This is a genomic window from Pseudoflavitalea sp. G-6-1-2, assembly GCF_012927185.1.
Taxonomy (GTDB): domain Bacteria; phylum Bacteroidota; class Bacteroidia; order Chitinophagales; family Chitinophagaceae; genus Pseudobacter.
Window position 1 is genome coordinate 634,385 of the sequence record NZ_JABBGB010000001.1, and the last position, 57,671, is coordinate 692,055.

Below are 57,671 nucleotides of genomic sequence, written 5' to 3' on the forward strand. Positions count from 1 at the left end.
CAAAGTGCCTCCCGCAGAAAAACGCAGTCGAAACTTTAAGTTGAGGGATGAAATTAGTCAGTCCGGTGACCACCGTACCACTCCGGAAACAATTCAGCTGTTAAGTTTTAGCTCGATGCCAGACGACAGCCAAAACATGCAGTTTCCTGCAAGCCTTGTCTGATGCGGCTTTCCGCAGACTGTAATAGCTACTGCAAAGGTTTGATTTTGATATTCCTGAACCAGATGCCTCCACCATGATCCTGTAAGGCGATGCGCCCTGTTTTGCGCATGCCATAATCAGCGGCATCTTTCCACTTGCCTTTTGCTTTCAGTTGCTCCCATTCGGTTGTCCATAACTGAAAGTCCACTATTTTCTCTCCGTTGAGCCAATGTTCTACATGCGGCCCATGTACAATTATTTTGCTGTGGTTGTATTCTCCTGCCGGCTTCGCCATAATTTTTGAAGGAGGGTGCATGGCATAATCCGCTCCGCTTTTCTGCCAGTCTTCTAACTTCTGCGCATAACCGAGATCGTCGATCAGCTGATATTCCGGCCCGGTTTGATAGGCGGCATCATGATCTTCCGTAACATGATACATCGCGCCGCTATTGGCTCCTTTGCCTACTTTCCATTCGAATGAGAATTCGAAATCTTTGTAGTCGGCATTGGTGACCAGATCGGCGCGATGCGCAACATCTTGCTCTTTGCAATGCAGTTCTCCATTCACCACCTCCCATCCGTCTGAAGGTTTGTTCTGATAGGAATGCCATTGATTGGTAGACTTACCGTCGAACAGCAATTGCCATCCTGCTTTCTTTTCCTTTGCGGAGAGTCTATTATGGTCTTGCATAAGTGACATGCTGGTTAAAGTGATCACGGCTGCGAGGGGGAGAATAAAAAGTTTCATGTACTGAGTTTATCCGATTAGTTTCATGCTGATGGGGTCCCATTTGATAGCGCGCTCTTTGTAATAGCTATCGTTACAAAGCAGTGCGGGCGCGGCTGCGCGATATCCGAACACAGCATCTTCAATTACAGGTTTACCGCCACGGATGGCGCGTACCCAGTTGAAGAAGTGATCGTAATGTGCGCCTTTGTATCCTTCATCTACCTTGAATACGGTGGTTTCAGGAGCTTTGATGGTTTTGCGATCGTAATCTTTATCATATCTGCGTTCTGCAAAATATTTCGCATACTGATCGGGTGGCCAGAATTTGTTTTTGATGAGCGTGACTTTATCCCAGTCAACAATCATCGAACCTTCATTACCTACAAGACGGAGGGAGTTGCTCTCTCCGGTTCCGTCAACAAAATTCACACGGAGCGAAAGGTTGAATGCAGGATGATTGGCTGTCTGTGGATAGTCGAACATACCGAGCAGAATATCGGGCACTTCGCGGCCATCCTTCCAGTACCGCAGTCCTCCGGTACTCATAATGCGATTAGGGCCGGAAGAGCTCACCACATAGTGAAGGCTGGAGAAAAGATGCACAAAGAGATCGCCTGCAACACCGGTCCCATAATCCTTGAAGCATCTCCAGCGGAAGAATTTTTTCGGGTCGAAGGGAATATCAGGGTTGCCATGCAGAAAACGCTTCCAGTCTACAGTCTGGAGGTTTCCATCGGCAGGCATATCGTATTGCCAGGCACCTCCGGGTGTATTGCGTGCCCATACACCTTCGGCATAGTTGAGCTGTCCGATGGCGCCTGCCTCGTACAGTTCTTTGGCTTTTTCATTGCCGAGTGAGCTCATACCCTGACTTCCTACCTGAAACACCACTTTGTTCTTTGCCTGGGCTGCAATCACAGCGGGGCCTTCGGAAACATCGTGCACCATGGGCTTTTCGCAGTAGACGGCTTTGCCGGCATTCATGGCATCAACGGAAATATCTTTATGCCAGTGATCGGGCGTGGCAACGATCACAGCATCGATGTCTTTGCGGTTGAGCACTTCACGGTAATCTTTGGTTGTGAAGATATCATTCCCATATTTCTTCTTTGCATTTTCGAGGCAGCCATCGTACAGATCGCAGGCAGCAACGAGTTTAACACCGGGAATACTGGTGGCGGTTTGTGCATCTCCGTTGCCCATGCCTCCTGCGCCGATAAGGGCAATCTGGAGATTATCGTTGGGCGAAACGTATTTGCGGGAGAGCCATTCTGTATGGGGAAGATTGTCGGCAGCGTGCGCCAGGCCTGGCAGCAAAGCAGATGCGGCAACACCTTTGCCGATCTTCTGAATAAAGGCCCGCCGCGGTTGGGTAGGTTTACTCATGTGTTATGTGGTGTGGTTGGGTGAAACAGTTAATTTGACAGGAGATGAATATACAATTAAATGATGAGTTTCATAAGGGGAATGTAGTTGGCGGATCGGGTAATGACCTGTAAATTTGGGCCTCGTAAGTTTTGAGCGTCAGGAAAATCTTTATCATTTAAAAATTAATAGTATGGCATTTACATTATCACCTCTTCCATATGCAGCGGATGCACTGGAACCTCATATTGACACGTTAACCATGCAGATCCACCATGGTAAACACCACCAGGCTTATGTTGACAATCTCAATAAAGCAATCGCAGGTACTCCCAATGAGAACAAATCACTGGAAGAACTGGTAGCGGCTGCAGGCAGCATCAGCCCTGCTGTTAGAAACAATGGCGGCGGTCACTGGAACCACACTTTCTTCTGGGAATCACTGGCTCCCAATGCAGGTGGCGCCCCAACAGGTGCACTGGGTGATGCGATCAATGCAGCATTCGGTTCGTTCGATGCATTCAAGGAGAAATTCAACAATGCTGGTCTCACACGCTTCGGAAGCGGCTGGGCATGGCTGATTGTGAAAGACGGCAAACTCGAAGTAAGCTCTACACCCAATCAGGACAATCCTCTGATGGATGTAGCAGAAGTAAAAGGTACCCCGATCCTCGGCGCAGACGTTTGGGAGCATGCTTATTATCTGAAATATCAGAACAAACGTGCCGATTATCTCGCAGCTTTCTGGAATGTAGTGAACTGGAGCAAAGTGGCAGAGCGATTTGCAGCAGCTGGCAAATAATACTTACACCCCATCCTTTTCATTAAATAATGCAATCAATGAAGTATTCTATCATCGCCGCCTGCACGGTAGCTTTACTGGCATCAGCCTGTTCATCCGGCCCATCCAATGTTAAAAAACTCGTGATCATGAGCAGTGGCAAACTCACTGCGAAAGGGCAGGACAGCAAAGAGATCACCTTCGAACCAGGTACACAGCACAATGAACTGGATCTCCAGTATGTTGGCAGCGATCCTGTAAAAATTACCGTAAAAAGCAAGGATGGAGATAAAACCTACGATCTTACCGAGAGTGGATCTTACCTGCTTAATCTGAAATCAGCCGACACGCTGATCGGAAGCATTGTAAAGTATGGAGAAGGTGGTATCCCCACTTCTATCACTACCGAGCAATTGCAGCATATTGTAGACAGCACGCAGCAACTCATCATGGGCCTCAATGCCAGTGATGAAGCCAAAACTTACTTTATTGTACCAGGTGCAGTAAAGAAAGTAAGTGCGAACTACACCGCCAAGCTCATCGGTCCATTCAATGGTATTCCTAATACTGTGGAAGCAGGGAAGGATGGGAAAGCGCCTGAGATCTACAAGTTCACCACCAGCAAACAAAAGCGCGAAGAACTGTACGACCTCGTAAAGCGTATGAACAAGTAAGCAATTACACTGCATAGATTAAAGCACGAAGTGGTCTGAGACTGCTTTGTGCTTTTTTCGTTTATGGCACAGGGTCATATCCGTGACCACCCCATGGGTGACAGCGGCTGATGCGTTTCACTGCGAGCCAGAAACCTTTGAAGAGTCCGTATTTTTTGAATGCTTCAACAGCATAGTGAGAGCAGCTGGGTGTATACCTGCATTTGGGTCCCAGCAATGGAGAGATACCCCACTGATAGATCTTTATCAGTGCGATAAAGGGAAGACTAAGTATCCGAAGTATTTGTTTCATTAACTATCCGGGTGAGTCTTTGCAAAATTACGTCGATCTTCTCATTCACCAGCTCCCAGTTGGGCAGCTCTTTGCCTACAAAGATGATGAATACAGCGAGTTTAACATTCTTCTGAGTGGTGAGCTCCTGAAGCTCGTGCTTTTTCAGTCGCCATGCTTCGCGGAGGAGCCGTTTGATGCGGTTGCGGTCGGTGGACCGGCCGAAGTTGCGGCTGCTGGTACCGAATCCGCACTGGAGGGAAGTGTCGATGGTATCCGTAAACGCATAGGAAGTTCTGACCGGGAAAACGGAGAAATGTTTTCCTTTCTTAAACACCAGATCGATGGCCTTTCGGCGTTTGAGGCGTTCTGTTTTTCCTAATGTGTTCTTCTTCGGCATCAAACAAAAATAAAATAGCTCCGGCAAATGCGGAGCTATTCGAACTATATTCAACTGTTCAGTATCAGCGGATGCTGAACTGATCAGAAAGAGTTTACTTTAATTTCCTTTCATCAGAAACTGTCAGCTTCTTGCGGCCTTTAGCTCTGCGGCTAGCCAGCACCTTACGGCCATTGGCAGTTTGCATACGCTTGCGGAAACCGTGAACGGTTTTACGACGACGGCGGTGAGGTTGGAATGTACGTTTCATAATTGTTTCTTTTACGCTTTTTGCGCTTCGGTTTTGCGAAGCTGGCTTTGTTGAATGCGGCCTGGGAGAACAGACCTGGTTTCTTTTTCAGCCCAACAGGTCACCACACCCGCCGGATTGTGAAAGGACGGCAAAGGTAAGGCATTACTTTCTTTTTCCAATCACCGCAACGCATTTTTACTTACGGAACCTGAACCTCTACGTATGTTACTGAAAATGAACCTTCTGTAATATCAAAATTATCAGTGGCATTCTTCTTTACCTTGAAATTGAAAGTGCCCTTGATTGTTTTGGTAGCTGTATTGTGCTCAGTTATAATAAGTTCGCCACTTACAACAGTTTGGTATTGCGTTATCCCTTCGGAATAGGCTGCTATATAACCCAATGAACCGGCAAGATTATAAGTTCCGGCAGTTATCGCGGCAGGCATAGACAACAGTAAAGTATTGCCTCCGCCACTCAATGCTGTAATTGAAAGCAACCCAAACCCACTTGTACCTGAAACAATAGATACCGGAAAAGCCGTTCCATTTACCTTAGCTGCAAATGTTCCGGAACCGGTGCCGGGATTACCAGGCCCTCCTGGATTATTGGAAGAAGCGAAACTGAGATTCTCAATCAATCCTTCGGTAAGCGTTAGCACCTTATTGCTTCCATCTGCACTTAATACCTTCAGCTGAAATTTCCCTGAAAGTATTTTAGAGGTATTATCGATTTCAGTGATCTCCACAATACCTCCGGCATTGTTGGGATCGTTTCCAAAACCAGTTCCGTAAGGGATGGTGGTAGCGCCGGACTGATCTATCATAATTCCGACAAAGTCGTCCTTGGTACTGGGGTCTAGCTGATACTTACCCGGTTTGTCGGCCTTGAGTTTAATGGAGAAAGAGATCTTGCTGGCACTCTGCCCTGAGATCACCAGATATCCATCTGCTGTAATGGCTGCGGAAACCTCATCTGCAATCCACTGCTTCCCATCGATCTTCATGCTAAACACTCCTGACCTTTCACCGTCAGTAGAATCAACACTTTTTTCTTTCCCGCATGCTGCAAAGCTGATTGCCAGAATGGCCAGCAACCAAAACCGAAATGTTCTGATCATACATTAATTGATTAACCGATGATAAATCTCCATTGAAAATGGGAGCTTTTCAGGAATACAGGATTCTGGCGGGCTGTGGAGGGTTCACTACGAAAGTATCCACTTTTTATGGATTGCACAATACGAAAACCATCCTCTACAATGCCACGTGGTTCGATTGCAATGGTTCTCCAAAGAATATACTTGCCTGATGGTTGAAATCGTTGGGGTCGTCGGTGGTAAAAAATGCGCGGGTACCGCTTTTGCTGCATCGCTGCTCCATTTCAGGATGGCGTTGCAGATAATCGGCCAGACTCTCCGCCACAATCAGCCCCTGAGATAAAACCTTTATGTTATCCGGAATGAACTGTTTGATCTTGTTCATCAGCAAAGGATAATGCGTACAGGCCAGCAACAGCAGATCGATATCTTTCTGGTGCTGCAGTATATTCTGAAGGTGCTTCTCAATAAAATAATCAGCTCCGGGTTGCTGGTGCTCATTGTTCTCTACCAACGGAACCCACATTGGGCAAGCCTCCTGGTGCACTTCGATATCGGGAAAGAACTTGTCGATTTCGAGGCGGTACGATTCTGACTGAACGGTTCCCCTGGTAGCGAGTATGCCGATTTTTTTGGTATCGGTATAAGAACCGATGATCTCCGAAGTGGGTCTTATCACCCCCAGCACACGGTTGTCCGGCGCGATCTTCGGCAAATCGTTCTGCTGAATAGTGCGCAATGCTTTGGCTGATGCCGTGTTGCAGGCGAGTATCACCAAGGGGCATCCCTGATCGAAGAACCACTGCACGCATTGCAGCGTGTAATGATACACTGTATCGAAGCTGCGATTGCCGTAAGGCGCACGCGCATTATCGCCAAGGTAGATGTAATCGTATTGCGGCAGTTTCTGCAATATCTCCTTCATCACAGTGAGGCCGCCGTATCCTGAATCGAAGATTCCAATGGGTGCAAACATGCTCAAATTTACAAATAAAAAAGCCCCGCCGTTGATGGCAGGGCCTGTTCAATATGGTGCGGTTTAAACTTATGGTTTTTTCGCAGGGGCGGCAGCAGGTGCATTACCTGTAGGAACCTTGATGCCCAGTTTTTTTGCTACCAGTGGAAGAATGTCTTCACCGGGAGGAGCAACCAGCAGTGCTTCTTTCTCGAAAACCCATGTATATGCGCTCTCTTTGGCAACAGCCTGGATAGCTTCGTATGCTTTTTTGTTGATTGGTTGAATCAGCTCATCGCGTTTCTGACCGAGCAGTTGCTGAATGCGCTCTTCTTCGCCACCGAGTTCAGTGCTGAGTTTGTTCAGCTCTGCTTTCTTTACAGATTTCACTGCTTCGGACATGGTAGCAGAATCTTTCTGGAATTTCTCGAATGCAGCGTAGAATGCATTTTGTTTTTCCTGTGCGCTTGCGATGAGAGCAACGCGGAATTCGTTCAGAGAAGAGTCAGCTTTCCGGGTTTCGGGCATGATGCTGATTACTTCCTGAGAACTGATATAACCGATTTTGTTTTGAGCCTGAGCGTGTGCAGCAACCATCATAAGCCCTGAAGCGAACAACACTACTGTAAAAAACTTTTTCATGTGTTTAATTTTGTTGTTTAGGACACCCAAAGCCCGGAAACAGGGTGGGCAGTATTTAAGTTTAAGTTGAAAATTGCTAACAATAAGTTGTTCCCTCGATGGTGCTTTCACGATTATTTAACACCCAGTTCTCTGAGGATGTCTTCGCTGCGGTCCAGCTTGGGGTCGGCAAATATAACAGTTATTCCTTCACTTTTATCCAAAATAAAATCGTATCCACGGTTAACAGCAATTTTCTGGATGGCGTTGTAAACCTTGTCCTGTATGGGTTTCACGAGTTCCTGACGTTTCTTGAACAGATCACCTTCAAAACCAAAGCGTTTGCGTTGAAGATCTCTCAATTCTTTCTCACGGATGAATAATTCGTCTTCCCTTTTCTTTTTCAGTTCGTCGCTCAGCATTACCTGCTCAGCATCGAAATCTTTGTACATCTTATCGAGTACCTGTTGCTTATCGTCTATTTCTTTTTGCCATGCCATGCTGAACTGATCCAGCTTTTTCTGTGCTTCTTTGTACTCCGGCATTTTATCGAGTACATATTTGGTATCTACGATAGCATATCGTTGTGCATTGGCCAGCTGGCCCATCAACATCACTCCCAGGAGGATAAAGAGTATTTTTTTCATACCACTTATTTTTAAAGTTTATGAGTAAGGATATAAATATCCAGTTATTCTCCGATTTCCGGGCAATATTTTATGGTTCTCGCTGCTATTCTGGTTCAAATCCGAGCATGAAGGTGAAGCGTGCTGCATCACGCAGTTTGCCATCGGGTTTCAGACGATCGAAACCTACACCGTAGTCGAATCCGAGGAGACCGAACATCGGCAGGAAGAATCGCATACCCACACCCGCAGATCTTCTCAGACGGAATGGATTATAATCTTTATAATCGTACCATCCGTTGGCTGCTTCAAACCAGAGCATACCATAGATAGTACTGCTTGGATTGGTAGTGAACGGATAACGAAGCTCCAGGGTATACTTATTGAACATCGTGAAGAACTGAGACGCCTGTTGTTGGTCTGGGTTCACCTTAGGATCAGAATTCTCATACACAGGGTAACCACGGTGCGCAATGATATCGTATCCTAAGATATAGTTACCATTGGCCAGACCGGCATCACCCACCTGGAAGCGCTCGAACGGAGAGTACTGCAGCTTGCTGCTGTATCGTCCCATGAAACCATACTTGGCTGCGGCACGCAGTACGAACTGACGGCTGCGATCTGCTCCCATGGCTTTGCCGATGGGGATAAACCATTCTGCATTGAATCGCCATTTATGGAATTCGGGCAACTTATAGTTATCCTCGTTGGTGATATTCTTATTGAATAATGAATATGGTGGCGTGAACTGCACACTTGCCAGGAAGTTGCTACCCTGAGTTGGGAACATCGGGTTTGGTCCCGCAGAGTTACGGGCCAGCGCCAGTTTAAAGCTCAGGTTGTTGGATGTACCATCCTTGAACTGAGAAATGAAATAAGGATAATTGATCAGCTTATACTGAGTAAAGCTCACCGAATAGATCAATGTAAAGAAGTCATCGGGCCATTTCAGCTGCTTACCCAATGATACCGCTGCACTGAAACTTTTCAGTTTGTTGGTATCGCTGTACACATAACGGTTACCATCATATCCACCTGTGCGGAACAATGTTTTTGAAAGGCTCACTGTGAGTGAGTTCCTTTTCTTTCCACCCAGCCATGGCTCGGTGAATGATGCGTTGTAGCTCTGGAACGCACGTCCGTTGGACTGAATGCGCAAGCTCAGTTTCTGACCATCACCGGTTGGTAACGGATCCCAGGCCTTCTTATTAAATATGTTGCGGATAGAAAAGTTGTTGAACGATACACCCACGGTACCAGTTAAACCGATACCACCACCCCAGCCGGCACTGAGCTCCAGCTGATCCGAAGATTTCTCTTCGAGGGTATAGTGAATGTCTACTGTACCATCTTCCTGATTAGGAACAGGGTTGATGCCGATCTTCTCCTGGTTGAAGTAACCAAGCTGAGAGATCTCACGCTGTGAACGTATCAGATCCTGACGACTGAATTTATCGCCGGGCAGGGTACGCAACTCACGACGGATTACGTGTTCTTTGGTTTTATCGTTACCGGCAATGGTAATGTTCTTGATAGTCGCCTGCGGACCTTCGCGCATGCGGATCTCGAAATCGATGGTATCATTATATACCGCCGTTTCAACGGGGTCTACCTGGAAGAAGAGGTAACCATCGTCCATATATAATGAACCGATGTCTCCACCTTCCTGCGTTAATTGTTTACCCAGTTTTCTGTTGAGTGTTTCGAGATTGTAGGTCTCGCCTTTTTTGATACCCAGCAGTACATTCAGAATGGAGTCTGAATATTTTGTATTTCCTTTCCAGGATATATTACCGAAATAGTATTTGTGACCCTCGTCTACTTTCAGGTCTACTTTCAGATTTCCTTTTTTGTTGAAGTACTGCGTATCGGCAACGATCGCTGCATCACGGTATCCGAGTGAGTTGTAGTAGTCGAGTACTTTCTCTTTGTCTTCGAGATATTTCTTCTCGTTGAACTTGGCAGAGCTGAATAATTTGAACCGGAAATATGGATCGAGGTATTCTTTTGTTTTGGAGAGAGACAGAGGCCCTGCATTGCTCAGGTACTCTTTGAAGGTCATGGGCTTGTTTTCACCGTAAGGGCTAGGCTCATTATCGGGGAAAAGCGTAAGCTTGGTCATTTCTTTGGTTCCCTTCATTTGCTTTTTCAGCTTCAGTTCGCCTACTTCTTTATTGTTGAAGAAGTCTATTCCGGCGATGCGCACTTTGTTGCCTTTGGTAACATGCAGTGTAAGAATCACAGCATTGGGCAGAGAAGCATCGGGGGTTTCCACGATATCTACCTGGGCACTCTGGAATCCTTTTTCTGTATAGTATTTCTGAATGGCTTCAACGGCATTGCGCTTCACGTTTTCTGTAACCACTTTACCGATGGTGAGATCGGTTTTGGGTTTCAGATCATCTTCATCAGATTTCTTTACACCCTTGATAGAGAATTTGGAGAGTGTTGGGCGTTCTGTAACGTGAATTTCTATGAAGAGATTATTGCCTTCGAGTTTAGTAAAATAGATCTGAACGTTTGAGAAGAGGCGTTGTTTCCAGAGGTTGTTGATGGCTTTTGAGAAGTTGTCGCCTCCGGGTATCAGCAGTTTATCTCCTACATTGAAACCTGCGATAGAGATCAGCAATTGTTCATCATATCGCTTGGTACCAGATATCTTAATCCCCCCCAGAATATACTCCTTCGGGTTCTTTGAAGACATAATTGCTTCCAGCTCCGGGTCAACGGACGTTGGTATGGTATCTTTTTCCTGTCCATAAGCTGAACCTGCCAATAACAGTACGAAAGCCAATAAAAAAACAGGGGAAGTAAACGAACGCTGCATTCCGGGTTGTTTAAGCTGGAGCAAATTAAAGGGATTTATTAATTGTGTTTTAAAACTGTTTGTTAAAACGCGCAGGAAATGAATGATTTTTTGGGAAGGGGATATGCATCATGGGGGATATTATTGGTTGGCCACAGGTTCCTGCTGAACCTGATCTCCGGTTTTACCAAATCTTCTCTCTCGTTTCTGGAAGTCGATAATGGCCTCATACAGATTTTCTTTTCTGAAGTCGGGCCAGCGCACATTGGTAAAATAAAGTTCTGCATAAGCCAGTTGGTAAAGCAGGAAATTGCTGATACGGTATTCTCCGCTGGTTCTGATCATGAGTTCCGGATCAGGGAAGCTTCCTGTGGAGAGATAGCCGCTCAGGGTATCCTGTGTGATTGAGTCGGGAGAAATGATCCCGGCTTTTACATCTTCTGCAATATGTTTCACGGCCTGTACCAGTTCCCATCTGCTGGAATAACTGAGGGCCATGATAAGATTGAGGCCGGTATTGCGGCTGGTGATCTCCAGTGATTCGCGAAGTGCCTGCCTGGCATACTCAGGCAGCATTTTCATATCACCGATCACATGCAGTTTGATATTATTTCTGTTGAGCGTTTCAGTTTCTTTGCGGATGGTTTCTACAAGCAGCTCCATCAGGCCTGTTACTTCCTGCTGAGGTCTGTCCCAGTTTTCGGTAGAAAATGCATAAAGGGTGAGGTATTCAACGCCGAGTTCAGCGCATCCTTCCACGATATTGCGAACACTTTCCACTCCATGAAAGTGACCATAGAGGCGATCCTGCCCCTTCTCCTTAGCCCAACGGCCGTTTCCATCCATGATGATGGCTATGTGCCGGGGCAACATCTGCAGGTTAATATGGTCCTTTCGGCTCCTCATACCTTATTTTTTGAAGGGACCAAAGGTACAAAAATTTAAATGGGAAGCTATTTTCATGGAAATTTTATGTACTTATTATGAACATTCTAACAGGTTGGCTGTAAACGGCCAAATCCGTTGGTCTATATAATATGGTGTCTGGTCGATCAGTTAGCCGATGGGCATCGGTAAGAACTGAGGTTGAAAGAGAAGGTGATCTCTGCAAAAATGTATTGATCTTTCTGTTTGGAGAATCCGCGTTGTCTGCCTTCCTCACCGATAATCTTGCCTGTTTCGTAGGATCTGTCCTGCAAACGCGCTGCCACCGAAGGTGTTCCGTCGGGCTGCGTCGGAAACTTGTCTACTCCCACATAGGTCTTGCTCACATCATCCAGATAATCGGTTCCGGTAAAGCGATGCACCACTTCAAAACCCAGGTTCATCCTTTCATTCAGTGCATATTTCACTCCCACTCCAAACGGAATGCAGAGTGCCATGGTGCTGTATGGTTTTCTGTCTTTGTATGGCTCCACATCCAGCCCCTGCCCTTCTGTACCAAGCGGGCGAAGGAAATATTTCTTCCCACCCAGATACGTATACGGATCGAAGTTGAATACTCCCACCCCAAAAGTTACATATGGAGTAAATCTGTACATCGGATCGGCAGGAATGAACTTGAAGAAATTGAAATCTCCCTGCAAGGCTACTTCAAAAATATTTGAGTTGAAGCTGAGATTTCTTCTCTGCTGGTATATGTTGTTGGTATTGTAAATGTCTGAATAACCGAGTTGCGCAAAGTGAGCGCCCACGCGAAGCGCCACATAATTGCCGAATTGTTTACGGAAAAACAAGCCTATAGCGGGTTTGGGCCTGTTCACTCTTCCTCTTGTATTGAGATCACCGAAGTAGTGGGCTGCTCCTGCAGAGATGCCGAATTCACCTACGTGAACATAGCTCTCATACTGAGCCATCGCTTGTGGCGCCACGAAAAGGGATATACCCAGCAGAGCCAAAAAAACCAGTTTTCTCATATACTGCAATATAATGATTAAGTAGTACGTTGCTGTTAACGAAACAGTTTGGTTTTTCAGTCTATTGGAAAAGTTAAATTACCGCTACCGAAGCGGGTTTCAGAAGGCAGATCAGTTTCTTGTGTCGAGGCCCCAGCTCAGTTTATTGCGGAGTGTCTGCAGGAAGTTGTTTTCGTTCAATCTTACCAGGCTGAGGGTAAAGCTTTCTCTCCGCACTGCAAGTTGCACTTTCTTTTCCACAATTTCTTTCCTGGAGTCCAAAGCACAGATAAAATGATCGGCACGGGATTCCACTTCAAATGAGATCACGTTATCATCCGGCACCACAATCGGACGAACATTGAGGTTATGCGGCGCTACCGGCGTTATCACAAAACTCGACGATTCGGGAAATACTACCGGACCATTACAGCTGAGCGAGTAACCGGTTGAGCCGGTTGGAGTGGCTACTATCAGTCCATCAGCCCAATACGTATTTAAAAAATCTCCATTCAGATACGTGTGTATCTTGATCATCGGAGAAGTATCTGTTTTGTGAATGGCAAATTCATTCAGCCCGCAGGGCACATTGCCAAAGAGCGGTTTGTCTGCATCGAGGTGAATGAGGGAGCGTTTATCGATCACCACATTGCGGTCTACAAGCGCTTCCACAGCAGACTTCAGTTCGTTGCGGCCGATGCTGGCCAGAAAGCCCAGTCTTCCGAAATTGATACCCAGTACAGGGATGTTCTTATCGCGAACCAGCGTAACGGTATCGAGAAGCGTACCGTCTCCGCCGAGACTGATCACAAAATCGATCTGCTCGCCCAGATCGGATGGGTCGCTGAAAATAGCCGTCTTCTCCGGAAAGCGGAAAGAAGACTTGATGGTTTCAAAGAACGGATGATAGATCACCGGTTCTATGTTTTCTTTTGCCAGTTCATCGAGCAATTGCTGTACATCTGCTTTCAACTCGTTTTCGATGACCCGGCTGTAGATAGCTACTTTCATATTGGGTGCTGTTGCTTAAAACTCATTCTTGATGTGTAAAAATAGCCCCTTTTGCCCTAATTGATTGAAGCTATAGTCGAACCGGAAGATAAAATCGTAAAACGTTACGATGTCTACGCCGGCTCCATACGTGTACAGTGATTTATTTACCAGGGAGTTATTGAGCTGATTCTGCATCTTGTCTTTGTTATAGGCATAACCCAGATCGGCAAACGTTCTGGCATAGATGCGGAAAGGTATCTTATCGTGCGATTTGGATTTGATGAAAGTAGGAATGGAAAACCTTACCATCTCGCGGCGAAGGGTTTGCCGGCTCATCACTGCAGCTACGCCATCGATTACGTATCGTTCCAGTCCGCGGAGATAGAGATCGCCATACCCGAAGAGACGTTGATTGATATATGGCTGATCGAACGGAACCCGCACCACACCATTGCCCTGCCATCCGAAATACCATTTTTTGGCGAGCTTCCATCCTTTGGAGAATCGTCCGCTCAATTCCCACATATTGTTCTTAGAATCGAAGCCGCGTTTCAGCAGGCTGGCTTCGGCCTGTATGCCGGTGAGCGGAAAATGGATATAATCTACATTCACATATTTCAGTGTGTAGGAAATTTCGGGGTAGGAAATGGTAGCTGTGTTTCCCCCGAAATATTTGGGACTGTAACGGGTAAGTCCGGTATCGGCCACCTGTTTGGTGTAAGCCACTCTGAAGTTATGCCAGGTGCGAAGCCCGGGCCGGTACTGATACTCGATATAACCGCTGTATTTTTTCAGACCGTCGCGTAAGGTATCGATATAACGTTGCTGGTTATCCGTAGTAAGGTAATTGATCTCCTTATTGGAAGAATAGGTGAAACCTATGCGGTATCCGTGTTTCAGGGTTTTATCGGCATAGGGCTGATCGTACTGAAACTGCAGCTGGCGGGTGTATCCGGTGATGAGCCAAAGGCGGAGTTTATCGTTTCTCCCTGTGAAATTATACCAGGTGAATTTGAATCCGTAGTTGAGGCGGTCGGCGCTGTAGCCCTGCTTGGACCATTCAGAAAGATTGCGGTCTACCGGTTTTACGTAAGGCAGTGGAAAGATGTACCATCGTTCTTTCACTTCGATGTTCACATCCACCACATATCCTCTGAAAGATTTGAGAGAGACCACCACTTCATTGAAAAGGCTGGTGTTGAAGAGTTGTCTTCTTCCTGTTTCAAATCCGTTTACAAGATCTGTAAGGTAGATGGAGTCGCCTGTTTTGAAGGGCAACTCACGTTCTATGATATACGATTTTGTTCTTTTATTGCCTTCGATATAGATCTTACCTACTATGAATGGAGTGGGCTGGGCTTTATCGATGTATGGATTTACTGCGTGCGGATCTGGCAATGTATCGGGCAATTGCTGTGCACGCGAAATGGTGCACCACAACAGAAAGAGACATATGGTAATCAGATATTTTTTTCCCATCAGCAAGCGCTTATCGCAGCTTAGATATTGAGGTAATTCATCAGGTGGTCGTAATTGCTTCTCAGTTCATTTTCGTACTGTTCTTCGCCAAAATAATATTTCACCTGATATTCATATCTCTGGAAGGTAGCTACAATGTCGGAGATTTCAAACTTGCTGATCTTCATAGTTACGAAGAAGGCTGCTGCACTGTTATCCCATTGTGTGTTCAGCTGGGTGATCTGTGCATCGTTTGTTTCTACGAGCTTGCTTATTTCTGAGAAGGAGAAGTTGCGTTGTTCCATTTCAAGAACAATGATGCCTCCGGGTTCATTGGCTCCGGTGGTTTTTCCCAATTGTTTGAGGAGATCGGGAACGGTGATCACACCGATGAATTCATTGTCTTTTTCCGTGATGGGCACCAGTGAGAGGTTGTGCTCGTTGGCCATCTGAACGGATTCGAGGAAATGGGAGTTGGCTCTTGCGCTGATCCGGGAGAAGTGGCTTTCGATGGTCTGGAGCAATGCGTTTTCGTCGGCATTCATCAGATCGTCTTCAGCGGTAAGGCCCAGGTATTTGTCGTCGGCTACAACGGGAAGCTGTGCCACATGGAACTCAGACATCAGTTCCATAGCCTGCAACACGGTATCGCCCGGATTGAGCGAAGGAATGGCGGTTGATATGAGTTCTTTGTTTAACACAGAATGATTGCTGTTTGATTTTTACCAATGATCAATGAGTTCCAGGTAAGGTTCAGTGATTTTCAGCTAGCAAAAGCAGAAGGCATTCAGAGCAAATAAGACCACACGTACCAAGTTGTTCCGGCTTTCCATGAAGCATCGGGAACCGTTCTTTACCTAAGACGACAGGAATCAATGAACCGCTGCGGGCTCATTTAATTTTGTTAGAAATTTGTGCAGGATCTGATTGAATTCTTCAGGTCTTTCCATCATTGGTGCATGGCCGCATTTGTCGATAAAATGCAGTTCGCTGTTGGGAATCAATCGCTGGAACTCTCTTGCCACGAATGGAGGAGTTACAGAATCGTTGTTTCCCCAGATCAGTAATGTAGGTTGTTTGATCTGGTTCAGTTCTTCGCCGAGGTTATTTCTGATAGCGCTTTTGGCGAGAGCAATGATTTTGATCGCCTTGATGCGGTTATTGGTGATTTCGTATACCTCGTCCACAATTTCTTTGGTAGCTTTTGCGGGGTCGAAGAATACATTCTCCGCTTTTTTGCGGATATATTCATAATCGCCTCTTTTGGGATAGGTATCACCCATTCCGTTTTCGAAGAGGCCAGAGCTTCCTGTAAGGGTCAGAGATTTGATCCTTTCAGGGTTCTTGAGAATATGAATAAGTGCCATATGCCCTCCCAGGGAGTTACCAAGGAGATTAATGTCTTTGTAGTCCCTGTATTCAATGAACTTCTGAACATGCTTCTGCATTCCACCCACAGAGGTGTGGAGGAGATCCAGGTCAAGCAAGGGGATCATGGGCACCACTACTTTATAATGGGGCCGGAAATATTCTATCAAATCAGCGAAGTTGCTCAATGCACCGAACAAGCCGTGCAACAGCATTAATGGTTCTCCCTCTCCTTCTTCGATAAATTTGAATTTGTCCGCCTGTTTGATCTCGTAATTCATCAGTTAAATCGGTTCAATTCAGTCAAATATTCGCTAAAGTAAACGATTTACCTCAAAAAAGGCATCGTTGAAATTTCAGCTGTTAAATTTTACTGTAAACTACTAATTTTTTGTGTCATTTCTATTATCCTGTCCGGTCGTTTCGGCATTTACTGTGTGGTTGCTTTTTGAGCGAGCCTGTCGAAAAATGCTTCAAGATCACCGAACATATCCCTGAATGCGGGTATCAGCTTACCGAATCCATCGATCACCCAGGGCCCCAGCGGTTGGATATACGCGTAGGTAACTGATTGTTGAATGGCTGTGGGGCTGATCAGTTTCAGTTGTTCTGCATAGAACAATATCACACTATAGGCGAGTGTATATATTATTATGTACAACAGAATTCCTCCCAGTTTGTTGGCCCAGCCCAGCAATGCCACTTCGAGTGTTGCTTCGAGAAGGTTTGCTCCCCATCTGATCAGCAATACTACTCCGATGAACACTGCCGCAAAAGAAATCACCGGCACCCATTGTGCAGAAATGCTGGTGCTGTCTTTCAGCCATCCCGCTACTACTATGGAAAGCTTCATGGCTGCTGCTATCCCGATGATCAGTCCGATCACAGAGAAGATCGCAATTACCAATCCACGCTGCCATCCTCTGATAACAGCCATGATCAGCATGATGATAAATATTATATCAATGATCATGTAATACTAATAACGGGGCTCTTCGCTTTTTCTTATTTACTGAGCAACTCTTTTACTGCAGCGCTGATAGATTTTCCATCGGCTTTGCCTGCGAGTTGTTTGGAAGCTACTCCCATTACCTTGCCCATATCAGCTGGTGATGAAGCGCCTGTAGCCGCAATAATCGCTGCCACTTCTGCTTTCAGCTCTTCTGCACTCATCTGTTTGGGAAGAAATTTTTCAATCACTGCAATTTCTTCTTCTTCTTTCTTTGCAAGGTCTTCTCTGTTCTGTTGCTGAAATATTTCCAGTGAATCTTTGCGTTGCTTCACCAGTTTCTGCAATAGTTTTATTTCTGCATCTTCCGAAAGATCAGCTCCTGCTGCTCCTTCTGCTGTTTTAGCAAGAAGGATGGCAGACTTGATGGCACGGAGACCGCGTAATGCCGCCTCATCTTTTGCCAGCATGGCTGCTTTCAGATCTGTATTCACCTTAAGTTCAAGGCTCATAGGAATAATTTATTGTTATGCTTTGTTCTGCTCCATCTGAATTTCCTGGAAACGCTTGTAAAAGTCCTGTGCAAACTGCTTCATGCTGTTTACCAGTTCTGCCTGGTGTGTCGAACGCTCGAAGCTGTCTGCCATGGTCATGAATGTCTGATAATAGAAATCAGCCATTTCGTCCACCATCATGTCTTTGGTCCAGAGGTCTACGCGAAGCGCGCTTTTGTCGTTGCCATCCCAGAAGCTCAGCATCATGGCTTTTGCCTGACGTGCATTTTCTGCTGTGCTGTCTGTTGCACTCCAGTTGATATTCTCAGGTACACGCTTATCATCGAGGTGTACATCTATTGTGATAGTTGATTTTGTCATGTTTTTATTGACAATCAGAATTTTTAGAAAAAGATGAAGCCCAAAAATACGGGGAATAATCCTTTTGGGAAGGGTTGTATGTTACTTCTCTGGGAAATTATCCACTTTTTAACGCCCTCTGATACCAAAAACCAATAGCGCCCGTTTTTATGTATAGCCCTAAGGAACAGTAATTAATCCGGCTGTTCCGGAACGAACCCTACGCTGAAAATTATGCCCGTCACTATCGGAAGGATACCATCTGCCCGAAAATGACGCGGTGGAATTTACGGCTGCGACCACCAGAAAAATCCTATCCGAACATGAAATGCAGTACCTATGAAACACATTTATTACACTTTTCTCAGCGGCTTCGTCTGCTTCCTTGCGTTAGTTTTTCCCCTTGATCTTTCTGCTCAATGCAGTACGTGCCCCGGCGGCACTCCGAGTTTGACCATCGAGCATATTGTTGTGCTCGATACCACCACTGCCAGTACCAACACCATCAGTTTTCCGAAATTTCCTACGGCTACAGGCACTTTGGTATGCGCCACTTTGTACGATACATTCTCGCTGGTAACCGTTTCAGGAGCCAGAAACAGAGACCCTTATGCTAAAGTAGCCAGGTTTTTGTTATCACTTTCACCCAGTATCACCGGGCCCGGTGGCATGAACATCAACGACAATGTGATGAGAAGTTATGGTCCCACTACGCTCAACTCATTCAATACTCCGGGAGACTCCACTACCTATGGCCCCGATACCGTTTTCAATAATGTTCATCATCAGCAGACAGTAACGGGTGCCGGTGCTTATCTCGGTGCCGGAACCATCGATTTTACGTTTGATATCAGTGGGGGATTGATTCCTCAGTTGGGCGGCATGAACTACAATCTGAGCGTTAACGGTAAACTGTGGGGGAAATTCAAACTGGTCTATTCTTATTGCCCTACTACGCCGCTTCCTGAAATTTTCAGGCAATTCACGGCTACCAAACAGCCCGATCATACTATAAAGCTGCAATGGAACGTTTCAAATGAAGAAATATCCAATTCTTATGAAATCGAGATCAGTTATGATGGACGTACGTTCGTCCCTGCCGGGAAAATTGCCGGACAATATGCTGCTCAGGGTGCTTCAGCAAAATACAACTATCAGTTCCTTCCTGATAAAACTGCTTCAGGCAAATTATATGTCAGAATCAAACAGCTCAATGCTTCGGGACACGGCCGCTACTCTGCCGTCCGCCAGGTAGGCCTCGGCACCAATACGCCGGTTAGTTATATCACCTACCCCAACCCTGTAAAAGATCAGGTTACCATTCAGGCCGACCAGCCACTGAAAGGCAGGTACCGGCTGGAACTCGTATCCGGGGCGGGACAGACCGTTTTTACCCATACCCTTAACGTAAACAATTCCAGCATTCTGCAGCTGAACATACCGCCCGGCATCACTCCGGGTATATATTTTCTCAGAAGTAGAGCCCTTTCAGACGGAAACATACAGACATTTAAAGTATTGATAAACCGTTAAAGAAGCTGGCAGACAGGCTGCGGGAAAATATTTTACAAACCAAAAGTTTGTTACATTTGTCCAATATGCAAGCAGAAGTAGAAGAAATGGAATATAATACTACCAGGAATCACCTCATCATGCGTGAATATGGTCGCCATATTCAGAAGATGGTTGAGTACCTGCTTAGTATCGAAGACAGAGAGACCCGCCAGCGCAACGCTTATTCAGTGATTGAACTGATGGGATTTCTGAATCCACACTTAAAGAACGTAGAAGATTTCCGTCATAAATTATGGGATCACTTATTTCTGATCTCCGATTTTAAGTTGGATGTGGACAGTCCATATCCTATCCCCACCAGGGAGACGCTCAAAGCGAAGCCAAAACCGCTTCCTTACCCCAAACGCTATCCGAAATTCTCTCACCTCGGCAAGAACCTCGAGATCGTTATCAACAAGGCGCTGAAAGAAGAGAACCCGGAAAAACGTCAGGGATTTGCCAATGCAGTAGCCTACTACATGAAGTTAGCCTACAACAACTGGCATAAAGAGCAGGTGCACGACGATGCCATCCAGGGCGAACTGAGCAATATCACTCAGGGTCAGCTCACCTTTACCAATACACCGTTCGTTCGTCAGCAACGTCACTCAGAAGGTGGCCGTGAGCGCGACAACCGCGGATATGGCGACTACCGCAACAAACGCGGCGGTGGCGGCGGAGGCGGTAAAAACTTCGGCCAGCGCGACAATCGCGGAGGCGGTGGCGGCAACAACAACCGCAACGACCGTGATAACCGTGGCGGTGGTAAATTCAATAAGAAAAGATACAAATAACGTCTTCGGTTTATACCTTTGAAAAGTTGATCATCCTGCATGATCAACTTTTTTTGTTAACTCATTCACTCAACAATCATCAACCAACAATATGCCTTCCTTTGAAGTAACCGGTAGCAAAAAGCTCAGCGGCTCCATCGTTCCGCAGGGCGCAAAGAACGAAGCCTTACAGATCATCAGTGCCGTGCTGCTCACTCCCGAAAAAGTTACCATCACCAATATCCCCGATATTCTCGATGTGAACCTGCTGATAGAGCTGCTGGCAGATATGAATGTGAAGGTAGAAAGACCGCAGCGCGACACCTGCATCTTTCAGGCAGACGACGTAAATATCGATTATCTCCATAGCGAAGCATACCGCAAAAAAAGCGGGCAGCTCCGCGGCTCCGTAATGCTCGCAGGTCCGCTGCTGGCGCGGTTCCGCAAGGCATTCATCCCCAAACCCGGTGGTGATAAGATCGGTCGCCGCAGGCTCGATACACATATCATCGGGTTCGAGAAACTGGGTGCCGAATTCACTTATCATCCGGAGGATGGATTCTTTCACCTCAACGCTCCCAATCTCAAAGGCACTTACCTGCTGCTCGACGAGCCATCCGTAACAGGTACCGCCAATATCGTACTCGCGGCAGTAATGGCAAAAGGAGTTACTACCATTTACAATGCAGCCTGCGAACCATACTTGCAGCAGCTTTGCCGCATGCTCACGCGTATGGGCGCCCGCATTCAGGGCATCGGAAGCAATCTGCTCACTATCGAAGGTGTAGATTATCTCGGAGGAACAGAACACCGCATGTTGCCCGATATGATCGAGATCGGATCTTTCATCGGCCTCGCCGCCATGACGCAAAGCGATATCACCATCAAAAATGTTGGCCTCGAAAACCTTGGGGTTATTCCTGATAAATTCCGTCAGCTCGGTATTCAAATGGATTTTGTGGGGGATGATATTCATGTACCCGCACAGGATTCTTATGAGATCCAAACCTTCCTCGACGGATCTGTACTCACCATTTACGATCATCCATGGCCCGGCTTCACGCCCGACCTGCTGAGCATTGTTCTGGTAGTGGCAACTCAGGCGAAAGGATCTGTACTCATTCATCAGAAGATGTTCGAGAGCCGTCTCTTTTTCGTAGATAAACTGATAGATATGGGTGCCCAGATCATCCTCTGCGATCCGCACAGGGCGGCGGTTATAGGCCTTGGCCGCGAGCAATCTTTGCGTGGAATCACCATGAGCAGTCCGGATATTCGTGCGGGGGTATCGTTGCTGATCGCTGCACTGAGTGCAGAAGGCAAGAGCACCATTCAGAACATCGAGCAGATCGATCGCGGTTATCAGAATATCGATACGCGTCTTCGCGCACTGGGTGCAGATATCAAGCGAATTTCATAACCTTTGCAGCTTATTACCTCTTTATGGCCTTCGATCCACAAAATAAGATCATCATCATCACTGCTCCATCGGGAGCAGGAAAAACATCCATCACCCATTATCTGCTGGAAAAATATCCGCAGCTGGCATTCTCCATTTCAGCCGCCACGCGTCAGGCGCGCGGCAATGAAAAAGACGGCGTGGATTATTATTTCCTCTCTGCCGAATCGTTTCAGGAGAAGATCCAGCACCAGCAGTTTGTGGAATGGGAAATGGTGTACGAAGGCAAATATTATGGTACCCTCAAATCGGAACTGGAACGCATCTGGAACAACCATCAGGTGCCTGTTCTCGATATCGATGTAAAGGGAGCCATCCACGTTCAGCAGCAATACCCCGATTCTACCCTCAGCCTCTTCATTGAACCGCCTTCCGTGGACGAACTGAAGAAAAGGCTTCAGAGCCGGGGTACCGAAACCGAAGAGAGCCTGGCGGCCCGCGTAAACAAAGCCTCTTACGAGATCTCCTTCAAACATCATTTTCATCGCATTGTGATCAACGACCATCTTCCGCGTGCCCGCGAAGAAGCCGCCCGCATCATCGAAGATTTTCTGGAATTGTAGAAACTTTTCACCCGGAAAAGACGTTTATTATCTTTTGGTCAAATAAAAGACTGAGGGCCATTTCATAGCGCATAAAATAGTCATATTTATTTTATGTAATCCCCCGGCTTTTGTATAGATTCGTATACGAAGTATGAGTTTAGCAGTTATCATCGCTCTCTGCGGAGCGATCTTTTTTATCGCTTACTTTTCCGGAATTGAAGTAGCCTTCACTACCGCTAACCGGCTCAACGTGGAACTGAAAAAGAACCAGGGAGCCAGCGGCATTGCTTTTCTTTCCAGTCTCTACGATAATCCATCGCGATTCATCGGAACCAATATTGTTGGTTACAATACATTTCTGGTAATTGCTGTATTGCTCGGAAGCGCCGGTCTCGATCTGCTGGTGAAAAGATCAGAGATAATGGGCAGCCTGATGCCGATTCTGCTGATGATGGAAATAATCCTCAGCTGGATCATCATCATCATTCTCGGAGAGTTCATTCCCAAAGCTATCTTCCGTGCAAAAGCAGACAGCACGCTGAGTTTCGCAGCCCGCAGCGGATTGCTTGCATTCTGCGATTCGCTCTTTTTCTGGGTAGCCAATCTCTTCACCAAACTATCCATCTTCATCCTCAATGTAATCTTCGATATAAGAATCGATAAGAAGAAAGAGACCTTCAATCGTGCCGACCTCGATACGTTTACACAGAACAATACCGATCAGCATAGCCTCGAACACCAGGATCTCAAAACCGAACTGTTCGAGAATGCACTCAGTCTGCCCAAAGTGAAAGTGCGAGACTGTCTCGTTCCACGCAAAGAGATCGTGGCAGTGGAACTGAATTTCGACATCGAAAAAACACGCCATCTCTTTGTTGAAACCAAACTCAGCAAACTGGTGGTGTACGAAGAAAATATCGATCATATCGTAGGTTATATTCACCAGCTCGATCTGTTCAAGCAGCCAGCCTCCATAAAAGATATGCTGCTGCCGATTCCCGCCATTCCGGAAAGCATGAGCGTTACCGACCTCATCAATAAATTCACACGCGAGCGCAAAAGCATCGCATGGGTGGTAGATGAATTCGGTGGCACAGCCGGCATTGTTACCATGGAAGACCTGCTCGAAGAGATCTTTGGCGAGATCAAAGACGAATACGATACCGAAGAATTTGAAGAGAAGCAGGTGTCTGAGGATGAGTACATTCTTTCAGGAAGGCTCGAACTCGACCACCTGCGCGAAAAATACGGACTGCAGTTCCCTGAGAACGATTCTGAAACCCTCTCCGGGTTCATCATTCACCAGCATGAAACCATTCCCAAGCTGAAAGAACGCATCATTATCGGCCATTACGAATTTGAGGTACTGAATGTAAGCGACACCAGAATTGAAATGGTGAGGCTGAAAATCCTCAAAATTTAATGCCGTTAAGCTTATTCATTACTACTCATTAACAGGATTATTGCATAATCCAGCGTTAATAACCTTAAATTTGCCCCGCTTTTCATGATGATCAGCGATATTTTCCGATGGCACTACAATTCTTAAAAAAGCGAGCCCCTGAAGAGAACGAGATGACTTTCATAGATCATCTCGAAGCCCTGCGTTGGCATATCATGCGTTCACTGCTTGCTATCATCGCGGGAGCAATTGTGGCTTTTGTGTATATCGACTGGATTTTCGATAACGTGATCACAGCCCCCTTGCAGGCTGATTTCACTACATATATTTACCTGTGCAAATTCAGCGAGTGGATTGGTGCCGGACAGGCACTCTGCCTCCCTCCTCCTGCCAATGTTGAAATGCAGACCATCACATTCGGGTCGCAGTTCATGAGCAGCATCACCATTGCCTTTTCATGCGGATTCATTATTGCATTCCCCTATATTTTCTGGGAGATCTGGCGGTTCATCAAACCAGCCCTCACTCCCAAAGAACTGAAAAGCACCAGAGGCGCGATCTTCTGGGTATCCTTATTCTTCTTTTTAGGCGTAGCATTCGGTTATTTTCTGCTGGCGCCTTTCACATTCAGCTTTCTGCTGAACTATACCATCGGCACCAAACATCTGCTGGTTGCCCGCCCTACACTGGCTGATTACATGGAGAACCTCATCGATATCATTATTGGTGCGGCATTGGCATTTCAACTGCCGATCATCTCCTATGTGCTCACCCGTATCGGACTGGTTACACCGAAGTTCCTCACCACGTACAGAAAGTATGCGTATGTGGCCATTCTGGTGATTGCAGCCATCATTACGCCATCACCCGACTGGATGAGCCAGATGATTGTGTTCCTCCCACTTTGTGCTCTGTATGAATTCAGTATCGTTATTTCCCGCCGCGTATTCAAAAGGCAGGAAGCGAAAGATAAAGAGTGGAACTAATCCCTGATTCAGCAACTTAATAATCTTGCTATATGAGCTCATTCAATCTTTCATTGCCCATCGCCATTGGCTGTGATCATGCCGGCTACGAATACAAAACTGCCATCGTAAAATGGCTGAACGAAAAAGGATATCAGGTGGCCGACATGGGTGTATATGAAAACAAGTCTGTTGATTATCCCGATTATGCGCATCCTGTAGCCGACGCAGTAGAAAAAGGAGAAGTAGCATTCGGCATTCTCATCTGCGGAAGTGCCAACGGCGTTGCCATCACTGCAAACAAACATCAGGGAATCCGTGCCGGGCTTGCGTTTGAGACCGACGTAGCCAAACTGATCCGTCAGCACAACGATGCCAATGTGATCTGCATCCCTGCAAGATTCGTTGCATTGGATTATGCCATCAACATGGTGAACCTCTTCATCGAAACACCATTTGAAGGAGGCAGACATCAAACCAGAGTTAATAAGATCGCCTGCTCATAATTGCAGCCGTCTTCAAAATACAAATGGCAACTACCGCGGTAGTTGCCATTTTTTATTGGAGGAAGTTCAATGCTTAGTTGTTAGGCGCAGCGCTTGATTTGGGATCATCGGGATGTTTGGTGTACTTCTTATTTTTTATCAGCCATGATGCAGTCTGATAATACGCAATCGCCTGTGTAACCAAACTATCGGTAGCCTGCACTTTCGCAGCATCACCCGTTTTGAAATCTGGTTTGAATTGTGCGATCTGCTGAACGGGAGATTGAATCACCAGCATGCTGTCGCGCATATAACCGAGCCCCTGGTAAGTACTGATGAATGCACGTTCGCGGCCTTCGGGCAATGCGAAAATATCCTGTCCGAAGAACTTCGATTTGTAATTGAACTTCAGCAGTCCGAGGATGGTTGGTGCAATATCGATCTGAGCAGTGAGTTTGCTGAATTTCTGCGGAGTGAGGCGTGATGGGCTGTAGATGATCATCGGAATATGATATCCTGTAACAGGCAATTCAACACTGCCTGCACTGCCCGCGCAATGGTCGGACACAATCACGAACACCGTGTTGTTGAACCATGGTTTGGAGGATGCATCGCGGATGAATTTGCCGATGGAGTAATCGGTATATTTCACAGCACCTTCGCGAACCTGTCTGGAAGAAGGAATGTCGATACGGCCATCAGGATAAGTGTATGGTCTGTGATTGCTCACCGTCATGATCTGTGAGAAGAAAGGTTGCTTCTTCGCATAATTCTCATCGAGCTTTCTGAGGGCAAGCGTAAACAGATCCTCGTCTGCAACGCCCCAGATATTGGCGTAATGAATTTCTTCGGGCTTCAATGCTTTTCTATCGATCACTTCGTAGCCATTGGCAGAGAAGTAGGCATTCATATTGTCGAAGTAACCATATCCTCCGTAGATGTATTGTGTTGCATATCCTTTGGAACGGAAAACGCTTCCGAGAGAGAACAGGTCGCCGTTATCGGGACGCTTCACAATGCTTTGTCCGGGTGTAGGAGGAATGGCCAGAGAAAGGGCCTCTAATCCACGTACAGTGCGGGTTCCGCTCGCATAGAGGTTGGTGAAGAAAATGCTTTTATCGGCAAGACTGTCGAGGCATGGAGTGATGTTTTTATCGCTGCCGAATGCACGCATGAAACTTGCGCTGAGGCTTTCCACACTGATCATTACCACATTCAGTTTCTCTTCGGGTTGCTGATAACTGATTTGTCTTTCGAGATTGAAAACATCGTCAGAAGTGAAAGTGCTGTTGGGCACCTGCAATTGCTGACGCATCACTTTGAAAGCTTCTGCATCGGGCATTGTTTTGTAGTAACGATAGAAGTCGAGTTCGTTATTGCGGAATGCAGCGGCGAATTCGAAGATGCCGTTGCCGGCGAGTTCGTTTGCATAGGCGTTGCTGCTGAATCTTTTCAATCTGTTGTCCAGTGCTAATGTTGTAATGGCAGGCAATGCCAGCAGGCAAACAGCTACGATAGTGCGCTTTCCAATAGGCATGTGAGCGCTGTTGGTATTGCGGATCACATTTCTGCTTAGGTATACGATGGTGAATGTGAGCAGCAGCACAACGGCAATGATCCATCCAATGGGGTAAGATTCCTGAATATTGCCTACTACTTCATTGGTGTAGATCAGGTAATCCACTGCAATGAAATTGTATCTGCCGGAGAATTCGTTCCAGAAGAACCATTCGCTCACGGCATTGAAGAGCAGCAGGTACACTACCAGAGAAAAATCGATGAAGAGAACAGCTCTGCGCCATTTTGCTCTGAAGGCAGCACCTTTCCAGGCGAGCAGCAGAAAGATGAGCAGTCGCGCGATCACCAGTCCGATTACAGCTTTACGCAGATCGGAGTTGAAATCAGCGGGCACCAGTTGAGTAAAGATCAGCACCAGGATCAATGCCACATAAAATAACGCCACCCATTTTCTGAGTTTGGGGCCGTATGCTTTTTCGCTGGTAAGCCAGATATGAAGAACAAAGGGAATGATGATGTAGGAGCTCACGGCCAGATCATAGAGCAGGCCGATGCCAAAAACGCCCAATACATTGGAGAAGCTCCAGTCGAACGAATCACTTACACGCAGCAGCAGCGCCACTCTTGTAAGGAAGGTAATACTCAGATAGATGAGTACGAGCAGCAAAACCATCCCGTACCGGCAATTCAGCCAATTGCCAAAAAAACTTCGAAGTCTCTGTATCATGGGTATGTATTGGGTTCTAGTTGAAAAGGAAACGATAAAGTAAGCTCTAAAATTTGAATTAATTCTAAAATATCAGCAAGAAAACTGGATACAGCTGCTTACCCCTACTTGGTTTCAGTGAGATGATACGCTGATGTAGGGCTTCAGGGGCAATTTGCATTCAAAGGGATAGTGAAATCCGGCGCCAAAATGCCGTATTTCCCTATCCCTTTGCTGCATCAGCATGAGAGGGCGAGAACAATGCCAACATTCTTATTGCAACTAATATCAATTTCAAAATAATGATGATTCTCGAAATCAGTGAAGCAGGTCAGGATGGCGGGTGATGCTTTCACGACCTTCAAATCTGTTGCACCAAAGCCTGGGTTCCGCTATTGCCCTATCCTACCTACCACTGTTGACCGGAGCTTCGACACTGCCCGGCAGATTTGGCGGCGTGAAAGCATCACACGGCATCCGGCCTGAGATGGCAAGCTCAGTTCCGCAATAACATCAGCGCAATAAAAAACCGGTCAGCAACTTCCTCTAACGTTGATTGCTCAACGCTGAATTAGTCAGCTGACCGGTTGCTATTTGCTAAAGCAGGTAAATTACCAGCCCAGCAGATATGCGAATATCAATGGAGCTACGATGGTAGCGTCGCTTTCAACAATGAATTTCGGAGTATGGATATCCAGTTTGCCCCAGGTGATTTTCTCATTGGGAACAGCTCCGGAATAGGAACCGTACGAAGTGGTAGAATCAGACACCTGGCAGAAATAGCTCCAGAACGGAACATCATGCCATTCGAGATCCTGGTACATCATCGGAACTACGCAGATAGGGAAATCACCTGCGATACCGCCACCAAGCTGGAAGAAGCCTACACCTTTTCCGCCGCTGTTCTGACGATACCAGTCTGCCAGCCATACCATGTACTCGATTCCGCTCTTCATGGTAGTAGCTTTCACTTCGTTCTTGATAACGTACGAAGCGAAGATGTTACCCATGGTGCTGTCTTCCCATCCGCCTACAACGATCGGAAGGTTCTTCTCAGCAGCGGCAATCATCCAGCTGTCTTTGGGATCGATCTCATATCCTTCTTCCATCACTTTGCTCAGCAACAATTTGTACATGAACTCGTGAGGGAAATATCTTTCTCCGGCTGCATCAGCATCTTTCCAGAGTTTGGCGATGTGCTGCTGAATTTTACGGAATGCTTCTTCTTCGGGAATGCAGGTATCGGTTACGCGATTCAGACCTTTTTCGAGTAACTCGTACTCCTGCTCAGGAGTGAGATCACGGTAATTGGGAATGCGTTGATAATGTGAATGTGCCACCAGGTTCATGATGTCTTCCTCGAGGTTGGCACCAGTGCAACTGATGATGTGAATTTTATCCTGACGGATCATCTCGGCCAGTGAAACGCCCAGCTCTGCTGTACTCATGGCTCCTGCAAGCGTTACCATCATTTTGCCACCTTCCAGTAAATGGGTTTCATAACCTTTAGCAGCATCCACCAGCGCCGCCGCGTTGAAGTGACGGTAATGATGCTGAATAAATTGTGAGACAGGTCCTTTACTCATGATCTTATGATTGTTTATGGCGGCAAAGGTAATATAATTGAAAACAAGTATGTCCGGGAGCAAATTAAAAGTCCCTCCGCAAACGCGAAAGGACTTCATCTTTCCAACTAAAACCAACTAAAACTAAGTTTGGCTATGATGTTTTTACTTTTTTGTAAGTCTGCCAGCCGTAGCTATTGTCCGATTTCAGCACTACCGTTTGATCGGCACTCTGGATGGTAATAAAATACTGCGTATTTCCTTCGGAAGAAATCTCAAAGAGATCGGTGATCCAGAACTCGGAATAGCTCTTTTTCAGATTGCTCAGTAAAGTGATGGGCAACTGAGAAGACGTGATATTGCGTGTGAGCGCAAGCAACTCACCGCGTTCTTCGTAATAGGCGAACATCGTTTGCCCGTTCAGTTTAAAAGTTGCCTTTTGCATTGTTTTGCTGATCTCCCAGTTTACATCCTGTGCACCTGCAAATTCTCTGTTGAATGATTGAAGAACCTGCTCACTTACCTCTTCTCCTGTGCGGGCGAAGCTGCTGAATCCGATCAGCAGAGCAAAAACGCCCATTAAAACTGCCTTTTTCATGATTGACTGTATTGTATATATTGATTGTACTTGTGATGGTGATCCGGAGGATATTGTTCTCTTCAATAAGACGCAACTTCTTTTCAATTGTTACAGTGCGCCACTCAAAAAGTTCAGGTGATATTGGCTTTATTGAGTGATGCAAAAATACACCGGGTTTGCAGCGCTCATAGCTAATAATGACCAATGGCACGAAAGCCAACTGCGGACTGTTTTGAATTGAACCGAAGCCCAAAAAGCTGTGCAACAAATCCTCCCAAAACCTTTACCCGCCTAACATTGCTGCGATTAGCCAATTTGCTCACAACACACAGTTAAGCCTACGTTAAATTGGATCACAGATACCGCTTATCAAATTAAGGCATGGTGTTATGTTTGGCAGGCGGCTGCAAAAACTGTAAATTGTTGTGTGAATTTTTTAGCGCACGCATACCTCTCATTCGACCGGCCCGATATTCTCGTTGGCAATATGATCAGCGACTTCGTAAAAGGAAAGCAGAAACTCAATTTTACTACGGGAATTCAAAAAGGCATTGCACTTCACCGTGATATCGATTCATTCACAGATCATCATGAAGCTACCAAAGCAGCAGCCGATCTTTTCAGACCGGTGTACAGATTGTACAGCGCTGCCTTCGTGGATGTAGTGTACGATCATTACCTCGCCAACGACAGCAGGTACTTTACAGAAACCAGTCTCTTTGATTTTTCTCAACGGGTGTACAACACACTCGATAAACAATACGAAGTGCTGCCTCCCAGATACCAGCAGATGCTTCCCTACATGAGAAAACAGAACTGGCTTTTCAACTACCGCAACCGATGGGGAATTGCCAACAGTTTTGAGGGAGTGGTTAGAAGATCAACCTATCTCACCGAAAGCAAAATGGCCTTCGAAATCTTCGAATCCAATTTTACCCAATTACAGGATCTGTACGATCAATTCTTCCCGGAACTCCGTGCATATGCCAATGGCAGGCTGCTTGAGCTGGACGGCGAATAATTTTAACCATTTTTTATTGCGATTTCGCAAACAACCCAACCGGTTCTCAACTGCCGCTCGTACTTTAGTGAAAATTTTTTCCGCTCCTAAACTGTTATTTTTGCGGTTCAAATCAATGTTACAGGTATGAAGTACAGGATGATGACCCTGCTCTTTCTTGCAGGAATCGTGACGGCCACCGCCCAAACCAAGCCCCCGGCAATCGACAAGTCCCCCATGGACATGAGCTACTATCCGTGCAATTATCCCGTTCTGCGCATCCAGAACAAAGTGACCGAGCCCCTCTGCGCCCGCGTGGTCTACAGCAGACCCCAGAAAAACGGGAGAAGCGTTTTCGGAGAACTGGTGGAATATGGCAAGATATGGAGGCTCGGCGCCAACGAAGCCACTGAAATTGAATTGTATAAAGACACCAAGGTGAAAGGTTCCAAACTGAAAAAAGGAAGGTATACCATGTATGCCCTGCCAACCCAGGATAAGTGGACCATCATCTTCAATAAAGAAACCGATATCTGGGGCGCTTTCCAGTACGACGCAACCAAAGACGTGCTCCGTGTTGAAGTAACCCCCGAAAAAGTTGCCGAGAATGCTGAAGCGTTCACCATGATTTTCGATAAATCTGCCGGCGGTGTGAACCTCCTGATCATGTGGGACAATATGAAAGCCGCTTTACCCTTTTCATTCTGATATGCCTGACATCCGAACATATTTTTTCTCCGCAGCGTTGATCGCTGGTATCGCCCTTACCTCCTGCAGCTCTGACAAGAACAAAGGAAGCAACACCGTTACCATTAATCAGAACCCAACAAACGCCATTTCAGACAGGCTTGCCCAGGCCGGACTGGATAAAAGTCCCATGGACATGGCCTACTTCCCCACCGAATACCCAAAACTGAAAATGGCCAACAGCAATCTGGAAGCACCCATTGCACGCGCCATCTTCAGCCGCCCTCAGAAAGGAGGACGCAGGATCTTCGGAGAAGTTGTAAAATACGGCAGCACCTGGAGAATGGGCGCCAATGAAGCCAGTGAGCTGGAATTCTTCAGAGATGTGAACATCAAAGGCAAAACCGTTCCCAAAGGACGCTATGTGATCTACGCCATTCCTTACGAAAACGAATGGACCATCATTCTCAACAATGATCTCTACACATGGGGACTAAAGATAGACTCCACCAAAGACGCCTATAAATTCACCATTCCGATTGCGAAGACAAATTTCCCTTTCGAGGTATTCACCATGGAATTTGCACCAGCTGAAGACAAGAACAATATGCAGCTGATTATGGAGTGGGACAGCATCCGGGCAATACTGCCTATAAAGTATTAACTTGATGCCATTATGTGTGGCATCGCAGGCATTATCTCACGCAATCCTTTACTGGCAAGCAGTACGAGAGTACAGCACATGATCAACGCCATCCGCCATCGCGGACCGGATGGTGAAGGTATTGCTGCGCTTACCCACAATGGTGAGACTTCGGCGATATTGGGGCACCAGCGACTGGCCATCCTCGATCTCAGTCAGCTGGGTGCACAACCCATGCATTACCTCGATAACCGTTATTGCATCGTACACAACGGAGAAGTGTACAACTACAAAGAACTGAGGCATACCCTTCAGCAAGCCGGTTATCATTTCCAGTCGGAAACAGATACCGAAGTGATACTCGCAGCATACGACTGCTACAAAGAAGAATGCCTGCAGCATTTTGAAGGCATGTTCGCATTTGCTATCTGGGATAAAGAAAAACAAGTGCTCTTCGCAGCGCGGGATCGCTTCGGAGAGAAGCCATTTTTTTATTTGGAGGATGCAGAACAATTCATCTTTGCAAGTGAAATGAAAGCGCTCTGGGCCGCCGGTATCGATAAGGAGCCGGACGAAACCATGCTCTATAATTTTCTCACACTGGGGTATATTCAACATCCCGGCGATGGGGCACGCACATTCTGGAAGAACATCCGGCAGCTTCCTGCAAGGCATTACCTGATCTACGATCTGAAGGAAAAACGGCTAACAGTACATCCTTACTGGGATATTGATACAGATGCGATCGATCGGAGCATCACTCCCGAAAAAGCGGTTGAGCGTTTCAGTGAGTTATTCCTCGAATCGGTATCGAACAGATTACGAAGTGATGTTCCTGTGGGAACTTCGCTCAGTGGCGGGCTGGATAGCTCATCGGTACTGGCTACAGTCTGCAAACTTACGGGTCAGCCTGTTCATACTTTCTCTGCCATCTTTCCAGGGTTTGAGCGTGATGAGTCTGCGCATATCAAAACAGCCGCTGACCACCTGAAAGTGAAATCACACACAGTGCAGCCATCTGCCACGGACCTGATCAGCGATTTCGAGAAAGTCTGCTATCATCAGGAGACACCTTTTCAGTCTTCCGGCACACTGGCACAATACAAAGTTTTTCAGCTCGCAAAAGAACAGGGCATTACTGTTCTGCTCGATGGACAGGGCGCCGATGAAACACTTGCCGGCTATCACAAGTACTACGCCAGCTACTGGCAGGAGTTGGGAAGAAGCAACCGCTCATTGCAAAAAAAAGAAATAGCCACAACAAAGCAACTAGGCATTAACGTTAGTTGGGGATGGAAGAATCAGCTGGCGGGAGCATTCCCTTCACTGGCAGCCTCTTACCTCTCGGGAATCAGATCTAAACAACAACGGGAACTGAAAGACCTGGAACCCGCTTTCACAGCCAGTTTCGGAGCATCACACTATGCCAGTCCACATATCGATTCACTGAGCGGACAACTCTACTACAACAGTTTTCTCAACGGTCTTGCAGAACTGCTGCAATATGCCGACCGCAATTCGATGGCCAATGGCTGCGAAGTTCGGCTACCCTTTCTTTATCACCCGCTGGTAGAATTCATCTTTTCCCTTCCTTCGTCGTTCAAGATCAGGAATGGTTATACAAAATGGATTCTCCGTCAATCGATGAATCAGCAACTACCGGAATCGATTGTCTGGAGAAAAGACAAAACAGGTTTTGAAACGCCGCAAAAAAGCTGGATGGAATTGCCCGATGTGCAGGATTATGTGCAGGAAGCCAAACGTACCCTCGTGAATAAAGGCATACTTCAATCTGCAGTATTGCATAAAAAAATTCAGCCGCAGGAAATCCATGCGGCTGACAATTTCGATTGGAGATATTTGGCGGCTGGTACGTTGTTAAGATAGATAGACTTTTTTCCGGCTGAGAGAGTTACGCACTAGCCCACCAAATTATCCCTTTTTATACTTCTCGTATACACTGGTATTTCCTGAGTCGTCTACTTTAATGGTTGTCCAATGTTTGGCATCTTCCATTTTAACGTAGTAGTTTACCACGCCTTCAGCAGTGATCTCTGTTACGCCAAACAATGTTTTTGTGGGATATGCTTTCTTTACTGCATTGAGAATGCCGATCGGAAGCAGATTGGGCTCATAGTAACGGGTAGATCCCATCATATTGCCGTCTTTGTCGTAATTCACTTTGGCACGAACCTTACCACTCACGAAGCTAACAGTGTAGTAGTTGTCGTATTCTGCCCATTTTACCTCTTCTGCGTTGGCAAATGTTTCTTTGAAAGATTTCAATACTTTCTCGTTCGGATCAGCTGCATAGGCGCCTGCTGCGAGCAGCACGGAGCAAAGAATGAATAATACTTGTTTCATGGCTATACTTTTTTAAAGTGAACTTGTTTGTTTTTCAGGCCTCCGGATTTTCGGGTCCGGTTTTGTTTTTCAGTTTCCGGATCAAAAGTAGGATCATATATAGCCGAAGTCAAGCAAATTGGTAGAAGCGGAATGCTCATGATAAGCACTACGAAGTTTTTCGCAGATAGAGTAATATCAACACATTATAAAAAATCGATGAAACCTGCGCCACCACAGTATTTGCAAAATGTTACAGGGTATCTGTAAAAGGCAGGTTAAGCTTCTGTTAAACTGGAAATCCGGCTTTTATTGCGCATATTTGTAGTCCAATCAAAGCAAGATTATGAAGCTCGCAACTAAATTCATACATGCCGGATCTGAACCGGATCCGTCGACCGGCGCCATCATGACGCCCATCTATCAGACATCAACCTACGTTCAGGAAGCGCCCGGCAAAAACAAAGGATTTGAATATGCCCGCTCTCAGAACCCAACCCGTAAAGCGCTCGAAGAAGCATTCGCGGTTATCGAAAACGGTAAACATGGTCTCGCATTCAGCAGTGGCGTAGCCGCTACCGATGCAGTGCTGAAGCTGCTGGTTCCCGGCGATGAAGTGATTGCAGGCAACGACCTTTACGGTGGCACTTACCGCCTTTTCACCAAGATCTATGAGAAGATCGGCATCAGGTTCATTTTTGTTGATATGACCGATGTAAACAATATCAGCAAGGCCGTTACTCCAAAAACAAAACTGATCTGGGTAGAAACGCCCACCAATCCATTGCTGAACATCACCGATATCGCTGCCACTGTAGCTATCGGCAAAGCAGCGAAAGCACTGGTTTGTGTGGATAACACTTTTGCATCGCCCTATCTGCAGAACCCGCTCGATTTCGGAGCAGACATTGTACTGCACTCCGCTACCAAATACCTCGGCGGTCACAGCGACGTGATACAGGGAGCCCTGATCATGAACGACGACAGCCTCCGTGAGCAGCTCTACTTCATTCAGAAAAGCTGTGGTGCAGTGCCTGGACCACAGGACTGCTTCCTCGTGCTGCGTGGTATCAAAACGCTTCATGTACGTATGCAGCGCCATTGTGAGAATGGTATCAAGATCGCTCATTGGCTACGCAATCATCCGAAAGTGGGTAAAGTATACTGGTGCGGATTTGAAGATCATCCCGGCTACGCCATCGCCAGCAAACAGATGCGCGGATTCGGCGGCATGATCAGCTTCACACTCAAAGACGACAGCGTAGCAACTGCCACCAAAGTGCTCTCTTCCACCAAACTGTTCTCTCTGGCTGAAAGCCTCGGTGGTGTAGAGTCTCTGATCAATCACCCGGCATCCATGACGCACGCTTCCATTCCACGCGAAGAGCGCGTAAAGAATGGTTTGTCCGATTCACTGATCCGCTTGAGTGTTGGCATCGAAGATGCAGACGATCTGATCGAAGACCTCCGCAAGGCGATTGAACAATAAGCATGACCTCTACCCAATCGCTCAAAGATTTTCTGATAAAGAAAGCAGCTGAATACAATCAGCCATCTTTCATCAAAGACGACCCGATCTCTATTCCTCATCTGTTTTCAAAACAGCAGGATATAGAGATCGCGGGTTTCTTTGCTTCCATATTTGCCTGGGGTAACCGAACCACCATCATCAAAAAAACGCGTGAGCTGATGGAAGGGATGGATATGGCCCCGCATCAGTTCATCCTCGAAAGCAGTCCCCAGAAACTGAAACAACTGAGTGCATTCAAGCACCGCACATTCAACGCAACCGACCTCTTCTATTTCATCGAATTTCTGCACGCTCACTACACCACACACAAGAGTCTGGAAGCCGCCTTTCTCAAAGGAATGGGCAAAAAAGATGAAACAGTGGAACATGCGCTGCGCGGCTTCTACGATTATTTCTTTTCTCTCGATGATGTGCCCGCCCGTACCCGCAAACATATTGCTACGCCCGCAAGAGGCTCTACCTGCAAGCGCCTCAATATGTATCTCCGATGGATGGTAAGGAGAGATAACAAAGGAGTGGATTTCGGTATCTGGAAAAAGATCTCCCCTTCGCAACTGATCTGCCCCATGGACCTTCACGTTGCCCGCGTGGCTCAGAAGTTCGGATTGCTGCAGCGCACAAAAACAGACTGGCCCGCAGCCCTCGAACTCACCCAGTGGCTGAAGCAGCTGGATGCTGAAGACCCCGCCAGATTCGACTTTGCATTATTCGGACTGGGAGTAATGGAAAAATTCTGACAGAACGAAGTACAGATCATTTCTTCTTTCCACCGAACTGACTGAAGTTATACAGGAAACTTACCATCACGTATTGCTGCAATACCTGCACCTGAACATCCTGCACATAAGTGGCGGTCATGCTTCGGTTAACATTGCTGTTTTGCTTCAGTATATCGTAAATGGCAACCCTAAGAACTCCTTTGTTATCCTTCAGTATCTGATACATAGCCGCAGCATTCCATGAGGTAATGCTTTTCCTGAAGCCTGGTGCGATATTGCTGTTGTAGATATATCCCACATTGTTTTCGATGATCAGTCTTTTAGGCCAGTTGAGAAACAGATCTACTGACAATTGATGCGAAACATTAGAAACACTCTGTTGTGCATTGGGATTGTATTTCGAGTCGCTGATGCGAATAAAATATGATGGCATAATGTTGATCAGATCTTTGTAGGTGCCACTAACAAACAAGCGACCCATCCAGTTGTAAAGCCTGGTTTCTACCTTTTGTTTACTCACCATCGAAATATCACGTCTTACTTCAGCCCCTAATGTTGAATTCATTCTGAAATTGAAATCCTTTGCCTTCCATGATTTACTCAGCGTCAAATTTCCATTGACAGCATAGTTACCGTTAATGTTGATGGGTTTCATAGTTTGTTTGTCTACATCGAAATCAATTTCAGTTCCAATCATGTTCGATGTTACATTTAAACCCAGGCCACCATACCAGTAACACTGCCCCTTCGATTGCCGTACAGTCAGATTAAGGTTATGATTGAATGCCGGTTTCAAATCGGGATTTCCTAAGGTGATCAATAGCGGATTGCTGTTATCCGGCACAGGCTGCAATTGCTGTGCAGTAGGCTGTTCGCTTCTGCCGTTGTAGGCAAATGATACTTCTCCCGTTTTACTCATCTGCCAGGTGAAATTAGCTGACGGAAAATAGTTCAGGTATTTCTGATCCATATCCTTTTGTATGAGTGAGGTATTCTGTTGCCTGAGCCATTGCAGGCCTAGCCCGGTACTCGCACGGAATCTGTTGTTTTTGAAATAATTAAAACTCACGTCGGGGTTGCTGATTTCCGACCTGTTGGTGAATGCATCAGACAACTCCGGATCTATCAGATCATATTGCTTTGTTTCGGGATTGAACTTATGGGTGGCTTTATCTGAATTTCCCTTGGTTACAGAATAGCTGTAACGGAATAAAACATTCAGGTCCTTTAAGATCGGTTCTGTATATCCGATAGATAATAAATACGTATTATTTTTCCCATTTGATTTGCTCTGCTGATCGAGATTAACAACAGAGTCGGTGAGATCATCTTTAAGTATCCACTTTCGACCAGCGTTGTAATCTTCTCCATTTGTTTTGGAATTTCCATAGCTGAGGTTCATTGAAAGGCTTCGCCCTTCTTTTTTGAACCGGTGCCCGATAAAGAACTCTGCCGCGAAGTTATCTGAAGTACTCTTGCCATTCAATGTATTTACGCTTGTGTTGATCAGTTTGCCTGAAATATCCCTGGTGCTGGCATCATTGTTCGACCAGGGTTTCGAATCATCTCTATTGAAGCCCATCGTCAAATTCATGCTGGTACTGGAGTCTGGTCTATAATCCAGATTCACATTTACTCTGTGATTGGAGCCTGTATTATTGTTGCTGTTCACAGAATTGTAAAATGCATTTTTTGTTTCGGTGATATTCTGGCGCTGTGTTTTGGTAACGTTCTCGTAGAAAGACCGGTTGTAAAAATAACTGCTGCTCAGCGTGAGTTTCGGACTGAACACATTGGTGAAATTCAATCCCCCGGACTTATTATCGGTAAACCCTGTTCCTCCCCCGCCTAAACTGCTTTGTGCGCTGGCGATACTGAAACTACCACCACCATAACTGCCACGATTGGTGTTGTTCCCATTGGCCAGAACAGCTATCTGTTTAGTCTTGGAAAAGCTGTTTAAATTAACGCCGCCTTCATATCTTTTTTCAGAACCGTAACCACCTGATGCCCTGCCAAACCATCCCTGATTCTGATCTTTTTTCAACGTAAGGTTCAGTACTTTGTTTTCGTTGCCCGTGGTAGTTTTGTTGAACTGCGCTTCTCTCGTTTTGTAATCGACCACCTGAACTTTATCGATGATATTTTTCGGAAGGTTTTTCAATGCCACCATCGGATCATTCGCAAAAAAGTCTTTGCCATCGATGGTGATCTTCTCGATCTTTTTCCCGTTCATGGTAAGATTGCCTTTTGAATCCACATCGATACCGGGCAGCTGCCTCACGAGATCTTCAAGCACTGCATTGGGAACTGTTTTGAAAGCGCCGGCATTGAATTCGATGGTATCTTTCTTGATCACCATCGGCGGTCGCATTCCCACTACCATTACCTCTTCCAGCTCCTTCACGCTTTTGCCCAAACGGATGGTGCCGAGCATGGCTTCTGATTGATCTTCGGGAATGGTGAATTCCTGCAAATGACTTTTGAGACCGTTATAAGAAATGAGGAGTTTACAGGGTGTAGCCACAGGTACATCCTTTATCTGAAACTCACCTTTACGGTTGGTGAGCACATAATTTACAAGAGAAGAATCTTTCTGAAGAAAAACTGAGATGGTAGCAGCTTCTACGGGCTGCCGGTTGGCAGAATCCTGCACTAACCCCTTCACCACACCAAAACGTGCACGTTGTGCCTGCACTGTGCAGGCAAGTAATAAAAGTACGGCAAATATTCCTCCGCTCAACCGCATACCCGGATAAGGTTAATTATTGCAGAGGATCATTAAAAAAATAAGATGCTATACCAGCAGGCTGGTATTCGTACATTTATGTCGGGATAGTAAATTTAATTAATTGAGTGCAGAAAAAAGCATAATGTTTGTTAAGGAAAATCTTTCTCCCATTTTTGATATTCAGGATAATGGAGCGGAAGATTTTGAACAGCGGCTGGCCGAAAAAATCAACCTGCTGGTGGCAAACGATTTTTCCGGGCTAGTGAACATATTGTACCGGATAGATGTAAGTGAGCTCAAAGTAAGGCAGGCTTTGAAAGACAACCCGGATCAGGATGCCGGCTCACTGATCGCAACATTGATCATCGCACGGATGCTGCACAAATACAAAATGAGGGAGCAGTTCAGGCCAAACTCCGACATTCCGGATGACGAGAAATGGTGAATTATAGCTAGTTTCGCACCATGAACGTCATAGAGGTAAATGACCCCCGCGCCGCAGCGGAGTTTATTGAATTCCCAGGGAAATTATACAAAAACGACAAAAACTGGATCAGTCCGCTCCACTCCGATGTGGAAGCGGTTTTCGATCCGAAAAGGAATGTATTTTTCTCACATGGCGTATGCACCCGCTGGTTGCTCAAAAACGACAATGGCCAAACTATCGGCCGCATTGCTGCCTTCGTAAATGAAGAGAAAGCCCATAAAAACCAGCAGCCCACCGGCGGTGTCGGATTCTTCGAATGCATCGACGATCAGAAAGCAGCCTTTCTGCTGCTCGATACAGCCAAAGCCTGGCTGCAGGGTCACGGAATGAAAGCGATGGATGGCCCCATCAACTTCGGAGAGAACGACAAATTCTGGGGTCTCCTCATCGAAGGGTTCAAGCCACCCAGCCTCGGCATGAACTACAACCCTCCCTACTACATCGATTTCTTCGAAGCTTACGGCTTCAAAAAGCAATACGACCAGTTCACCAATTTTCTGGACGCCCGAATTCCGCTTCCGGAAAGGTTCACCAAAATTGCCGACTGGGTAATGCGGAAACCCGGCTACAGCTTTAAGCATTTCGACAAAAAGCATTTCGATAAATTCGCTGCCGATTTTCAGGAGATCTACAACAATGCCTGGAGCGATTTCGAGAACTTCACTCCCATCGAAATGGGCACCATCAAAGAAAGCTTCCGTCAGATGCAGGCCATCATGGATGAGAAGATCATCTGGTTTGCCTACTTCAACGACGAGCCCATTGCGTTTGTACTTTGTCTCCCCGATGTGAACCAGATTCTCCGTCACGTAAACGGCAAGCTCGATCTCTGGGGCAAACTGAAATTCGTGTGGTACAAACGACGCACAAAGATCGACAGGCTCCGCATCATCATCATGGGATGCAAAAAGAAATACCAGAATCACGGCGTTGAGTCGGCGTTGATCCGCTGTCTGCAACTGGAGGTCCTTCCCCGCAATACCATCAAGGGCGTAGAACTCGCATGGGTAGGCGATTTCAACGACAAGATGATGAGCATTCACGAAGCCACCGGCGCTACGCGCGATAAAGTTCACCGCACATACAGACTGATATTTTAATTACACAACATCGAATAGTACAATAAAAGAATCGCCCGCTGATTGTGTCAGCGGGCGATTCTTTTATTGGTGGGATTTCTATCCTTATTTTTCGAATTGCAGCTCCTTCACTTTCTCCTTGTCCTCTTTCTCTTTCTTCAGATCGAACATCGTTCCGAACACATGATCCCAGATAGTGGAGCTAACGCCATACCCCTTGCCTTCGTCTTTGTAGTGATGCAGGTGGTGATTGCGCCAAAGCCCCTTCATCCATTTGAATGGTGGGTTCCATGCGTGAATAGCGTAGTGCATGGTTCCGTACATCAGGTATCCGAGAATGAATCCGGGAAAGAACATGAACACATTTTTTCCCATCAGCAGGTACATGATGCCGAAGATAGTGCCGGAGATGAGCAGGCTGGGAATAGGTGGCATAAAAAGCCTTTCCTTATCGCGTGGGTAATGATGGTGGTTGCCATGCATTACGTAGATGAATTTTCTTCCACGCTCGCTTTCAGCGATCATATGGAACACCCAGCGGTGCATGATGTATTCGAAGAACGTCCAGAAAAATATACCGGCGAGATAGAGCAACGCAATACGCCATCCTTCAAAACCGAGCCTGGCGGCTGCGTACCAGGGCATCCCTATAAATACCGGCACATACATTCCCCAAATGATAAGCGGGTGTGTCTTTGTCAGCATTTCCAGGTAACGGTTCCTGAATAATTGTGCCTGGCCCTTATTGTGAATCTTCTCGAATTTCATATTTCCCAGGTTTGAGACAAAAATAGTACAAGATTCGCGCCTACATCGTTTCTTCAAAGATATTTTCCGTAGCTCCCTGCTGCTTCAGCAGCCGGAAATGGTTGCGCAAACTTACCCTGAGCGAGTATTGCCGGTAAGGCAGATCGTACTCTCTGGCATAACGCTGAAGCAGTCCTGTAATTTCAGGATAATACACATGATTCACATTCGGGAACAAATGGTGCACTACATGGAAATTGAAAGATCCCATGAAGAACCGAACGAACCAGTTATCGTGCGATACATCGTTGGTGGTGGTGAGCATGTGCATCATCCAGCTATGCGGCAGTTTGTTCTGTTCGTCGGGCAATGGAAATTCCGAATCTGTATTCGCATGAGGACTCAGCAAAACCATCAGCGAAAAAATACTGGCCGTGAACAGCATGATGAGGAAACCCGCAACGATCTTCAGCCATGCCACCGACAACAACCATTTCGGTATCACCAGCAGATAGAACAGAAATGCCGCTTTGAAAAGAAACAGTTTTACATATTCATGTTTAGGGATGTCCGCAAGCTTCCAGATGGTTTTCCGCTTATTGAAGAAATCTTTGAAGTCGCGTATCAGCAGCCAGTTGAACAGATAGAGCGGATACAGCAATGGCAGATAAATATGCTGATACCGGTGAACCGGCAACGCATGGCCTGTAGGAAATATTCTGGCAAGACTGCTCTGCTCGATGTCGGTATCCCATCCGTTTACATTGGGATAATTGTGGTGAAAACGCACATGGCGTAATCTCCACACAAAACTGTTCGCTCCCATAAAATCGAAGAAGTAAACGTACAATTCATTCAGCCATTTTTTGTTAAAGATGGTGCCATGTACGGCATCGTGAATGGTGTTCAGAAAAATCACCACCAGCATTACTCCCAACATGAAATAGCTGGCATAAAACACAAACGGATTATTGCCCCATAACAACAATGACGTGTAAGTGGCTATGTATAAAAGCGGGAATAATAATGCTTTAAAAACAATATTCTTCCGGCGCTCAGGTTCGAGTTTGCCAATGAGTTCATTGACATCCTTCCTCAATTGTTGAAACGCGGCTTCAGCCGCGGAATTACTTTTGTTGAACTGTGGTTTGATTGCCTTCTCCATAACAAAAACGGTTTTCTGTTACGTATGGTATCGGTTGAGAAGGGGGCTTTCGCTAATAAACCATCAGGCGAATTTTTTGTTCAACAACAGATCAATTGTTTTGTTCAAAAAATGGCGCTCAGTAACGTTGATGGGTGCTCTTTTTATGGGAGGGATGGGAGGCCCAGTTCATCTATTCGTACCAGCTGATAGCCATTGTACTTCAGAAACCGGATAAGTTCCGGCAGGCGGTTGTAGAGCTTATCGGGCCGCTTGGGGTCGGTGCCGAAATGCAGCAACAGAATAAACCCATTCAGTCCGGCAGCATTGCCCTGCGCATATTTCTTAATGGAATTCAGCACCACTTCAGTACTCCGGTAATTCTTCATATCGGGGGTAGTGTAATCTGCATTGCTGAGTGTGCCGGGTGTAAAATTGATCAGCTGCAAACCTTCAGCCTTTGTCCATTCGGCAATAGTATTGTTGTACCATTCAAAGGGAGGAAGGAAGAAATGCGCGTCGGATTTTGCAATCCCGAAACGAGCCATGGCGGCGTAGTTCTTCCGGAGATCTTTGCTGAATTGCTGCTGCGTTACGAGCAGACTGTCGCGTTTGGTCCAGTCGCAATAAAGCAGGTGCTGATCACTGTGAGGTCCGAGATAATGCCCCTGTTCTTTCAACCGGCGGATGGCAGATTTGAATGGCTTTGCCCGATAGAATCTTCCGGTGAAGAAGAAAGATGCTTTCACATTCTCCTGCTTCAATGTGTTGATGATGGTATCGGCCCCATCACCAAATTCGTCTGCCGTAAAAACGATGGCCATTCTCTTTACTGTGGTATCTGCTCTGATGATGGCTCCCTGCACCACTTGTTGCGATTGTGCAGTTGCCGCAACCGACATCAAAAACAACATCACGGGTATTAGTGAAAAGTTTCGCTGGATATTCATAACTGGTCTCAGTTCCTGTAATCTATTTTGAATGCTTTGAGATCGGGAGCGAATTCGCGCTTCCGCTGCAATTCATAGTTATAAATAATCGTGCCCATTTCTTTGAACCAGGGATATCCGGTTTGTTCGTATTCGTATTTATCATCGTTCAGTATGCCATCTTTGTTTGTGTAGATTGTTCCACTGAGCATGAACTCTACATTGTTCTTGAAGTCTGCGATGTAAGTGACATCTGTAAGAAATCCATACGACCAGCCGGTCTTATTGAATGCCCGGATGTAAGGAGGAATTTTTCTGTCGGCTTTGAAGAAAAAGAATTTGGTATAACTGTCGAAGTATTCTGATGTATCGTAAGAGGGATAATCACTCTCCGATGGCATTTCGCTCATGTACCGATGCAGAAACGCATAGTCGTCTTCTGTGAGTTTAAATCTTTTGCCGGAAGGCGTTGCATCCGGGAACATCACCGCCTGCAGAATCTGTTGCAGGTATTCCAATGGAAAATTATTATGCGTTGTGAAGTCCATCGGAGACATTATCAGACTGTCTTCGCGGTTGTAGTGCGCATTTCCCACGAATATCTTTTTACGGAAATCGAAGTCCTTTGTATTGTAGGCTGGTGGCTGAATGTACAGCAGTTCTGCATAATCTTTGAATCGGATGGGGTTGGTGTGGCGGTTCTGATCTTCCGTCATGGTTACGAAGCGACGGGTGATGCGTGCATCTTTGTACCCCATTTTCCAGAGTCGCTCGTTGAGCGTTTTTTGTCCTACAAATTCATAGAGCCTGTTGTAAGCATCGTTGTCGCTCACGAGGAATATCTTTTTCACGTAGTGCCCAACACTGGGTGCGCCATCTTCCGAAGTGCTGTCGAATACCACGCGCGTTTGTTTGTCGTAGGCACTGTCTGTAAGCATTGCCGAAGATTTGGTAACGCCGTACTTACTGAGCGTATTCAGTTTTTCGAGTGCCAGCACTGCGGTTGGCAGCTTCACCATGGAAGCGGGATTGAAGTACCTGTTCTTGTCTACGTGGAAATAATAGTTTTTGAAACTGGGGTTATTGTCTTTGTCGCGGTTGATCTGCGTGTAGATGAACTGATACTGAAAGGTATCAGGCTGATTCAGCACATTGAGCAAAAAGGGACTGGCATTGGTCCGGATCAGTTCTTCCAGCCATTGATCTGTTTTCTCCTGTGAATATGAACTGCCAGCAAAAAGGCAAAGCAATAGTACCGCAATCGGATGTTTCATTGGCAAAAGGTACGAACAAAGTTTTTCCGAAAGCATTGCGTTTTTTTGCAGGGTACAGAAGGGCTTATCTTACTTCTGAACTGCCGGAAATACTGGCTTCGCCAGACCTTTTTTCGTAGTGGCCAAGGTATTTGATGTCCACGTCGCCTTTATAAATCATCATCTGATTTACCAGCTCCTCCGGCTTAACTCTTGCGTTGGTGATATCAAAAGCTTCTGTAGTATTATCGTTGTAATTCAGTTCCAGTACTGTTTTCCAGGTGTTGGTAAAATAAACAATGCAAAAGCTGGAGATCCGCTCCCAGCTGACCATTCCATTTTCGCCGATGGTAATACCAATATCTTCCAGCGTAATTTCCGGCTGCGGTTTCCACCTTTGTACCAGTACAACAATAAGAAGCACAACAAAAGCAACAATGAAAATTATCAGGCGAATATTTACTGAATCGCGCTCTCTGGGCCCGCTGGCTTTTATCCAATAAAGAATAATCAGCAGAGGCAGAATGGCAAGCCACTTGCCGAATCTATTTGATTTCCGGCCGTAGATCAGAATCGGGAGAGACATAGGTTGGGGTTTATTCAATAAAATAGAAAAAACCGCCGGAATCTGCAAGGCCTGCACAACCACTGCTCCAGAATAATGCAGTGCTGGTCAAAATTACCGTTATCAGTCCATCGGAACAGGCGGGTTTACGAACGATTGTTTTATCTTGCAGCCCTCAATAAATGTCATTTTATGAAACTGGTTTCATACTTATTCAATGATCAGGATCGCCTGGCGATGTACGTAGATGGTTTGTTGTACGATCTCGAAGAACTGCATCCAGATCTTCCCCAAAGCATGGGCATGTTTCTGCATTACTGGGAAGATGCTTATCCCATGGCCCTTCAGGCAGAAAAGATGGTAAAAGAAGGAAAAGTTGCCAAAACAAGAGGCTTCGAATACAGCAAAGCGCATGTACTGGCACCGGTTCCCAATCCGCCCAGCTGCCGCGATGGATACGCATTCCGCCAACACGTTGCAGCAGCGCGCCGCAACCGTAAAGTGCCGATGATCGAAGAGTTTGACCAGTACCCCATCATTTACTTCACCAATCATAACAGCATTCAGGGCCCCGGCGATGTGGTGTGCATGCCCGATCATTTCGAGAAACTCGACTTTGAACTGGAAGCTGCAATAGTGATCTGCAAAGCAGGCCGTAATATCCGCGCTGAACATGCCGATCAGTACATTGGTGGATTGATGATCATGAACGACATGAGCGCCCGCAGACTGCAGATGGAAGAAATGCTGCTCAACCTCGGACCCTGCAAAGGAAAAGACTTCTCCACGGTGATCGGCCCATGGCTGGTAACACTGGACGAACTGGAACAATACGAGATCCCCGCCAAAGAAGGCCATGTTGGAAAATCGTGGAACCTCCGCATGCAATGCCGCGTGAACGGTGTGCAGGTAAGCGACGGAAATGTAGGAGATATGGACTGGACCTTCGCCGAAATCATTGAACGTGCTTCTTACGGCGTTAACCTCCACCCCGGCGATGTGATCGGAAGCGGAACCGTAGGCACCGGCTGTTTCCTCGAACTCAATGGAACCGGCAAACTCAACGATCCCAATTATCAGGAACAGTGGCTGAAAGAAGGCGACGTAGTTGAAATGGAAATCGATGGCCTCGGCATCCTCTCCAATACCATGGTGCGCGATGAGGACGGATTCTCCATCCTCGCTCAAAAGAAAAATCTCAAATCAGCTAACTAAGCAGTATGGTAATCGATCTTAATCAACTGACGCCGGCCGAAAGGCAGAACTATCTGCAACACGCCATCGCACCAAGGCCTATCTGTTTCGCGAGCACTATCAATAAAGCAGGACAGGTGAACCTTTCGCCATTCAGCTTTTTCAATATGTTCAGCTCCAATCCGCCCATCGTGATATTCTCGCCCGCCCGACGCGTGCGCGACAATACCACCAAGCATACATTGGAGAACGTACTTGAAGTACCGGAGGTAGTGATCAACATCGTCGACTACGATATGGTACAGCAGGTAAGCCTTGCCAGCTGCGAGTTTCCGCGTGATATCGATGAATTCGTTCCATCGGGCTTCACAGCAGAACCGGCCACATTGGTGAAACCGCCAATGGTGAAAGAAAGCAAAGTGAAGATGGAATGCAAAGTGATTGAAGTAAAGCCACTCGGCACAGAAGGCGGAGCCGGTAATCTGGTGATCTGCGAAGTGCTGCGCATGCATATCGACGACAGCATTCTCAACGAAAAGAAATTCATCGATCAGACCAAACTGCATCATGTAGCCCGCCTCGGTGGCGACTGGTACAGCAAAGTGGATTCCAACAGCCTCTTTCAGGTAGAGAAACCTAACGTAAAACTGGGGGTTGGAGTAGATGCATTACCTGCGCATATACGCAACAGTAAGATACTTACCGGGAACAATCTCGGACAGCTCGGCAACGTGCACGAGATGCCTGTGATCGATCCGGCATTTGAAGATGAGACACTGAAGAACATCTTCCAATATTATTCCATCAACCCCGATGAGATGGAAAAAGAGCTGCACACTTACGGAAAGCAACTGCTGGATGCCGGTAAAGTGCAGGAGGCCTGGCAGGTTCTTCTGGCCACCAGCTAAGCCCTACTGAATGCCTGCTTTGGGATCTATTCCCTCCGCCGCCTTCGCAATCCGGCCCTTTTACGTTATTTTTGCAGCCGTTTTATAATCAATCAAAGCACATGCATTTATCAGAACAAGAGATTATCCGGAGAGAGAAACTCGCTAAGCTTCAGGAAATGGGCGTTGATCCTTTTCCCGCACCCTTATTCCCGGTGAACAACACCGCTGCCAATATTCTGGCAACATTTAAGGAAGGCGAGAACAATGCTGAATTCAAAGACGTAGTGCTTGCAGGCCGCATCATGGGACGCCGCGATATGGGTAAAGCCAATTTCGCTGTTCTGCAGGATGCTTCAGGCAGGATACAGCTGTACATCAAGCGCGACGAAATCTGCCCCGGAGAAGACAAATCTCTGTACGATACAGTATGGAAACACCTCACCGATATCGGCGATATCATCGGCGTGAAAGGATATGTGTTCACCACCAAAACCGGTGAAACTTCCGTACACGTAAGCGAACTGGTTCTCCTCACCAAATCTCTGAAACCACTGCCTGTGGTGAAAGAGAAAGAAGGTGAAACTTTCGATGCAGTAACTGACCCTGAGTTCCGCTACCGTCAGCGTTATGCCGATCTGGTAGTGAATCCGCATGTGAAAGAAACGTTCCTCAAACGCACCAAACTCATCAATACCATCCGCGAATTTCTGAATGAGCGTGGAGCCATCGAAGTGGATACTCCTGTGTTGCAGGCTATCCCCGGTGGTGCAGCTGCACGTCCGTTTGTTACGCATCACAATGCGCTGGATGTTCCTTTCTTCCTGCGTATTGCGAACGAACTTTACCTCAAACGCCTCATCGTAGGCGGTTTCGACTGGGTGTACGAGTTCAGCCGCAACTTCCGCAACGAGGGTATGGACCGCACGCATAACCCTGAGTTCACCGTACTCGAATGGTACACTGCGTACAAAGATTATTTCTGGCTGATGGAAATCACCGAGCAACTGCTGGAGAAGATCGCCATCAACCTGAATGGTACTACCAAAATGATGGTGGGCGACAGAGAGATCGACTTCAAAGCTCCTTTCAAACGCATGACCATTTACGATGCCATCAAAGAGCATACCGGCATCGACGTAAGCAATATGGACGAAGCGCAACTGCGCGACGCCTGCAAACAGATCGGTCTCCATCCCGACCCTAATTACGGAAAGGGCAAACTGATCGACGAAATCTTCGGAGAGAAATGCGAAGGTCATTTTGTGCAGCCAACCTTCATCACAGATTATCCTGTGGAGATGAGTCCGCTCACAAAGAAACACCGCAGCAAACCCGGACTGGTAGAGCGTTTCGAGCTGATGATCAATGGTAAAGAAATCGCCAATGCGTACAGCGAGCTGAACGATCCTATCGATCAGCGCGAACGCTTCGAAGAGCAGGTTCGCCTGATGGAACGCGGCGATGACGAAGCCATGTACATCGATCACGATTTCCTCCGTGCACTCGAATATGGCATGCCTCCTACCGGCGGTATCGGTATCGGTATCGACAGACTGGTGATGCTGATGACCAACTCACCCAGCATTCAGGATGTATTGCTCTTCCCGCAAATGAGACCGGAGAAACCCGAAGGTCAGGAGCAGGTGGAAGAAAAAGCAGAAGAGAAGAAGTAAGAAATTATCTCACTATACGAAAAGAGGTTGTCCCCAAAGACAACCTCTTTTTTATTTTAGAGGAACAGATCCTGCATCAGTTTCTGATCCGGATTCACCGCGTATTTGGTGAAATCGGTAACGCCTTCTTTCATCAGCACTTCTTCATCTACAAAGAAATTGCCTGTGCATTCGTAAGAAGGTTGTTTGAGAATATGCACTGCAGCATCCGCCACAATCTCTGGAGTACGGCTTCGCTGTATCAGAAAATCACCACCCAGCAGATTCTGAACCGCCGCAGTAGCAATGGTAGTTTTCGGCCAGAGCGCATTGGCTGCAATGCGGTGTGGTTTCAGTTCCTCCGCCAGTCCTAATATCACCATGCTCATGCCGTATTTGCTCATGGTGTAGGCAAGATGTTTGGAGAACCAGTTAGGGTCCATATTGAGCGGCGGAGACAAATTGAGGATATGCGGATTATGCGCTTTCTTCAGAAAAGGAATGCATGCCTGGCTCATGAAGAAAGTGCCGCGCACATTGATGCCATGCATCAGATCCCAGCGTTTGGGCTCTACCTGTTCTGTAGCAGACAGATTGATGGCACTGGCATTATTGATGAGAATATCGATACCTCCGAATGCGCCTACTGTGGTTTCCACAATATTGCGGATACTGTCTTCGTACCGGATATCACCTGCAATCGGCAATACTTTTCCGGGTCCGGCAGCTGCAATTTCTTCGGCAGCGGAGTAAATGGTTCCTTCCAGTTTCGGATGCGGCTCGGTGGTTTTTCCCACTATTGAGATGTTCGCCCCCTCTTTCGCCAGTCTGATGGCAATGGCTTTTCCAATACCGCGGCTTCCTCCTGTTATTAGTACTGTCTTGTTTTCCAACAACATATGCGAATCAGTTTAGTGAAGTACTACTGTTTATTACAATTATGAATATAGGGACTTTCTTACAGTAACGGACAGATAGGGTAGTTGTACTAAAAATCAGAGGGGTAGAATTACGATTGCTGCGGTAAATAATGAACTCTTAAAATAAAGCAAATATGCTCTTGCAAACCGGAGCGTTTGATTCTATGTTTGTATTGTTGATTGATTGTAACAAAGCGCTCAATATCCGAACGAAAAACCAACCGAGCGAAGTTAATCCAAGAATCCTGAAGAAAATCCTAAACCCGATAACCGTCGGGACATTAAGATCCGAAATGTCCAAAAACCGAATTAAGCGCTGGTTCAATCAATAGACAAGTAAAAATCCAATAGCCCGCTTATCCAATGATCCTACGAAACGAGCCGTGTAAAATTTGTACCTATTGATGACCCTGTTCTGTTGGTAAAGGTTTCGTACAAAGAATTTAAACAGTCCCGAAGTTTCTTCAGGACTGTTTCTTTTTATGCAGGTGTTACCCCGGTAATGCAATCCCACCTTACTATTTGGCCAATAAAAAAAGCCCGCAACCTCGAAGGCCACGGGCAGATTCTCAGCTATTATTTGTAACCCCTTACTCAAACAGCCGATACTATACGTATTTGATTAGTTGAACAGCTTTGTTCCAACTACTTTATGACTTTCCAGTTTATCCAGTTGGGTCTGATATTGCAGTTGCACCAGTTGCAGTTTGGCATCTTCCACATTGGTTTGCGCGGTGAGCAATTCTACGTTGGTGATCAACCCTTCTTTAAAACGAACCTGCGCCAGTGTGTAGGCACGCTCCGCCTGAGATACCAGTACGCTGGTAGTTTTCAGTTTCGTCTGCAGGTTTCTGTAATCTTCCTGAACAGTGGCCAGGTCTTTTTTGATATTGTTCTCCAGTGTATTCAATGAAAGCTTTGCGGCATCGATCTGCACCTGCGTTAATTTCTGACGCAGTTTCGGACGATCACCAGACAGTATCGGAATGCTCAAACCCACACCCACTGAGGTGTTGAGCCGAAACTGATCGATATCGGGCTGGAAGCCATTGCGCACACCCCCGGCGGCAGAGCCGGTAAGGCTTGGGCGTGAATTCACGGATGATTCTTTCAGATCGTAATCGAACACTTCCAGTTTTTTCTGGATGGTGCGCGCTTCGGGATTGATGCTTTTCCAGTCGCCGCTTTCGAGCAGCAAGGTGAGATCATCATAATTCTCGCGTGCGGGGATCTTACCATGCGCATCCATTGCAGTGAGCCATTGCAGCAACACGAACTGTTTCTCCAGCTGACTTTGCAGATCGGTGAGACGGTTGGTGGCATTTGCAGTACGCACCTGAGTCGTGAGCAGGTCGTATTCGAGTGCATCACCATTTTTGATACGTGCCTGAATCAGCCGTTCATTTTCTTTGAGCGAACTGATCTGATCCTGCTGCACCTGAATCGCTTTCTGATTGAACTGAATATTGTAGTAGATCTGTGCCACCTGATAAGCAATCGCATTCTTGCTGTTATCGAGGTTTTCGATATTCAGCGAATGTTCTGCATTGTTCTTGTTCAGCGCCAGCTTTGTTCTTCCGAAATCGTAGATCAGCTGCTGCACACTCACGTTTGCATTGTAATTGTTATTCGGCGCAAACTGAATGCTGGCGGGGCCTGTAGGCAATGGGAATTCTGCCTTCGGAACAGGCGCATCGAAACGGTAACTCAGGTTGCCGGTAACGGTAGGAAGATAACCGGCTTTGATGATGGACTCTTTTACACCATCAGCTTTCAGCTGCTCTTCCATTTCTTTTATGCGGGGATAGTTGTTCACAGCAGCATGTATGAGGCTGCGCAACTGTTCGTCCCTCACGGGCGAATCCTGTGCCATTGCCGGACTAAGCGCAATGATCAGGGCAAGCCCGCCGATAATCTTCTTCATGTATGATTTGTTTAATCGCTTCATAATTGTACAATCAATGTGCTGCTTCCATGGCTTCTTTCACAGCTTTCTGATCGATAGGTGCAGGTGGAGCATTGGTTTTCTTCTTCCGCAGGAATACCACTAATGGAATTACAACGATGAAGAAGATGCCGATGAGATGGAATGTATCCAGATAAGCCAGATAGTACGCCTGTTTATCCACTGCACGGTCGATCATCGATAATGCCTTGGTGCCGGCTGTAGCAGCATCACCGGTTTTGGTGATCATGCTTTGCGTGATGGCGTTCAGTCTTTCCGTCATCGCCGGAGCGCCGTCGTACGTGTTGGCCACCATGTCTGCGCGGTGTTGCGCATATTGGTGACTGATATAGTTGTTGGCCATTGCGATACCGAATGCACCACCGATCTGACGGATCATATTGTTGAGCGAAATGCCCGCCGCGTATTCTTTCGGCTGCAACCCTGCTACGGCCTGATTGATCAATGGCAGCTGGCTCATTGAGATACCAAATGCACGCACCAGCAGCGGGAAGAAAAAAGCCCATCTTCCTACATCCGGACTCACATCGGCACTGAGCCATGAGTAACAGGCGAAGAGAATGAAACCCACCACAATGAAGGGAATCGGACTCACACCTTTGCTCATCACTTTACCGATGATGGGCATCATTATCACGCCCGCCAGCGTTGGTGGTAAGAGTGACAAGCCCGTTTCGAGTGCCGAAAATCCCAACACGCGCTGCGCGAGTACAGGATAAACGAACACGGAAGTAAAGAGGCCAAGCCCTGCAACAAAAGTGAATAAGGTAGTGAATGCATAAGGCCGGTATCGCATCACACGCAGGTTCACCACAGGATGCGGCGTTTTCAATTCATAGATAATGAAGCCCACAACTCCCACTACAGCCAGAACTGCGCAAACCTTGATGGCATCACTGCTGAACCAGTCTTCTGCTTCTCCTCGTTCCAACACAAACTGCAGTGTGCCGATCCCAACCATCAATAGGGCAATGCCAATGTAATCGATCTTTATACTTTCCTTTTTCTTGCCTTCACCAGGCTTCTTATCTATGAATGTGTAAGCTAATATCGTTGCGATGATGCCGATGGGAAGGTTCACGAGGAACATCCATGGCCATGAGAAATGTTCGATGAGATAACCACCTACTGTAGGCCCGAGAGTTGGACCGAGAACGATACCCATACCGAAGAGACCGGAGGCCATGGGCCTGTCTTCCGGTGGAAAGGCATCGAAGAGGATGGCCTGCGATGTGGAGAGCAATGCGCCACCGCCAACACCCTGCACAAAGCGCCAGATGATCAGTTCAACCAGATCGGTACTTTGCGCACACATATAACTCGCAATGGTGAAGATGATCATGCTCACGATGTAGTAGTTCTTTCGTCCGAAATATTCGGCGAGGAAACCTGTCATCGGAATGATGATCACATTTGCGATAGCATATGAGGTGATAACCCAGCTGATGTCTTCGATATTCACACCAAGGCTGCCGGCCATTTCACTCAGACCCACGTTCACGATACTGGTATCGATCAGCTCCATGATGGCTGCCGTAACAGTAGTGAGCACTATGATAAATCGGGCAAATCCTTTTGGACTGGACATATGAAAATGTTGGGTCAGTTCTGGTCATAGCATGGCCGGCTGTTGCGATGCAATCAGTAAGAGATGTTATGACAAGAACTGTTTGTTAATTCAAAGGAATGCTTACAAAAACACTGAGACCTGCACGAAGCACTTCGCGGTATTTATCGATATCATTGATAGCGATCTTAACCGGAACGCGCTGTGTTACTTTCACAAAGTTTCCGCTGGCATTGTCGGGAGGCAGCAGGGCGAAACGCGCACCGGTTGCATCACTGAGGCTTTCAACAGATCCTTTGATCTTCATATCGGGATATGCATCAACCTCAATATCAACGGGCATTCCGGGGTGCAGCTTCTTGATCTGATTCTCTTTGAAGTTGGCCACGATCCAGTAAGTGGTATCGTTCACAACGGTAAAGAGTGGAGCGCCTGCCTGTACGTACTGGCCGAGTGAAATATTCTTTCTTCCGATTTTTCCTGCCTGGGGAGCGAAGATCTTCGTGTAGCTCAGTTTGAGTTTTTCCTGCTCTATCAAAGCTTTCTTCACATCGATGTTTGCAGCAGCTTTTGTAACTGCAGCTTCGAGAATAGCGATTCTGCTTTCAGCGCCGGCGAGGTCGTTATGACTGTTGTCGGTTTGTTTCACCAGTGTTTCGTAATCGTACTTGCTGTCTTCGAGTTGTTTGGCAGTGATAGCATTCTCTGCAAAAAGGTTCTGGTTGCGGGTGAGGTCTTTCTGCGCTTTTTCGAGTTTCACCTGGTTGATGGAGATGTTTCCCCTGTTCACACGGAGAGAGATCTGCGCATTGTTGAGAGAAGCTTTTGCATTGGAGAGATCGGCTACTGCTGCCTGATAGTCTGCTTCGAGTTGCAGAATATGAGTTTGAATTTCTGCGTCGTCGAGTTCTACTACCAGTTGTCCGGCTTTCACGGTGTCGTAGTCATTTACGGCGATGCTCTTCACATAACCGGCAACACGGGGAAGTACGGGTACCAGCTGTGTTTCCACCTGTGCATTGTCTGTGCTTTCATGATGCAGTGCAAACATGATCTTCTTATAACCGAAAACGCCGGCTACAATGAGGAGGGCGACAATGACAATCAGCCTCACAGGTGATTTCTTCTTTTCAGGTTTGTTTGGTTGTTCCATACTGTTTCTGTCTGTCATTTATAAATTAGGTTGTTCTGCCGAGAGGTGGGAGCGCATCATCATCTTGAGATGTGTTTTGAGGCGTACACTCATTTTGGTCTGATATTCTTCTTCCGAAGCGCCTTCCATACTGAACAGTCTGCAATAGAGATTCTTTGCGTTGATGGCCTGATTGATGGTGCCCATCATGGAAGCCATTGTCATTTCGGGATCGATCTTGCGGAACTGTTTTTTCTTTACACCTTCTTCGAGAATGAGTTTGATCAGTTCGAAGTTTCTCATTTTGATGCCGGTGATGAGATCGATGATCTCTTTAGACCGGTCTGTATTGTATTCCTGATTGATGATAGAGTGAAAGCGGCGGCCGCCGAGGATTTTGTCTACATAATATTCAATGAGCCTTTCGATCTTCTCCCAGGGCGTCATTTTGTTGTTGTTGATCATTCCTTCGAGCAGCTCGAGGCTGGAAGCGAATCGTTGTTCGATGAGTACCTGCAGCAGTTTTTCTTTTGAGCCGAAATAGTAGGAGATCATGGCCAGGTTCACATCGGCTTTCTGGGCGATGTCGCGAACGGAAGTGCCGTCGAATCCTTTCTCTGCGAAAAGTTCTTCCGCTGCTTTGAGGAGGTGCTCTCTTTTGTCTGTTTTTTCCGGTAATGTCATTTACGGGACTGATTTGCGTGTACAAAATTAAACAAACGTTTAACTTAAACAAATGTTTAGTTAGTTAAGATTGTTATTTGGTTGTTAACGGGCGGAAACCGGATAAGCATACGGAGGTTCCTTCCTGGTGGAAATGAAAGGGTGGAAGGGTAAATTCAGGATTCCGTCAGCGAGCGAAAAAGCGAGGCAGTATATTCGTTTATCCGGGTTGGTCAATCGCCTAAGCTCCAGCTTCATTGCTTTGCCCGGGTCTTCCAGAATTTCCTGTGGAGTGTTGGAGGCCAGCATTTTCTCGAACGTTTCCGCTGCATCTTCGGATAGAGGAAGCCAGCGGGCACCGATGTACCACATATCTCTTTCTACCACTGAAACAGTACCAATCTGTTTGCCATTCCAGAAACAGCTGTATTCTCTCAGACCGTTTTCCATGGCAACAAGATATCCATTTGTTAGAATTTCCCTTACTCGAAAACCATCCCAAAGGCTATTTACCGAAAATGCCCTCCTAAACCGTAAATTTGCAGTAACCTATTTATTGTTATGAGTGTAACTACCACCCCTGCGCTGACAGCAAAGGACTTTTCAAGTGACCAGGAAGTACGCTGGTGTCCGGGCTGCGGCGACTATTCCATATTAGCCCAGGTGCAGAAGATCATGCCGGGATTAGGGATCCCCAAAGAAAATATCGTGATCATTTCGGGTATCGGCTGCAGCAGCCGCTTCCCTTACTATATGAATACCTACGGAATGCACTCGATCCATGGCCGCGCCACTGCGATTGCCAGCGGATTGAAAGCATCCCGCCCCGATCTCAGCGTTTGGATCGTAACCGGCGACGGTGACGGACTCAGCATCGGCGGTAATCATACCATCCACCTGTTGCGCCGCAATTTCGATGTGAATGTGATGTTGTTCAACAACCAGATCTATGGTCTTACAAAAGGACAATACTCTCCCACATCCGAAGAGAACAAAGTAACCAAGTCTACTCCATTCGGCAGCATCGACCATCCTTTTAACCCACTGGCCCTCGCCATGGGAGCGGATGCTACCTTCATTGCACGCAGTATGGACCGCGACCCCAAGCATTTGCAGGAAGCGCTGATCCGCAGCCATAAGCACAAAGGATCGAGTTTCCTCGAAATCTATCAGAACTGCAACATCTTCAACGATGGCATCTTTGAAGCATTCACCGAAAAATCGACCAAGCCGGATAACACCCTCTTCCTCGAACAGGGCAAACCACTGATCTTCGGAGCACAGCAAAACAAAGGCATCAAGCTCGATGGCTTCAAACCTGTGATTGTTGAACTCGGTGAAGGCGCCAGCACAGACGATCTCTGGGTACATGACGAACGCGACTTCTACAAAGCGCAGATCCTCGTTCGCATGTTCGATGATCCGAGAATTGAAGGACATCTTCCCCGCCCCTTTGGTGTATTCTACGAAACCGATCGCCCATGCTATGAAGACATGATGGGCATGCAGATCGAAGAAGTGATCAAATCGAAAGGTGCAGGAGATCTCGATAAACTGCTTCGCGGAAAAGAGACCTGGACCATCGCCTAAGCGATTGTAAAAATAGTACGATTAAGGGCTGACTTGAGGTCAGCCCTTTTCTATTGCAGCAATAGCGTAAGACGGAGTAGGATCTTATCAATGAAAGATTGCTGCAAATTATTTTGGGGTGGCCATATTGATTGCTTTCTCCATGTCCGGAAGTCCATACCCGAAGGGGATTTCAGGCTTAACGGCTCTGTCCGAAGAATTTCTGATCAGCTCCAGCAATTGCTGGTTACTCAGATCAGGAAATGCCTGCCATAAACAGGCGGCCACGCCACACATATTGGGTGTAGCAAACGAGCTGCCGCTTCTCGTCTCAACTGTACCATATATATTCACTACGTTAACACCACCACCTCTCGCCACAACATCGGGCTTCATTCTGCCATCAACGGTAATGCCCCATGAGCTGAAATTATCGATGCTCAAATGCGAATTCACGGAGCCAACCGTTAACACACCCGGAGCATC

The 57,671-nt window shown here is 46.7% G+C and carries 57 protein-coding genes (1 of these 57 cut by a window edge); 21 read left to right on the top strand and 36 right to left on the bottom strand.

The genetic code is table 11. The annotated features are described in order from the left end of the window. Window positions 1-188 precede the first annotated feature (188 nt). Both HHL16_RS02605 and HHL16_RS02610 read right to left on the bottom strand, forming a co-directional pair. A complete protein-coding gene (locus HHL16_RS02605; RefSeq protein WP_169423586.1) occupies window positions 189-890 on the bottom strand; it encodes a DUF1080 domain-containing protein in 702 nt (233 codons plus the stop codon). Window positions 891-899: 9 nt separating this feature from the next. After that, entirely contained in the window at window positions 900-2,258 is a 1,359-nt protein-coding gene (locus HHL16_RS02610) for a Gfo/Idh/MocA family oxidoreductase (protein WP_169423587.1), read from the bottom strand. Between the two features lie 172 nt (window positions 2,259-2,430). On the opposite strand from HHL16_RS02610, the gene HHL16_RS02615 reads away from it, so the two are divergent. Both HHL16_RS02615 and HHL16_RS02620 read left to right on the top strand, forming a co-directional pair. Then, window positions 2,431-3,039: a superoxide dismutase gene (locus HHL16_RS02615; RefSeq protein WP_169423588.1), complete on the top strand. Its 609-nt coding sequence runs from the start codon at window positions 2,431-2,433 to the stop codon at window positions 3,037-3,039. A 38-nt stretch (window positions 3,040-3,077) separates the two neighbouring features. Continuing rightward, complete coding sequence (locus tag HHL16_RS02620) at window positions 3,078-3,692, top strand: hypothetical protein (protein WP_169423589.1); 615 nt, start codon at window positions 3,078-3,080, stop codon at window positions 3,690-3,692. Window positions 3,693-3,753: 61 nt separating this feature from the next. Here HHL16_RS02620 and yidD read toward each other — a convergent pair whose 3' ends face one another. The 17 genes from yidD to gldC form a co-directional block, all read right to left on the bottom strand. Continuing rightward, entirely contained in the window at window positions 3,754-3,984 is a 231-nt protein-coding gene (gene yidD, locus HHL16_RS02625) for a membrane protein insertion efficiency factor YidD (protein WP_206022228.1), read from the bottom strand. Then, complete coding sequence (locus HHL16_RS02630) at window positions 3,959-4,363, bottom strand: ribonuclease P protein component (protein WP_169423590.1); 405 nt, start codon at window positions 4,361-4,363, stop codon at window positions 3,959-3,961. Before HHL16_RS02630 ends, yidD begins: the two co-directional genes overlap by 26 nt. A 94-nt stretch (window positions 4,364-4,457) precedes the next feature. Continuing rightward, the gene (gene rpmH / locus HHL16_RS02635) at window positions 4,458-4,613 is read right to left on the bottom strand and encodes a 50S ribosomal protein L34 (RefSeq protein ID WP_026309617.1); all 156 of its coding nucleotides are present in this window, start codon (window positions 4,611-4,613) and stop codon (window positions 4,458-4,460) included. Between the two features lie 181 nt (window positions 4,614-4,794). Next, window positions 4,795-5,715, bottom strand: a complete 921-nt coding sequence (locus HHL16_RS02640) for a DUF6252 family protein (protein ID WP_169423591.1) — start codon at window positions 5,713-5,715, stop codon at window positions 4,795-4,797. Between the two features lie 136 nt (window positions 5,716-5,851). Further along, window positions 5,852-6,670: a glutamate racemase gene (gene murI, locus HHL16_RS02645; RefSeq protein WP_169423592.1), complete on the bottom strand. Its 819-nt coding sequence runs from the start codon at window positions 6,668-6,670 to the stop codon at window positions 5,852-5,854. Between the two features lie 69 nt (window positions 6,671-6,739). Then, a complete protein-coding gene (locus HHL16_RS02650; RefSeq protein WP_169423593.1) occupies window positions 6,740-7,291 on the bottom strand; it encodes an OmpH family outer membrane protein in 552 nt (183 codons plus the stop codon). Between the two features lie 113 nt (window positions 7,292-7,404). Continuing rightward, entirely contained in the window at window positions 7,405-7,917 is a 513-nt protein-coding gene (locus tag HHL16_RS02655) for an OmpH family outer membrane protein (RefSeq protein WP_169423594.1), read from the bottom strand. Window positions 7,918-8,002: 85 nt separating this feature from the next. Beyond that, window positions 8,003-10,726, bottom strand: coding sequence for a POTRA domain-containing protein (locus tag HHL16_RS02660; protein WP_169423595.1), 2,724 nt, complete (start codon window positions 10,724-10,726; stop codon window positions 8,003-8,005). Between the two features lie 120 nt (window positions 10,727-10,846). Beyond that, complete coding sequence (locus HHL16_RS02665; RefSeq protein ID WP_169423596.1) at window positions 10,847-11,611, bottom strand: isoprenyl transferase; 765 nt, start codon at window positions 11,609-11,611, stop codon at window positions 10,847-10,849. Between the two features lie 146 nt (window positions 11,612-11,757). Then, a complete protein-coding gene (locus HHL16_RS02670) occupies window positions 11,758-12,621 on the bottom strand; it encodes a DUF6089 family protein (protein WP_169423597.1) in 864 nt (287 codons plus the stop codon). A 111-nt stretch (window positions 12,622-12,732) separates the two neighbouring features. Further along, window positions 12,733-13,611: an NAD kinase gene (locus tag HHL16_RS02675; protein ID WP_169423598.1), complete on the bottom strand. Its 879-nt coding sequence runs from the start codon at window positions 13,609-13,611 to the stop codon at window positions 12,733-12,735. A 15-nt stretch (window positions 13,612-13,626) separates the two neighbouring features. Continuing rightward, window positions 13,627-15,072: a POTRA domain-containing protein gene (locus tag HHL16_RS02680; RefSeq protein WP_169423599.1), complete on the bottom strand. Its 1,446-nt coding sequence runs from the start codon at window positions 15,070-15,072 to the stop codon at window positions 13,627-13,629. Between the two features lie 20 nt (window positions 15,073-15,092). Further along, window positions 15,093-15,752 carry a CBS domain-containing protein gene (locus tag HHL16_RS25290; protein ID WP_346766820.1) on the bottom strand — a complete coding sequence of 220 codons (660 nt, stop codon included), beginning with the start codon at window positions 15,750-15,752 and terminating at the stop codon, window positions 15,093-15,095. 171 nt (window positions 15,753-15,923) lie between these two features. Beyond that, window positions 15,924-16,700, bottom strand: coding sequence for an alpha/beta hydrolase (locus tag HHL16_RS02690; RefSeq protein ID WP_169423600.1), 777 nt, complete (start codon window positions 16,698-16,700; stop codon window positions 15,924-15,926). A 149-nt stretch (window positions 16,701-16,849) separates the two neighbouring features. Then, window positions 16,850-17,392 carry a CvpA family protein gene (locus HHL16_RS02695; protein ID WP_169423601.1) on the bottom strand — a complete coding sequence of 181 codons (543 nt, stop codon included), beginning with the start codon at window positions 17,390-17,392 and terminating at the stop codon, window positions 16,850-16,852. A gap of 32 nt (window positions 17,393-17,424) precedes the next feature. After that, the gene (locus tag HHL16_RS02700) at window positions 17,425-17,880 is read right to left on the bottom strand and encodes a GatB/YqeY domain-containing protein (RefSeq protein ID WP_169423602.1); all 456 of its coding nucleotides are present in this window, start codon (window positions 17,878-17,880) and stop codon (window positions 17,425-17,427) included. Between the two features lie 15 nt (window positions 17,881-17,895). Then, window positions 17,896-18,243, bottom strand: a complete 348-nt coding sequence (gene gldC / locus HHL16_RS02705; protein ID WP_169423603.1) for a gliding motility protein GldC — start codon at window positions 18,241-18,243, stop codon at window positions 17,896-17,898. Window positions 18,244-18,561: 318 nt separating this feature from the next. Between gldC and HHL16_RS02710 the strand changes: the two genes are divergently transcribed. From HHL16_RS02710 to rpiB, 7 genes are all read left to right on the top strand, one after another. Continuing rightward, window positions 18,562-19,755: a choice-of-anchor E domain-containing protein gene (locus tag HHL16_RS02710; protein ID WP_169423604.1), complete on the top strand. Its 1,194-nt coding sequence runs from the start codon at window positions 18,562-18,564 to the stop codon at window positions 19,753-19,755. A 65-nt stretch (window positions 19,756-19,820) separates the two neighbouring features. After that, window positions 19,821-20,570: a DUF4290 domain-containing protein gene (locus tag HHL16_RS02715; RefSeq protein WP_240965738.1), complete on the top strand. Its 750-nt coding sequence runs from the start codon at window positions 19,821-19,823 to the stop codon at window positions 20,568-20,570. 91 nt (window positions 20,571-20,661) lie between these two features. Then, a complete protein-coding gene (gene murA, locus HHL16_RS02720) occupies window positions 20,662-21,969 on the top strand; it encodes a UDP-N-acetylglucosamine 1-carboxyvinyltransferase (protein WP_169423605.1) in 1,308 nt (435 codons plus the stop codon). 23 nt (window positions 21,970-21,992) lie between these two features. Further along, window positions 21,993-22,571, top strand: a complete 579-nt coding sequence (gene gmk, locus HHL16_RS02725) for a guanylate kinase (protein WP_169423606.1) — start codon at window positions 21,993-21,995, stop codon at window positions 22,569-22,571. Between the two features lie 133 nt (window positions 22,572-22,704). After that, the gene (locus HHL16_RS02730) at window positions 22,705-23,976 is read left to right on the top strand and encodes a hemolysin family protein (protein ID WP_169423607.1); all 1,272 of its coding nucleotides are present in this window, start codon (window positions 22,705-22,707) and stop codon (window positions 23,974-23,976) included. Window positions 23,977-24,128: 152 nt separating this feature from the next. After that, window positions 24,129-24,941, top strand: a complete 813-nt coding sequence (tatC, locus tag HHL16_RS02735; protein ID WP_240965743.1) for a twin-arginine translocase subunit TatC — start codon at window positions 24,129-24,131, stop codon at window positions 24,939-24,941. Between the two features lie 32 nt (window positions 24,942-24,973). After that, window positions 24,974-25,426, top strand: a complete 453-nt coding sequence (rpiB, locus tag HHL16_RS02740; protein WP_169423609.1) for a ribose 5-phosphate isomerase B — start codon at window positions 24,974-24,976, stop codon at window positions 25,424-25,426. Window positions 25,427-25,499: 73 nt separating this feature from the next. On the opposite strand, the gene HHL16_RS02745 is transcribed toward rpiB, so the two are convergent. The 3 genes from HHL16_RS02745 to HHL16_RS02755 all read right to left on the bottom strand — a co-directional run bounded on the left by HHL16_RS02745 (window position 25,500) and on the right by HHL16_RS02755 (window position 29,792). Further along, complete coding sequence (locus HHL16_RS02745; protein ID WP_169423610.1) at window positions 25,500-27,650, bottom strand: LTA synthase family protein; 2,151 nt, start codon at window positions 27,648-27,650, stop codon at window positions 25,500-25,502. Between the two features lie 590 nt (window positions 27,651-28,240). Beyond that, window positions 28,241-29,215 (bottom strand): deoxyhypusine synthase family protein, encoded by a 975-nt coding sequence (locus tag HHL16_RS02750; protein WP_169423611.1) that lies wholly within the window; start codon window positions 29,213-29,215, stop codon window positions 28,241-28,243. A gap of 133 nt (window positions 29,216-29,348) precedes the next feature. Beyond that, complete coding sequence (locus HHL16_RS02755; RefSeq protein ID WP_169423612.1) at window positions 29,349-29,792, bottom strand: hypothetical protein; 444 nt, start codon at window positions 29,790-29,792, stop codon at window positions 29,349-29,351. A gap of 409 nt (window positions 29,793-30,201) precedes the next feature. On the opposite strand from HHL16_RS02755, the gene HHL16_RS02760 reads away from it, so the two are divergent. From HHL16_RS02760 to asnB, 4 genes are all read left to right on the top strand, one after another. After that, complete coding sequence (locus HHL16_RS02760) at window positions 30,202-30,795, top strand: ACP phosphodiesterase (protein ID WP_169423613.1); 594 nt, start codon at window positions 30,202-30,204, stop codon at window positions 30,793-30,795. Window positions 30,796-30,921: 126 nt separating this feature from the next. Continuing rightward, window positions 30,922-31,482, top strand: coding sequence for a DUF2911 domain-containing protein (locus tag HHL16_RS02765; protein WP_169423614.1), 561 nt, complete (start codon window positions 30,922-30,924; stop codon window positions 31,480-31,482). Window position 31,483: 1 nt separating this feature from the next. Beyond that, window positions 31,484-32,125, top strand: coding sequence for a DUF2911 domain-containing protein (locus HHL16_RS02770; protein WP_169423615.1), 642 nt, complete (start codon window positions 31,484-31,486; stop codon window positions 32,123-32,125). Between the two features lie 12 nt (window positions 32,126-32,137). Further along, window positions 32,138-33,991 carry an asparagine synthase (glutamine-hydrolyzing) gene (gene asnB, locus HHL16_RS02775; protein ID WP_169423616.1) on the top strand — a complete coding sequence of 618 codons (1,854 nt, stop codon included), beginning with the start codon at window positions 32,138-32,140 and terminating at the stop codon, window positions 33,989-33,991. A gap of 45 nt (window positions 33,992-34,036) precedes the next feature. Here the strand turns inward: asnB and HHL16_RS02780 are convergent, their stop codons facing one another. Then, window positions 34,037-34,468: a hypothetical protein gene (locus tag HHL16_RS02780; RefSeq protein ID WP_169423617.1), complete on the bottom strand. Its 432-nt coding sequence runs from the start codon at window positions 34,466-34,468 to the stop codon at window positions 34,037-34,039. Between the two features lie 325 nt (window positions 34,469-34,793). Here HHL16_RS02780 and HHL16_RS02785 point away from each other — a divergent pair, with 325 nt between their 5' ends. Beyond that, the gene (locus HHL16_RS02785; protein ID WP_169423618.1) at window positions 34,794-35,936 is read left to right on the top strand and encodes a cystathionine gamma-synthase; all 1,143 of its coding nucleotides are present in this window, start codon (window positions 34,794-34,796) and stop codon (window positions 35,934-35,936) included. A gap of 2 nt (window positions 35,937-35,938) precedes the next feature. Next, a complete protein-coding gene (locus tag HHL16_RS02790) occupies window positions 35,939-36,715 on the top strand; it encodes a TIGR02757 family protein (RefSeq protein WP_169423619.1) in 777 nt (258 codons plus the stop codon). Between the two features lie 16 nt (window positions 36,716-36,731). Here HHL16_RS02790 and HHL16_RS02795 read toward each other — a convergent pair whose 3' ends face one another. Beyond that, window positions 36,732-39,446 carry an outer membrane beta-barrel protein gene (locus tag HHL16_RS02795; RefSeq protein ID WP_169423620.1) on the bottom strand — a complete coding sequence of 905 codons (2,715 nt, stop codon included), beginning with the start codon at window positions 39,444-39,446 and terminating at the stop codon, window positions 36,732-36,734. A gap of 124 nt (window positions 39,447-39,570) precedes the next feature. On the opposite strand from HHL16_RS02795, the gene HHL16_RS02800 reads away from it, so the two are divergent. Both HHL16_RS02800 and HHL16_RS02805 read left to right on the top strand, forming a co-directional pair. After that, window positions 39,571-39,873: a hypothetical protein gene (locus HHL16_RS02800; RefSeq protein ID WP_169423621.1), complete on the top strand. Its 303-nt coding sequence runs from the start codon at window positions 39,571-39,573 to the stop codon at window positions 39,871-39,873. A 20-nt stretch (window positions 39,874-39,893) separates the two neighbouring features. Further along, window positions 39,894-41,015 (top strand): GNAT family N-acetyltransferase, encoded by a 1,122-nt coding sequence (locus HHL16_RS02805; protein ID WP_169423622.1) that lies wholly within the window; start codon window positions 39,894-39,896, stop codon window positions 41,013-41,015. Window positions 41,016-41,099: 84 nt separating this feature from the next. Here HHL16_RS02805 and HHL16_RS02810 read toward each other — a convergent pair whose 3' ends face one another. From HHL16_RS02810 to HHL16_RS02830, 5 genes are all read right to left on the bottom strand, one after another. Next, window positions 41,100-41,762: a sterol desaturase family protein gene (locus tag HHL16_RS02810; RefSeq protein ID WP_169423623.1), complete on the bottom strand. Its 663-nt coding sequence runs from the start codon at window positions 41,760-41,762 to the stop codon at window positions 41,100-41,102. Window positions 41,763-41,802: 40 nt separating this feature from the next. Then, window positions 41,803-42,906 carry a fatty acid desaturase gene (locus HHL16_RS02815; protein WP_169423624.1) on the bottom strand — a complete coding sequence of 368 codons (1,104 nt, stop codon included), beginning with the start codon at window positions 42,904-42,906 and terminating at the stop codon, window positions 41,803-41,805. A gap of 143 nt (window positions 42,907-43,049) precedes the next feature. Next, entirely contained in the window at window positions 43,050-43,799 is a 750-nt protein-coding gene (locus HHL16_RS02820) for a polysaccharide deacetylase family protein (protein WP_240965745.1), read from the bottom strand. Between the two features lie 44 nt (window positions 43,800-43,843). Further along, the gene (locus HHL16_RS02825; RefSeq protein ID WP_169423626.1) at window positions 43,844-45,088 is read right to left on the bottom strand and encodes a serine hydrolase; all 1,245 of its coding nucleotides are present in this window, start codon (window positions 45,086-45,088) and stop codon (window positions 43,844-43,846) included. Between the two features lie 64 nt (window positions 45,089-45,152). After that, window positions 45,153-45,716 carry a hypothetical protein gene (locus tag HHL16_RS02830; protein ID WP_169423627.1) on the bottom strand — a complete coding sequence of 188 codons (564 nt, stop codon included), beginning with the start codon at window positions 45,714-45,716 and terminating at the stop codon, window positions 45,153-45,155. A 108-nt stretch (window positions 45,717-45,824) separates the two neighbouring features. On the opposite strand from HHL16_RS02830, the gene HHL16_RS02835 reads away from it, so the two are divergent. The 3 genes from HHL16_RS02835 to lysS all read left to right on the top strand — a co-directional run bounded on the left by HHL16_RS02835 (window position 45,825) and on the right by lysS (window position 49,389). Further along, on the top strand, window positions 45,825-46,847 hold the full coding sequence (locus HHL16_RS02835) for a fumarylacetoacetate hydrolase family protein (RefSeq protein ID WP_169423628.1): 1,023 nt from the start codon (window positions 45,825-45,827) through the stop codon (window positions 46,845-46,847). A gap of 5 nt (window positions 46,848-46,852) precedes the next feature. Further along, complete coding sequence (locus HHL16_RS02840; protein WP_169423629.1) at window positions 46,853-47,734, top strand: flavin reductase family protein; 882 nt, start codon at window positions 46,853-46,855, stop codon at window positions 47,732-47,734. A 101-nt stretch (window positions 47,735-47,835) separates the two neighbouring features. After that, on the top strand, window positions 47,836-49,389 hold the full coding sequence (gene lysS / locus HHL16_RS02845; protein ID WP_169423630.1) for a lysine--tRNA ligase: 1,554 nt from the start codon (window positions 47,836-47,838) through the stop codon (window positions 49,387-49,389). A gap of 56 nt (window positions 49,390-49,445) precedes the next feature. On the opposite strand, the gene HHL16_RS02850 is transcribed toward lysS, so the two are convergent. The 6 genes from HHL16_RS02850 to HHL16_RS02875 form a co-directional block, all read right to left on the bottom strand. Beyond that, on the bottom strand, window positions 49,446-50,267 hold the full coding sequence (locus HHL16_RS02850; RefSeq protein WP_169423631.1) for an NAD(P)-dependent oxidoreductase: 822 nt from the start codon (window positions 50,265-50,267) through the stop codon (window positions 49,446-49,448). 643 nt (window positions 50,268-50,910) lie between these two features. After that, the gene (locus HHL16_RS02855) at window positions 50,911-52,212 is read right to left on the bottom strand and encodes a TolC family protein (RefSeq protein ID WP_169423632.1); all 1,302 of its coding nucleotides are present in this window, start codon (window positions 52,210-52,212) and stop codon (window positions 50,911-50,913) included. A gap of 34 nt (window positions 52,213-52,246) precedes the next feature. After that, complete coding sequence (locus tag HHL16_RS02860) at window positions 52,247-53,842, bottom strand: DHA2 family efflux MFS transporter permease subunit (RefSeq protein ID WP_169423633.1); 1,596 nt, start codon at window positions 53,840-53,842, stop codon at window positions 52,247-52,249. 85 nt (window positions 53,843-53,927) lie between these two features. Then, window positions 53,928-54,992: an HlyD family secretion protein gene (locus HHL16_RS02865; RefSeq protein ID WP_169423634.1), complete on the bottom strand. Its 1,065-nt coding sequence runs from the start codon at window positions 54,990-54,992 to the stop codon at window positions 53,928-53,930. Continuing rightward, the gene (locus HHL16_RS02870) at window positions 54,993-55,637 is read right to left on the bottom strand and encodes a TetR family transcriptional regulator (RefSeq protein ID WP_169423635.1); all 645 of its coding nucleotides are present in this window, start codon (window positions 55,635-55,637) and stop codon (window positions 54,993-54,995) included. 84 nt (window positions 55,638-55,721) lie between these two features. Then, entirely contained in the window at window positions 55,722-56,066 is a 345-nt protein-coding gene (locus tag HHL16_RS02875) for a hypothetical protein (RefSeq protein WP_169423636.1), read from the bottom strand. Between the two features lie 111 nt (window positions 56,067-56,177). On the opposite strand from HHL16_RS02875, the gene HHL16_RS02880 reads away from it, so the two are divergent. Further along, window positions 56,178-57,206, top strand: coding sequence for a 2-oxoacid:ferredoxin oxidoreductase subunit beta (locus HHL16_RS02880; RefSeq protein ID WP_169423637.1), 1,029 nt, complete (start codon window positions 56,178-56,180; stop codon window positions 57,204-57,206). Window positions 57,207-57,314: 108 nt separating this feature from the next. Here the strand turns inward: HHL16_RS02880 and HHL16_RS02885 are convergent, their stop codons facing one another. Continuing rightward, on the bottom strand, window positions 57,315-57,671 hold the 3' end of the coding sequence (locus tag HHL16_RS02885; RefSeq protein WP_169423638.1) for a S8 family serine peptidase. The gene runs 1,308 nt beyond the window's last position; only the last 357 of its 1,665 coding nucleotides appear in the window; its start codon lies beyond the right edge, outside the window; it ends in the stop codon at window positions 57,315-57,317.

Excerpts from the sequence above, each read along its gene's own strand:
- HHL16_RS02795 (WP_169423620.1), bottom strand. The coding sequence starts at position 39,446 with ATGCGGTTGAGCGGAGGAATATTTGCCGTACTTTTATTACTTGCCTGC.
- HHL16_RS02825 (WP_169423626.1), bottom strand. The coding sequence starts at position 45,088 with ATGAAACATCCGATTGCGGTACTATTGCTTTGCCTTTTTGCTGGCAGT.
- HHL16_RS02675 (WP_169423598.1), bottom strand. The coding sequence starts at position 13,611 with ATGAAAGTAGCTATCTACAGCCGGGTCATCGAAAACGAGTTGAAAGCA.
- HHL16_RS02865 (WP_169423634.1), bottom strand. The coding sequence starts at position 54,992 with ATGACAGACAGAAACAGTATGGAACAACCAAACAAACCTGAAAAGAAG.
- HHL16_RS02805 (WP_169423622.1), top strand. The coding sequence starts at position 39,894 with ATGAACGTCATAGAGGTAAATGACCCCCGCGCCGCAGCGGAGTTTATT.
- HHL16_RS02695 (WP_169423601.1), bottom strand. The coding sequence starts at position 17,392 with ATGATCATTGATATAATATTTATCATCATGCTGATCATGGCTGTTATC.
- HHL16_RS02665 (WP_169423596.1), bottom strand. The coding sequence starts at position 11,611 with ATGAGGAGCCGAAAGGACCATATTAACCTGCAGATGTTGCCCCGGCAC.
- HHL16_RS02790 (WP_169423619.1), top strand. The coding sequence starts at position 35,939 with ATGACCTCTACCCAATCGCTCAAAGATTTTCTGATAAAGAAAGCAGCT.
- gmk (WP_169423606.1), top strand. The coding sequence starts at position 21,993 with ATGGCCTTCGATCCACAAAATAAGATCATCATCATCACTGCTCCATCG.
- HHL16_RS02765 (WP_169423614.1), top strand. The coding sequence starts at position 30,922 with ATGAAGTACAGGATGATGACCCTGCTCTTTCTTGCAGGAATCGTGACG.
- HHL16_RS02605 (WP_169423586.1), bottom strand. The coding sequence starts at position 890 with ATGAAACTTTTTATTCTCCCCCTCGCAGCCGTGATCACTTTAACCAGC.
- HHL16_RS02850 (WP_169423631.1), bottom strand. The coding sequence starts at position 50,267 with ATGTTGTTGGAAAACAAGACAGTACTAATAACAGGAGGAAGCCGCGGT.
- HHL16_RS02840 (WP_169423629.1), top strand. The coding sequence starts at position 46,853 with ATGGTAATCGATCTTAATCAACTGACGCCGGCCGAAAGGCAGAACTAT.
- HHL16_RS02620 (WP_169423589.1), top strand. The coding sequence starts at position 3,078 with ATGAAGTATTCTATCATCGCCGCCTGCACGGTAGCTTTACTGGCATCA.
- HHL16_RS02715 (WP_240965738.1), top strand. The coding sequence starts at position 19,821 with ATGCAAGCAGAAGTAGAAGAAATGGAATATAATACTACCAGGAATCAC.
- asnB (WP_169423616.1), top strand. The coding sequence starts at position 32,138 with ATGTGTGGCATCGCAGGCATTATCTCACGCAATCCTTTACTGGCAAGC.
- murI (WP_169423592.1), bottom strand. The coding sequence starts at position 6,670 with ATGTTTGCACCCATTGGAATCTTCGATTCAGGATACGGCGGCCTCACT.
- HHL16_RS02655 (WP_169423594.1), bottom strand. The coding sequence starts at position 7,917 with ATGAAAAAAATACTCTTTATCCTCCTGGGAGTGATGTTGATGGGCCAG.
- gldC (WP_169423603.1), bottom strand. The coding sequence starts at position 18,243 with ATGACAAAATCAACTATCACAATAGATGTACACCTCGATGATAAGCGT.
- HHL16_RS02820 (WP_240965745.1), bottom strand. The coding sequence starts at position 43,799 with ATGTTGTTTTTGATGTCGGTTGCGGCAACTGCACAATCGCAACAAGTG.
- HHL16_RS02610 (WP_169423587.1), bottom strand. The coding sequence starts at position 2,258 with ATGAGTAAACCTACCCAACCGCGGCGGGCCTTTATTCAGAAGATCGGC.
- HHL16_RS02880 (WP_169423637.1), top strand. The coding sequence starts at position 56,178 with ATGAGTGTAACTACCACCCCTGCGCTGACAGCAAAGGACTTTTCAAGT.
- HHL16_RS02770 (WP_169423615.1), top strand. The coding sequence starts at position 31,484 with ATGCCTGACATCCGAACATATTTTTTCTCCGCAGCGTTGATCGCTGGT.
- HHL16_RS02875 (WP_169423636.1), bottom strand. The coding sequence starts at position 56,066 with ATGGAAAACGGTCTGAGAGAATACAGCTGTTTCTGGAATGGCAAACAG.
- HHL16_RS02745 (WP_169423610.1), bottom strand. The coding sequence starts at position 27,650 with ATGATACAGAGACTTCGAAGTTTTTTTGGCAATTGGCTGAATTGCCGG.
- HHL16_RS02660 (WP_169423595.1), bottom strand. The coding sequence starts at position 10,726 with ATGCAGCGTTCGTTTACTTCCCCTGTTTTTTTATTGGCTTTCGTACTG.
- HHL16_RS02835 (WP_169423628.1), top strand. The coding sequence starts at position 45,825 with ATGAAACTGGTTTCATACTTATTCAATGATCAGGATCGCCTGGCGATG.
- HHL16_RS02730 (WP_169423607.1), top strand. The coding sequence starts at position 22,705 with ATGAGTTTAGCAGTTATCATCGCTCTCTGCGGAGCGATCTTTTTTATC.
- HHL16_RS02810 (WP_169423623.1), bottom strand. The coding sequence starts at position 41,762 with ATGAAATTCGAGAAGATTCACAATAAGGGCCAGGCACAATTATTCAGG.
- HHL16_RS02785 (WP_169423618.1), top strand. The coding sequence starts at position 34,794 with ATGAAGCTCGCAACTAAATTCATACATGCCGGATCTGAACCGGATCCG.
- tatC (WP_240965743.1), top strand. The coding sequence starts at position 24,129 with ATGACTTTCATAGATCATCTCGAAGCCCTGCGTTGGCATATCATGCGT.
- HHL16_RS02750 (WP_169423611.1), bottom strand. The coding sequence starts at position 29,215 with ATGAGTAAAGGACCTGTCTCACAATTTATTCAGCATCATTACCGTCAC.
- HHL16_RS02780 (WP_169423617.1), bottom strand. The coding sequence starts at position 34,468 with ATGAAACAAGTATTATTCATTCTTTGCTCCGTGCTGCTCGCAGCAGGC.
- rpmH (WP_026309617.1), bottom strand. The coding sequence starts at position 4,613 with ATGAAACGTACATTCCAACCTCACCGCCGTCGTCGTAAAACCGTTCAC.
- HHL16_RS02800 (WP_169423621.1), top strand. The coding sequence starts at position 39,571 with ATGTTTGTTAAGGAAAATCTTTCTCCCATTTTTGATATTCAGGATAAT.
- rpiB (WP_169423609.1), top strand. The coding sequence starts at position 24,974 with ATGAGCTCATTCAATCTTTCATTGCCCATCGCCATTGGCTGTGATCAT.
- HHL16_RS02700 (WP_169423602.1), bottom strand. The coding sequence starts at position 17,880 with ATGAGCCTTGAACTTAAGGTGAATACAGATCTGAAAGCAGCCATGCTG.
- yidD (WP_206022228.1), bottom strand. The coding sequence starts at position 3,984 with ATGAAACAAATACTTCGGATACTTAGTCTTCCCTTTATCGCACTGATA.
- HHL16_RS02855 (WP_169423632.1), bottom strand. The coding sequence starts at position 52,212 with ATGAAGAAGATTATCGGCGGGCTTGCCCTGATCATTGCGCTTAGTCCG.
- HHL16_RS02690 (WP_169423600.1), bottom strand. The coding sequence starts at position 16,700 with ATGAATTACGAGATCAAACAGGCGGACAAATTCAAATTTATCGAAGAA.
- HHL16_RS02615 (WP_169423588.1), top strand. The coding sequence starts at position 2,431 with ATGGCATTTACATTATCACCTCTTCCATATGCAGCGGATGCACTGGAA.
- HHL16_RS02630 (WP_169423590.1), bottom strand. The coding sequence starts at position 4,363 with ATGCCGAAGAAGAACACATTAGGAAAAACAGAACGCCTCAAACGCCGA.
- HHL16_RS02680 (WP_169423599.1), bottom strand. The coding sequence starts at position 15,072 with ATGGGAAAAAAATATCTGATTACCATATGTCTCTTTCTGTTGTGGTGC.
- murA (WP_169423605.1), top strand. The coding sequence starts at position 20,662 with ATGCCTTCCTTTGAAGTAACCGGTAGCAAAAAGCTCAGCGGCTCCATC.
- HHL16_RS02640 (WP_169423591.1), bottom strand. The coding sequence starts at position 5,715 with ATGATCAGAACATTTCGGTTTTGGTTGCTGGCCATTCTGGCAATCAGC.
- HHL16_RS02755 (WP_169423612.1), bottom strand. The coding sequence starts at position 29,792 with ATGAAAAAGGCAGTTTTAATGGGCGTTTTTGCTCTGCTGATCGGATTC.
- lysS (WP_169423630.1), top strand. The coding sequence starts at position 47,836 with ATGCATTTATCAGAACAAGAGATTATCCGGAGAGAGAAACTCGCTAAG.
- HHL16_RS02650 (WP_169423593.1), bottom strand. The coding sequence starts at position 7,291 with ATGAAAAAGTTTTTTACAGTAGTGTTGTTCGCTTCAGGGCTTATGATG.
- HHL16_RS02870 (WP_169423635.1), bottom strand. The coding sequence starts at position 55,637 with ATGACATTACCGGAAAAAACAGACAAAAGAGAGCACCTCCTCAAAGCA.
- HHL16_RS02815 (WP_169423624.1), bottom strand. The coding sequence starts at position 42,906 with ATGGAGAAGGCAATCAAACCACAGTTCAACAAAAGTAATTCCGCGGCT.
- HHL16_RS02710 (WP_169423604.1), top strand. The coding sequence starts at position 18,562 with ATGAAACACATTTATTACACTTTTCTCAGCGGCTTCGTCTGCTTCCTT.
- HHL16_RS02860 (WP_169423633.1), bottom strand. The coding sequence starts at position 53,842 with ATGTCCAGTCCAAAAGGATTTGCCCGATTTATCATAGTGCTCACTACT.
- HHL16_RS02670 (WP_169423597.1), bottom strand. The coding sequence starts at position 12,621 with ATGAGAAAACTGGTTTTTTTGGCTCTGCTGGGTATATCCCTTTTCGTG.